This window comes from Castellaniella caeni NBRC 101664, from assembly GCF_001592225.1.
GTDB lineage: Bacteria > Pseudomonadota > Gammaproteobacteria > Burkholderiales > Burkholderiaceae_B > Castellaniella > Castellaniella caeni.
On the sequence record NZ_BCWN01000026.1, the window covers coordinates 1 to 49,950 of the forward strand.

35 protein-coding genes, 1 tRNA gene, 1 pseudogene and 1 CRISPR repeat array are annotated in these 49,950 nt (G+C 61.8%); of the genes and pseudogenes, 15 read left to right on the forward strand and 22 right to left on the reverse strand.

The genetic code is table 11. The features are described from left to right. Positions 1-387 precede the first annotated feature (387 nt). The gene (locus CCA01S_RS13555) at positions 388-9,687 is read right to left on the reverse strand and encodes a retention module-containing protein (RefSeq protein ID WP_198150022.1); all 9,300 of its coding nucleotides are present in this window, start codon (positions 9,685-9,687) and stop codon (positions 388-390) included. A 374-nt stretch (positions 9,688-10,061) separates the two neighbouring features. Here CCA01S_RS13555 and CCA01S_RS16330 point away from each other — a divergent pair, with 374 nt between their 5' ends. Further along, a complete protein-coding gene (locus CCA01S_RS16330) occupies positions 10,062-10,355 on the forward strand; it encodes a BrnT family toxin (protein ID WP_084386774.1) in 294 nt (97 codons plus the stop codon). Beyond that, positions 10,333-10,587 carry a CopG family antitoxin gene (locus CCA01S_RS13560; protein ID WP_084386775.1) on the forward strand — a complete coding sequence of 85 codons (255 nt, stop codon included), beginning with the start codon at positions 10,333-10,335 and terminating at the stop codon, positions 10,585-10,587. The genes CCA01S_RS16330 and CCA01S_RS13560 overlap by 23 nt, the downstream gene beginning before the upstream one ends. Before the next feature lie 12 nt (positions 10,588-10,599). Here the strand turns inward: CCA01S_RS13560 and CCA01S_RS13565 are convergent, their stop codons facing one another. The 5 genes from CCA01S_RS13565 to CCA01S_RS13585 form a co-directional block, all read right to left on the reverse strand. Then, on the reverse strand, positions 10,600-11,235 hold the full coding sequence (locus tag CCA01S_RS13565; RefSeq protein ID WP_066459412.1) for a response regulator transcription factor: 636 nt from the start codon (positions 11,233-11,235) through the stop codon (positions 10,600-10,602). Positions 11,236-11,257: 22 nt separating this feature from the next. Beyond that, positions 11,258-12,619, reverse strand: a complete 1,362-nt coding sequence (locus CCA01S_RS13570; RefSeq protein WP_084386776.1) for an HlyD family type I secretion periplasmic adaptor subunit — start codon at positions 12,617-12,619, stop codon at positions 11,258-11,260. Between the two features lies 1 nt (position 12,620). Then, a complete protein-coding gene (locus CCA01S_RS13575; RefSeq protein WP_084386777.1) occupies positions 12,621-14,882 on the reverse strand; it encodes a type I secretion system permease/ATPase in 2,262 nt (753 codons plus the stop codon). Between the two features lie 7 nt (positions 14,883-14,889). After that, positions 14,890-15,111 carry a hypothetical protein gene (locus CCA01S_RS13580; protein WP_066459414.1) on the reverse strand — a complete coding sequence of 74 codons (222 nt, stop codon included), beginning with the start codon at positions 15,109-15,111 and terminating at the stop codon, positions 14,890-14,892. A 99-nt stretch (positions 15,112-15,210) separates the two neighbouring features. Then, a complete protein-coding gene (locus CCA01S_RS13585; RefSeq protein WP_066459415.1) occupies positions 15,211-16,716 on the reverse strand; it encodes a TolC family outer membrane protein in 1,506 nt (501 codons plus the stop codon). 316 nt (positions 16,717-17,032) lie between these two features. Here CCA01S_RS13585 and CCA01S_RS13590 point away from each other — a divergent pair, with 316 nt between their 5' ends. The 4 genes from CCA01S_RS13590 to CCA01S_RS13605 all read left to right on the forward strand — a co-directional run bounded on the left by CCA01S_RS13590 (position 17,033) and on the right by CCA01S_RS13605 (position 22,186). After that, positions 17,033-18,262, forward strand: a complete 1,230-nt coding sequence (locus tag CCA01S_RS13590; RefSeq protein ID WP_066459417.1) for a nucleoside recognition domain-containing protein — start codon at positions 17,033-17,035, stop codon at positions 18,260-18,262. Between the two features lie 86 nt (positions 18,263-18,348). Beyond that, positions 18,349-18,912: a hypothetical protein gene (locus CCA01S_RS13595; protein ID WP_066459418.1), complete on the forward strand. Its 564-nt coding sequence runs from the start codon at positions 18,349-18,351 to the stop codon at positions 18,910-18,912. A gap of 912 nt (positions 18,913-19,824) precedes the next feature. Then, positions 19,825-21,054: an ImmA/IrrE family metallo-endopeptidase gene (locus CCA01S_RS13600; protein WP_066459419.1), complete on the forward strand. Its 1,230-nt coding sequence runs from the start codon at positions 19,825-19,827 to the stop codon at positions 21,052-21,054. A gap of 1 nt (position 21,055) precedes the next feature. Further along, positions 21,056-22,186 (forward strand): beta family protein, encoded by a 1,131-nt coding sequence (locus CCA01S_RS13605; RefSeq protein WP_066459421.1) that lies wholly within the window; start codon positions 21,056-21,058, stop codon positions 22,184-22,186. Positions 22,187-22,409: 223 nt separating this feature from the next. Here CCA01S_RS13605 and CCA01S_RS13610 read toward each other — a convergent pair whose 3' ends face one another. After that, entirely contained in the window at positions 22,410-23,522 is a 1,113-nt protein-coding gene (locus CCA01S_RS13610; RefSeq protein ID WP_146030677.1) for a hypothetical protein, read from the reverse strand. 5 nt (positions 23,523-23,527) lie between these two features. Then, a complete protein-coding gene (locus tag CCA01S_RS13615) occupies positions 23,528-24,814 on the reverse strand; it encodes a hypothetical protein (RefSeq protein ID WP_146030678.1) in 1,287 nt (428 codons plus the stop codon). Positions 24,815-24,969: 155 nt separating this feature from the next. On the opposite strand from CCA01S_RS13615, the gene CCA01S_RS13620 reads away from it, so the two are divergent. From CCA01S_RS13620 to CCA01S_RS13630, 3 genes are all read left to right on the forward strand, one after another. Continuing rightward, positions 24,970-26,235: a DUF3987 domain-containing protein gene (locus CCA01S_RS13620; protein ID WP_066459426.1), complete on the forward strand. Its 1,266-nt coding sequence runs from the start codon at positions 24,970-24,972 to the stop codon at positions 26,233-26,235. Between the two features lie 185 nt (positions 26,236-26,420). Beyond that, positions 26,421-26,801, forward strand: coding sequence for a hypothetical protein (locus tag CCA01S_RS15710; RefSeq protein WP_146030619.1), 381 nt, complete (start codon positions 26,421-26,423; stop codon positions 26,799-26,801). Further along, positions 26,771-27,742 carry a YagK/YfjJ domain-containing protein gene (locus tag CCA01S_RS13630; RefSeq protein ID WP_180984183.1) on the forward strand — a complete coding sequence of 324 codons (972 nt, stop codon included), beginning with the start codon at positions 26,771-26,773 and terminating at the stop codon, positions 27,740-27,742. The genes CCA01S_RS15710 and CCA01S_RS13630 overlap by 31 nt, the downstream gene beginning before the upstream one ends. A 70-nt stretch (positions 27,743-27,812) precedes the next feature. On the opposite strand, the gene CCA01S_RS13635 is transcribed toward CCA01S_RS13630, so the two are convergent. The 7 genes from CCA01S_RS13635 to cysS all read right to left on the reverse strand — a co-directional run bounded on the left by CCA01S_RS13635 (position 27,813) and on the right by cysS (position 34,967). Next, the gene (locus tag CCA01S_RS13635; RefSeq protein ID WP_066459432.1) at positions 27,813-29,015 is read right to left on the reverse strand and encodes a tyrosine-type recombinase/integrase; all 1,203 of its coding nucleotides are present in this window, start codon (positions 29,013-29,015) and stop codon (positions 27,813-27,815) included. 166 nt (positions 29,016-29,181) lie between these two features. Beyond that, a tRNA-Ser gene (locus CCA01S_RS13640) sits at positions 29,182-29,274 on the reverse strand. A gap of 100 nt (positions 29,275-29,374) precedes the next feature. After that, the gene (locus CCA01S_RS13645; RefSeq protein ID WP_066459462.1) at positions 29,375-30,643 is read right to left on the reverse strand and encodes an aspartate kinase; all 1,269 of its coding nucleotides are present in this window, start codon (positions 30,641-30,643) and stop codon (positions 29,375-29,377) included. Positions 30,644-30,719: 76 nt separating this feature from the next. Then, positions 30,720-31,766, reverse strand: coding sequence for a tRNA lysidine(34) synthetase TilS (tilS, locus tag CCA01S_RS13650; RefSeq protein ID WP_232305130.1), 1,047 nt, complete (start codon positions 31,764-31,766; stop codon positions 30,720-30,722). Between the two features lie 113 nt (positions 31,767-31,879). Further along, positions 31,880-32,842, reverse strand: coding sequence for an acetyl-CoA carboxylase carboxyltransferase subunit alpha (locus CCA01S_RS13655; RefSeq protein ID WP_066459433.1), 963 nt, complete (start codon positions 32,840-32,842; stop codon positions 31,880-31,882). Positions 32,843-32,869: 27 nt separating this feature from the next. Then, positions 32,870-33,517: a DNA-3-methyladenine glycosylase family protein gene (locus CCA01S_RS13660; RefSeq protein WP_066459466.1), complete on the reverse strand. Its 648-nt coding sequence runs from the start codon at positions 33,515-33,517 to the stop codon at positions 32,870-32,872. Positions 33,518-33,524: 7 nt separating this feature from the next. Next, entirely contained in the window at positions 33,525-34,967 is a 1,443-nt protein-coding gene (gene cysS / locus CCA01S_RS13665) for a cysteine--tRNA ligase (RefSeq protein ID WP_066459434.1), read from the reverse strand. Between the two features lie 129 nt (positions 34,968-35,096). On the opposite strand from cysS, the gene CCA01S_RS13670 reads away from it, so the two are divergent. From CCA01S_RS13670 to CCA01S_RS13680, 3 genes are all read left to right on the forward strand, one after another. Then, complete coding sequence (locus CCA01S_RS13670) at positions 35,097-35,840, forward strand: hypothetical protein (protein ID WP_066459436.1); 744 nt, start codon at positions 35,097-35,099, stop codon at positions 35,838-35,840. Positions 35,841-35,997: 157 nt separating this feature from the next. Further along, entirely contained in the window at positions 35,998-36,507 is a 510-nt protein-coding gene (locus tag CCA01S_RS13675; RefSeq protein ID WP_066459438.1) for a peptidylprolyl isomerase, read from the forward strand. 128 nt (positions 36,508-36,635) lie between these two features. Continuing rightward, on the forward strand, positions 36,636-37,409 hold the full coding sequence (locus tag CCA01S_RS13680; protein ID WP_066459440.1) for a UDP-2,3-diacylglucosamine diphosphatase: 774 nt from the start codon (positions 36,636-36,638) through the stop codon (positions 37,407-37,409). On the opposite strand, the gene CCA01S_RS13685 is transcribed toward CCA01S_RS13680, so the two are convergent. Then, positions 37,394-38,974 carry a TerC family protein gene (locus CCA01S_RS13685; protein WP_066459441.1) on the reverse strand — a complete coding sequence of 527 codons (1,581 nt, stop codon included), beginning with the start codon at positions 38,972-38,974 and terminating at the stop codon, positions 37,394-37,396. The genes CCA01S_RS13680 and CCA01S_RS13685 overlap by 16 nt on opposite strands. Before the next feature lie 13 nt (positions 38,975-38,987). Continuing rightward, positions 38,988-39,758, reverse strand: coding sequence for an inositol monophosphatase family protein (locus CCA01S_RS13690; RefSeq protein WP_066459443.1), 771 nt, complete (start codon positions 39,756-39,758; stop codon positions 38,988-38,990). A 40-nt stretch (positions 39,759-39,798) separates the two neighbouring features. Here CCA01S_RS13690 and CCA01S_RS13695 point away from each other — a divergent pair, with 40 nt between their 5' ends. Together CCA01S_RS13695 and cysE are read left to right on the forward strand one after the other, a co-directional pair. Further along, entirely contained in the window at positions 39,799-40,623 is an 825-nt protein-coding gene (locus tag CCA01S_RS13695) for an RNA methyltransferase (RefSeq protein WP_084386780.1), read from the forward strand. Positions 40,624-40,629: 6 nt separating this feature from the next. Beyond that, positions 40,630-41,220 (forward strand): annotated as a pseudogene (gene cysE, locus CCA01S_RS15870) (serine O-acetyltransferase); the annotation flags it as partial. A gap of 538 nt (positions 41,221-41,758) precedes the next feature. Here cysE and CCA01S_RS13705 read toward each other — a convergent pair. From CCA01S_RS13705 to CCA01S_RS13720, 4 genes are all read right to left on the reverse strand, one after another. Then, entirely contained in the window at positions 41,759-42,604 is an 846-nt protein-coding gene (locus tag CCA01S_RS13705; RefSeq protein ID WP_066459449.1) for a mechanosensitive ion channel family protein, read from the reverse strand. A gap of 458 nt (positions 42,605-43,062) precedes the next feature. Further along, positions 43,063-43,383 carry an AtuA-related protein gene (locus tag CCA01S_RS13710; RefSeq protein ID WP_066459451.1) on the reverse strand — a complete coding sequence of 107 codons (321 nt, stop codon included), beginning with the start codon at positions 43,381-43,383 and terminating at the stop codon, positions 43,063-43,065. Then, positions 43,380-44,747 (reverse strand): acyclic terpene utilization AtuA family protein, encoded by a 1,368-nt coding sequence (locus CCA01S_RS13715; RefSeq protein WP_198150023.1) that lies wholly within the window; start codon positions 44,745-44,747, stop codon positions 43,380-43,382. The genes CCA01S_RS13710 and CCA01S_RS13715 overlap by 4 nt, the downstream gene beginning before the upstream one ends. 35 nt (positions 44,748-44,782) lie before the next feature. After that, positions 44,783-46,108: a CitMHS family transporter gene (locus CCA01S_RS13720; protein WP_066459452.1), complete on the reverse strand. Its 1,326-nt coding sequence runs from the start codon at positions 46,106-46,108 to the stop codon at positions 44,783-44,785. Between the two features lie 124 nt (positions 46,109-46,232). On the opposite strand from CCA01S_RS13720, the gene CCA01S_RS13725 reads away from it, so the two are divergent. Beyond that, entirely contained in the window at positions 46,233-47,141 is a 909-nt protein-coding gene (locus CCA01S_RS13725; RefSeq protein WP_066459454.1) for a LysR family transcriptional regulator, read from the forward strand. On the opposite strand, the gene CCA01S_RS13730 is transcribed toward CCA01S_RS13725, so the two are convergent. After that, positions 47,138-48,052: a DMT family transporter gene (locus CCA01S_RS13730; RefSeq protein ID WP_066459455.1), complete on the reverse strand. Its 915-nt coding sequence runs from the start codon at positions 48,050-48,052 to the stop codon at positions 47,138-47,140. The two genes, CCA01S_RS13725 and CCA01S_RS13730, sit on opposite strands and share 4 nt — an antisense overlap. A 283-nt stretch (positions 48,053-48,335) precedes the next feature. Further along, a CRISPR array of direct repeats spans positions 48,336-49,037; the repeat unit is 29 nt; unit sequence GTGTTCCCCACGCACGTGGGGATGAACCG. Positions 49,038-49,950 lie beyond the last annotated feature (913 nt).

A 49,950-nucleotide genomic window follows, 5' to 3' on the forward strand; every position in this document is an offset into this window, starting at 1 on the left:
GGCGGGCTTTCTGATCGGAAAGCCCCATTCTGGGGATGCGCCCCAGGCCCCGCCAGACTGGGAAGTACGAACGGATGAAAACGTCCATGCCGCCACGCTGAAAGACGCCCGTCACAACTCACTGTTTTATCCATGCGCAGATCCGATCTGATGAAGCAGATATTTGGCTGGTGCATGTTCCACAGGCCAGTTCACCTTTCGCGATTGTAGAATTGGAGAGGTGGCGCGATCGCTGGGACGAGTTTGCCGTGCTGATCATGGCGCAGCTGTAGGCCTTGGGCTACTCGGACAAGGCCACACGCCCGACACCTTGCTGAAAAATAAAACGCCCGCACTCCGGAGATACTGGGAGCACGGGCGCAAAGTCCACTGAAAGGCGGTTCAGGTTTAGTGCGAATCGACCTTCAGCTTGCCGTCGTTGATGAGGCTGTTAATCAGGGCGGACTGGCCTTCAGGCGAAGCCAGATCATGGCCCGCCGCCAAATCAGAGCGCCCTTCCAGAACGATCTGCTGGTCGTAGCCATTACCTGCGGCGTTCAGGGTGCCGTGGGAACTGACATTGATGACAGTATTACTGCCTTCGACGGAGACATGCAGGTACTGGGTCAGATCGCCCGGATGAGCTTCTTCACCTTGCAGCAGGCTGCTGATATCCAGCACATCCTGATGAGTCTTGTCCATATCCCCGTGAACGCCATACGTGTCGCCCTGGCCGAAATCCTTGATCGTATCGACCGGGATTGGGCCGGTGACGGCATCGTGGCCGCCATTCGTCCATTGGTCGTTGAGTTCCCATTTGAAGGTATCGTGGCCGTCGCCGCCGATCAGCGTATCGCTGTCGGCGCCGCCGATCAGGATGTCGTTACCCGCGCCACCATACAGGACGTCGTGGCCGGCGCCGCCGTTCAGCGTGTCGTTACCGCCCTGGCCGAACAGGAGATCGTCGCCATCGCCGCCCAGCAGCGTATCGTCGTGGCCCTGCGAACCGTCGGAGGTGCCGAAGCTCACCGCATGCTGCTGGATGAACTGGTACACATCCGCGTTGCTGGGATCATGACCCAAGCCTTCAGCCAGGAAGGCCTTCACGGTATCCAGCCCGTTCATGTCATCTAAGCCGTCCGGCTTGTCCTTCCCTGTCCAATCCAGCCAGGACACGTTCAGTTCGTCACCGAACAAGATATCGTTGCCTGCCCCGCCATGGAGGATATCGGAACCAAGGCCCGCATGCGTGCTGTCCTGGAAGCCCTTGTCCAAGGCATTGAGCAAGTCCTGCATGCTGCTGTCCTTGCTGTCATCGACCAGGGTGACTTCGCCGATATGACCAGTCAGCGTCGTTGACCCAGAATAGCTGCCACTGCCGTTGGGCAACTGAATACTGCCATCGCCCAAAACACCCGATTCAGTCGTGTTATCGAAGAATTTGAGCTGATTCTCGGATACTCCAGCCCCGATGCCGATAGCGTAGACATCGGTCCCGGTATGTGCCAGCAAGGAATTGTAAGCATCAATGCCGGCCTGCATATCATGAGCATATGTATCCGTACCGTGTTGCGAATGCGCGCCATTCGTCATCGTCGGATCGCCGTCAGTCAGGAAGAAGGTCAGGTTGCCATAACCATCCTTAGCGTGAACGCCTGAGCCCGAGGTCTTGCCGAACCAGGTTTCCGCCGCTTCGAACGCCGCCTGATAGTTGGTGTAGTAGCCCGGATTGGAACTGCTGACCGCCAGATGGTCGATCGCGTTTTTCAAGACTTGCAGGTTGTGGGCTTCGTCGGCGCTATTCAGCACGACCGTCACAGGCGCCGCCGCCTTGCTGCCGAATCCGATCAGCGTGACGACCAGCTCGCCATCGTGGGCGGCCAGTTTGTCGGCAAACCCCGCCAGCGCCTGCTTGGCAATCGCCAGGCGATCGATGTCCTTCCCGTTCTTGCCTGCGTTGTTCTCCTGCATGCTGTAGGACAGGTCGACCAGCAGGGCAATGTTGTAGTTGCCTGCAGGAACCGGCTCGCCCGGCACCATGCCGCCCGGATCCCCCACCAAGACGTCGTGCGAATCCGCCCCGTTGCCGGAAGCCGGCAGGGTGTCGTTGCCCGACGTGCCCACCGTCTCGGTGTAGTGGTCGATGGTGGCGGGAACTTCCGTCGTCGCGGCATCGTGGTTGGCAGATTCTACCGAGGTGACGCTGGCCTTGAGAGCGGACAGATCAGGTGCGCTATCGCCCGCCCCAAGAGGCGCCGTCAGGTGCAGATTGCTCAGGTCAGTCCCGGCCGGGAATGTCCATGTGTGGTTGGCGCCCGCCTCGCCTACAAGATGCCCGTCACCATCGGTGAACGTGGCGTCTTTCGGCAAGCCGCCGACGGTGATCGCCGTCAGGGTTTCGCTGCCATCAGTGTCGGACAGTTGGGCCGACAGATCGACGTCGTAGGTGGCGTGACCTTCGGTGGTTTGAACAGTGGTATTGATCCCGTCTCCCCAAGTGCCACCATCACCGAATACGAGGGCTTCGATGCTTTTCAGCTCGATATATGCCTTCGTTTCATTATCAATGACTTTGAGATCCCATTGACCGTTTTTGTAAGGAGAAACAATGGTGTACTCGTCGGCACTCTTAGTGAAGTAGACGACATCATATCCAGCCTTGCCATCGATTTTCCCATCAGCGCCATTGCTAGCCTCTTTGATGTCTCCCTCGACGACAAAGATATTGCTGTATTTAGCTTGTATCGTATTCGAACCTTGATTTTTATCGCTGTTCGGATAATCGATGACCGGCACATTGCCGATGATCTTGCCATCGGATCCAAAGCTGAATGACCCGCCGCTGAACTCAACCAAGGTGGTCTTGCTACCCTCGGTAATCACCGGCTCGCTCAGCGAGAAATGCAGCACGGGCGCGTCCGCCACCGGCGTGATGTCAATCGACAGCGTGGCCGTATCGCCGGCCGGATGACCATCCGCGCCGACGGCCTGGTAAGTCAGTTGGGCGTAGTTGTCGCTCGCGTCGCCTGCCGCGCCGCCGGACTGATTGGGCTCGGGCACGAAGCGCAGATGACTGGCGCTGCTGGCGTCGAATTGATCGCCGACCTTGACGTTGAACCAGACATTCCCGTCTTCGGAATACTGCAGCACGCCATGTTCGGGCAGCGACGTGATGCTGATCGCCGCGCCATCGCCGCCGGTCACGCCGAAGCTGGCCCAATTCAGGCTGATGATCGTGTCTTCATTAGCGCTGACTTCGCTGCTTTCAAGCGTGGGCAACTGAGGTGTCGTGTCAGGCAGCGTAATGTGAATCGGCACATTTACAGCATCGCCATCACCATCGGTGACGACAGCACCCAGATCGAGGACGGGCTGACCGTTGGAGCCATGGGAGTCGGAGCCAGATTGATACCCCAGGTCGATCCCGACAACCGAGTAATTGCTGTCGCCAGTCATGCCAGGTTGACCCCCGGCTCCCAGCTTGATTTCATGGATGCCGTCAGGATAGCCGGTCAGGTCGATCGTGATGAAATCAGCGGAAGATCCCGATACCGTGATGGGCGTATCGCTGCCATTGACGTAGACCAGCGCCGTTTCGCCGGTCTTCAGATCGAAAATCTTGATGTGGGCTTCGGTGGCCTTAGCATCAGAACCTGCATCAGGTTCAATGGAAAACACCAACCGCTCGCCTGCTTTACCCCAGTTGTTGTTGATTGCTGTATTGTCATTTCCGTCGTTCTGGATGCCCAGACGACCTCCGTCTCCAGAGATACCATTAGAATGCGGCGTTCCAGAAACCCCGGACACGGTCACGGAGAACGGCGCATCACCCATATCTACCGAAACGCCACCGTGCGTGTTCGTGAACGAGGCCGAGCCCGTACCCGTCGTCACACCACCGCCACCCACGGCATCAATCGCCCCATTCACGGTCACGGTATAACTGCCATGGTCGCCGGCCCCGCCCGTCAGGCTGGGGACGATGGTCAGAATCGGAGTCTGGCTGGCATCGCCATCCTTGACGGCGATGACACTACCGTCGGCGCGGGTCACATAGACCAGGTTGACGCCGCCGGAAGTCAACTGTACAGAGGTATCACCGACCTGCCCCATTACGGGTTGACCATCCAGGCTGGAACCGTCCGTACGGGTGATCGCCACATGCGCGCCTGCGTAATCGGCGCCCACGGAAACGCCCAGGCTGCCGGTCACGGCCGCGCCGACGTCCACACCTTCCAGGTTGACATCATGATCCACGCCCGAGATGACTTCCGGACTGTCGTCTTCGATGCGGATGGTGATGGTGCTGTCCGCCCCCGAATGCCCGTCCGATACCGAGACCGGAATCGTCAGGTCGATGACGTCTTCCTGATTGATGCCCAGGTGATCCAACGGGCCGGATTGCGTGACTTGATAGCCCGTCACGGCGCCATCAGAATCGTGCTGCAGTTCGACTGTCAACACGACGCGATAGTCAGAGCCCGTACCAGTGTGACCAATCAAATTGCCGCTGCCATCCAGCGTCCACGAAACCGGCTGCCCCTGAGAGGAAAGCGGATGAGCGTCAGCATCGCTGGAATCTTTAGTCACCAGATCGTCGCCATCCCGATAGCCGTAGGACACCCCCACTCCGGTTCCCAGCGTGACCGTCAGGTCTTTCAGCGCGGTATCGGGATCGGACAGGTTGATGGCGCCGGTGGCGATCGTGGCACTGGCGTTGTCTCCAAACGGCGCATCCTGGCCATACTGCCCATTGCCGCCATCGGGGTTACCGTGCGGGGTCAGGTTTTCATCCGTGACGACGGCGCTGACGCCTTCAACGTTGGGGTCTGCAGGGATGTCGATGCTCGGCCCCAGGTCGGGCAGATTGATCGTCAGGTGCCCTGTCGCCGGATCGCCATCGGCGTCGGTGACGGTGTAGTCGAAGACGAGATGACCATTGCCCGCCGCGCTGCCGTTGGCATCGATGGCACGGTACTGGTCAAACGTCCAGTTACCATCCTCGCCCATCGTGAAGGAAAACACCTTCTGATGCCCATCCTGTGTGTAGGCGGTCAGGGTCAGGCCATCCTGCTCTATGGTCAGGCTGCTGTCGCCGGATTGGACGCCTGCCAAGGAGACGGCCACGCCCAGGCCACCTGCACCGTCCGCGCCATATTGCACATCCACGTCGCCGCCCGCCGTCGCCAGCACGGTATCAGCTGCCGACTCCGAACCATGGAAAGTGATGCTCTTCAGGGCGTAGTCGCTGTTGTCTGTCTTACCGTTCTTGGTGTCATTGGAGTTGGGCGTGTCGTCCACAGCCGTGAATCGGACTTCGTCAAAAACGATACCGTCACCCGCGCTCAGGCCTGTCCTGGTGAAATCACCGCCCTGATCTGCGACCAGTAGGACGGATGTACCGACTTCCTCACCGTTCAAGTAGAAGCTGACCCGTCCCTGTTCGCCCTCTCCTTGGAAGAAAGAGGACAGTTCCACGTCGATGCTGCTGGCCGTCTTCCCGTCATCCAGATGAATGTTCAGGGATTCGGTGCCACCGCGATTACCCCAGCCACTGAAATCCCGATAACTGATTTCCGAACCCAGGGCATAGTAGGGCTCGTGATCCCCAGTATCAACGCCCAGGCCGCCAGCACCCTGCGTGATGGTAGCCGAGTGGCCGTCTTCCCAGCGACCACCATGCTTCTTCGACACATAATCGAAGCCCGTGGCGCTCAGCGTAATACCCAGGCCGTCGGACGTGAACGCTGTATTGCCGTTGGTGCCCTGCAGATGGGCAAAGTCGAAGGTAGCCGAGAAATCGCTGGCTGCAGGCTGATCCTCAGTCAATGTGGCTGTCGTCTCGTAATTCGTGGCATACGGACTGTCGTCCTCAACACGAACTGTGATGTACTGCGTGTCGGATGTACCGCCGTCGCCGTCGCTCACACTGACCGGAATCTTCAGGTTCAGCACGTCCTCGTGGGCATGCGTGCTGTCCGGGTGATCGATGGCGCCCTGCAGAGTGACCGTGTAGGTGTATTGCTGCTCGTTGCCGCTGATCGCACCAGGATGAAGCTGAATCTGAATGATTTCCTGGTAGTCCGCCTGGCCCACTGTTCCGGTATAGCCCTGCAAGACACCACTATCAGCATCGAAATGCCACTCGACGGCTTCGCCATGCGATGTCAGGTCATATTCCGTGCCGGTAGACAGGCTGAGGCCCTTGGCAGTACCCGCCAGCAACACAGTCGCGTCGTGCAGATCGCTATCGACATCCTTGATGGTGAAGGAGCCACCAGCAATCGCCTGATTGCTGCCATGCGTCCAATCCCCGCTGGGCTGGTTGTTACCGTGACCGGGGATGCCATTGTCGTAATTGGTGAGGGTCGTCAGGCCTTCTTCAGAGACGGCGGCAAACCCGCCATGCGAGCCAAAATCCAGCGTGGGCGCATCGTTGACGCCCGTCACCTTGATCGTCAGCGTGGCGGTGTCAGTGTCGCCATCGCCGTCGCGCAGGGTGTAAGTGAAGACTTCCTTGCCATTGCCGTTATCGCCGCCCAGGGCCTGCAGGGCTTCATAGCGATCGTGATTTTCAGTCGTATCCGTGACCAGTGTATAGGTGTAGCTGCCATCCGGGTGGATGGTCAGATCGCCGTATTTGCCCTCGATGGTCGTGCCGGCGCCACTATTGTCCTGCACATCCGACCCACCACCTGCGGTGGCAATATGGGAAACCTCGGCGCCATCGGCACCCGTCGTATCGCGCCCAGGATGGCCATGGCCGCTACCGCCATCCACGACATTGCCGCCCACAGAAAGGCCTTCCTCGGAAATAGAGGTGTAGTCGTTCTTGGCGTCCGGCGCATCGTCCTTGATGGTGATGTTCAGGTTCTGCTGGTTGGAATCGCCATCGCGATCCGTGGCCGTGATCTGGAACTGATCCTGCGTCTGGTCGCCAGACACGTTCGGCGCCGAGGTCAACGTGTAGGTGTAGCTGACCGTGATGGTGCCGTCCGCCGCCTGGGAATAGCCATTCAGGATCATCGTGCCGTACTGGGTGGTGATCGTCTGAGGATGAGCAGCGTCCAAGGCCTCCAGATCAGACCGGCTGATCTGGAAGGTCTGGTTACCATCGGCATCCGTGTAGCCAATCTTGACCGCAGCCGAATCGCTCAGGCCGTCCAGCGCCTTGATGGTGAAGTGGGACTGCACCAAGGTATCGGCCGCATTCGGATGGCTGCCATCGGTCAGGCCGCTTTCATAGACCACGCGGTCGGTCGTGACACCCTGCACGGGTGCGCCATGATCCTTGGGCACATTGACCGTGACACCGTCGTCCTTGCCCTGGATATTGATGGTCAGGGTCGAGGTAGACGTATCGCCGTCGTTGTCGGTGATCGTGTATTCGATCTGGAAGCTTTTGGTCTCGCCCGCACCCAGGGCCTGAGTCGCCAGGCTGGAATTGTTCAGATTGAAAGTCCAGTCGCCGGGGATGAGGCCGGGCTTGAAAGTGCCGTAATCCGAGATATTGGCGCCATCGTCAACGGCGTTGCCTGAACTGTCTACTTCGACAAAAGTGCTTCCCCACGCCACCATATGCCGCAGATTGGGGCCGTCAGCGCCGAAATCGTCGTTGCTCAGGACATTGCCCCTGACATGCGTTTCCGAGTAACTGCCATCTTCCAGCACGTGGGTGGAATCCACGGAGGCCTGCGGGGCATCGTCGTGGATGGTGATCGTCAGGAGATTGCCGGTAGCCTCTGCGTCGTAGGTGTCCTTGACCACAATGGGCACCTGCAGCGTCAGGTCGTTTTCTCCGCCACCGGCAGCATGCTGAACCGGAGCCAGCAGCTCGACCTGGTAGGAATAGCCATCCGTCGGGTTGCCATCGAGCGTGACTTTGATCACATCGCCCAGAGCGTAGAACTTGCCCAACGCCGTGATGCCGATCTGTCCAGTCAGCATTTGGCCGTCGTCAGACAGTACCCAGTGCACTGGCAAGCCGCTAGACGTCAGCGACGAGGTTGGTTCGCCCAGCGTCACGGAGGCGACCGCATCGCCCTTGTCCCCGTCGTGCACCGTAAAGGTGCCGCTGGCATTCGTATTTACCGGATCGCCGGATTCCGGGAGCCCGGCCCCATGCGGCGGAAGAAGCCCGGCGCTCAGGCCTTCTTCGGTCACGAATGCATTGGCATTGGCGCCATCTTGACCACCGAAGGTGATCGTGGGCACGTCATTGGTGCCGTTGACGGCGAGCGTCAGCGTCGCGGTGGAGGTGTCGCCATCGGCGTCGGTCACGGTATAGGTGAAGACGTCCACATCGCCGTTGCCTTCACCCTGACCCAGGGCCTGGACGGCAAAATAACGATCGTCTTCGGGATCACTGACTAATTTATAAACATAGAAGCCATGGTCGGTGAGAAACAGGTCGCCATACGTGCCTTGAATGACAGTGCCTACACCACCGACCGCAGTGTCGCCCGAAGCGACGCCACCAGCCTGAACGCCGGTGACGGTGGTGTTGTCATCCGCGCCTAGGGAGTCCCTGCCATCGGCGGGAGATGTTTCATGCCAACCAGTAATGACGTTGCCCTTGGCGATCAGATCAGTGTCTTCTGTGACCTGATTGGCATCGTTGTTGGCAAACGGCTGGGTGTCCAGGATGTTCGCCACCAGATCTGAGGATGTGGCCCGGCCAAGCCCATCGACCACGGTGATACCGATGGTGTCGAACACGGACTCGTCATTGCCTGTGGCCTGATTGTGCGTCTGGGCGCCATCGGACCAGTAGGTGTAATCCACGACGCCAGTGGCGGGGTTGTACCCTGTGATGTGCAGCAGCCCGCGATCGGTGTCGATCACGATGGGGTCATCTACCGAGGCACCGGCCAGTTCGGTGGCCGAGATGACACGAACAACCGGGTCAGCCGTCGAGCTGCCGCCCCCCGGGTTGGTGCCCTCGGGTGCGGACGGAGCCGATTCAGGCACGTAGGTGAACTGCAGGGAACCCAAGCCAGCTGCCGCAGAGATGGCGAACGTCCCCGAATACCCGTTATGGGTCGGCGTGTTGTCAGCGGGCGTCGAGAGCAGCGCGAAAAGGGCTGGAGATTGGGACTGGTGAGTATTGTTCTCCAAAATGGAGAACGTGCCCGGGACAATTGAGGGATCTTGCCCAGCGCCGCCCGGATTGTCATTTCCATCAGGAATATCAATCGTCGGCCCGGCGGGCACGGCAGCGTCCGCCGCCCCGGCAACCCCGCCCAACTGCACGAATTCCGGCGTTTCCACGCCCGGACGCGGATACGCCAGATCCAGCGGCGACACGGATTCTGTGATGGCAGCCAGACGCGTGAAGCTGGCACCACCGCCGCCACCACCAGTCAGCACCGCCGCGGTCGGGTCGAGGGTATCAAACGGGTCTTGACCCGCATCCAGCGCGGCCAGTACCTGGTCAGCCACCGGGTCAGCCGGGGGCGCCACCGCGTTGTCCGCAGGCTGCGGCTGGGCCTGGGCCAGATCGTCGGTCACGACCATGTCGGTGTTCTGGCCGACGATGACGGGAGGAACACCCGTGGCCTGCAGGGTGACGCTGGCGCCACTGTCCGTCAGGATATGGGCATCGACGGGAACCCGCATGCCTTCGTGCAGCGCAACGAGGTTGCCATCAGCATTGCGCATCCAGGCTTTGCCTGTGACGTGGGTGATGAGAACGGTATCGGTAGCCATGTGGGTATCCCCTGTGTGAATGAGGTCGTGCCGGGGCGCGTGAGGCGCTTTGACGGCAATCATGGGGAGAATGCTACAGATGGAAAGAAGTGCTGCCTATTGTCGTGTCAGCCAATAGGGCAGGGATTTGGAGCAAGCAATAACCGGGATGGGCATGTCGGTTGAGCGCGCTATTTGCATCCCTTGGCAGGGCTGCCAGTTGGCTGCGATTGCTGCGGTTCGGACAATGGGCATCCCTCTATCTGGATGCCGACCATGCCTGACCTCAAGTACATCGTTGCTCATGCGGAGAGTTTGCTCATAAGCACCCGCCCGAAGTTGGTTATGGCTCCCCGACCGCGTTTTGCTTTCTTCTACACAAAAGTGTAGTCTGAATGAAGATTTCAGGTTTCGATTGGGATGCCGGAAATTGGCCTAAATGTGGCAAGCATGGCGTTTCTCGGGAAGAAATTGAATACATGCTCAAGTCGGCGCGAATAGCACCGGACGCTACGCACTCGCAGCAAGAGCCACGGTATATTGCGGTGGGTCGCAATCCTCAGGGGCGTCCAATGTTCGTCGCCTTCGCGCTCAGGCAATGGGGTGATCGGCTGTCCATCCGCCCAATCAGTGCGCGCTACATGCATGCTCGGGAGGCAAACCGTTATGAAGAAAGTTCCTCAATTTGACTCTGATCGTGCGGCAGAAGCCTTTCTTGATCAGGATTTATCAGGCTTGGATTTTTCGCAATTCAAGCCCATGCGCTTCGAGCTAGCGCCCAAGTCGGTATCCCTGAACATGCGCCTGCCAGCCTCCTTGCTTGATGCGGTCAAGGCACGCGCCAAGGCCAGGGGCATCCCCTACACCCGCTACGTGCGGATGCTGCTGGAATCGGATGTCATGCGCCGCAAGCATCCATAGACCAAGTTTCAATCAAACGCCCAGGCCTTTTCTGGCCTGCTGCTCGATGCCGTGCACCCGCAGTGCCAGCATCAGGCGGTCGGTGACGCCCATTTTTTCGAAGATGGCCGAGATGTGCGCGCGCACGGTGCGTTCGGTAATGCCCAGGCTGTCGGCAATCGATTGGTTGGAATGGCCCTGCGCCACGTAACGGGCCACGTCGCGCTCGCGCGACGTGAGGTCGCGCGCCCAGTCCTGGTCGGGCTCGGGCACGGCGCGGCCGATCTGGCTGAGCATGCGGGTGAGCATGCTCTTGCCCACCCAGATTTCGCCCCCCATCACGTGCCGCAGCACGCGGTCGAGCCCCTGCACCGGCATATAGGCGTGCACGTAGCCGACGGCGCCGGCCACCAGGGCGCGCTGGCCTTCGGGGTCGCCGGGATGGGTGCTGGCCACGACGATCTGCAGCCCGGCGGGAATGGGTGGAATCTGGTCGTTGGCGGTGGGCAGCAGGCGGGCATCCAGGATGACTGAGACGCCACGGCACCCCCAGCTGACGAGATCGCTCAGGTGTCGCGCGCGCGCCGGTGCCCAGTCGAACTGGGACAACCCCGACCAATGCTGGTAGAGCGCGTCGTCGGCTGTCAGCAACAGAACGGGTAACGTCATGAGTGTCTCCCCCTTTTCACCATCAGCGCTCGCGAAACGCATTGGAATGCGCCCGCAGCACGGGTTTCAGCAGATACTGCATCAAGGTGCGCTTGCCGGTGAGGATGTGCACTTCGGCCATCATCCCCGGCAGGATGGGGCGATCGTCGCTGCCCACAAACGCGCTGTCGGTTCGCACCTTCACCAAGTAATACGAATTGCCCTTCTCATCCGTGATCGAGTCGGCGCCGATCTCTTCCACGTGCCCCTGCAGGCCGCCGTAGATGGAAAAGTCGTACGCCGTGAATTTGACTTCGGCCTTCTGGCCCGGGTACAGGAAGCCGATGTCGCGCGGATTGATGCGCACTTCCAGCAGCAGGGTATCGTCGGACGGCACGATTTCCATGATGTCCTTGCCTGGCTGCACCACGCCGCCGATGGTATTGGCCGTCAGGGTCTTGACCGTGTCGTTGACGGGCGAACGGATGTTGGACGAAGTGACGCGGTCGGCCAGCGCCACCTGGCTTTCCAGCAAGGTGGACAGCTTAGCCCGGGTGTCGGACAGTTCGGTGCGCGCCTGGTTGCGGAAGGTGACCTCGGTTTCCTTCAGCTTGGCCTCGGCTTCCTGGATGGAGGCCTGGATTTTGTCGATCTGCGCGGCGGCGGATTTCTGGTCGCCGCAGTACTTGGCGACGTCGCGCTGCAGGCGCAGCAGATCCACCTGCGACACGGCGCCGCTGGCAAGCAGCGGCTTGGTCATGGCGTATTCGCGCGAGGACAGGCTGCAGCTGGTGGCGGCCTGGTCGCGGTTGGCAATCGTGGAACGCAGCTCTTGCTGGCGCTGGTTGAGCTGCTCTCTGGCGACGTCCAGGTTGGCCTGCAGTTCCCGCGTACGGGCCCGCCATACGTGGCCTTCCTGCTCGGCCAGCTGCGGGGCCTGCTCGAGCACGTCGGTCGGGGCCTGGAAGGGCGTGCCGTTGGCGATGGCTTCGAGCCGGGCCACCTTGGCCTTCAGCGCCAGGGCCTCGACGCGGTTTTCACCCAGCGAGGACGAATAGCGCGTGGGGTCGATGCGCAAGAGCACCTGGTTTTTGACGACCTTGTCGCCCGGACGCACGAGAATTTCCTGCACCACCCCGCCATCCAGGCTTTGCACGACCTGCACTTGGCGCGAAGGCACGACCTTGCCCTCGCCGCGCACGACCTCGTCGATGTCGGCCGTGGCCGCCCAGAAGACCAGCACGCCGATGGTGATGAGCGACATCCAGATGAGCACCCGCGAGCCGCGCGCCCGCTGGTTGCTGAATACCCAGGCGGCGTCCTGCACCATGTTCTTGTTGCTTTGATGGTCGCCCGGCGCGAAGGACTGGCGCAGACCGGAGAGCAATTTTGGAAACAATGCCATGTCAGCCCCTGCGCGCCCCGCCGATGCGGCCCTGGCGCAGGGCCTCGACCACCTGGGCCTTGGGGCCGTCGGCCACGATGCGGCCATGGTCGATGACCATGAGCCGATCGACCAGGTCGAGCAGCGACGTGCGGTGCGTGACCAGGATCATGGTCTTGCCTTCGCTGGCGGCGCGCAGGCGGGCCTTGAGCTGAGATTCGCTTTGGTGATCCATATTGCTGCTGGGTTCGTCCAGCAGCAGGATTTGCGGGTCGTTGACCAGCGCGCGCGCAATGGCGATGGACTGCCGCTGCCCGCCTGAGAGCGAATCGCCGCGCTCGCCCACGATCATGTTGTAGCCTTCGGGGTGGCTGGCGGCGAACTCGTCCACCCCCGCCAGCTGGGCGGCGCGCAGCACGTCTTCGTCGGACGCAAAGGGCGAGGCAATCGTGAGGTTGTGCCTGAGCGTGCCGTAGAACAGCACCGGGTCTTGCGGCACGTAACCGATGGTGCGGCGTACGTCGGCCGGGTCGATCTGGTTGAGGTCGATGCCGTCGATCAGCACGGCGCCCTGCACTGGCGCGTAGAGCTTGAGCACCAGTTTTTCAAGCGTGGTCTTGCCCGAGCCGATGCGCCCGATGATGCCGACCTTCTCGCCAGGCTGGATGCGGAAACTGACGCCATCCAGCGCCGCCATCTGCGTGTTGGGATAGGCGAAGGTGACGCCCTGGAATTCGATGCCGCCCTTGAGCACGGGGCGCGGCATGAACGCCTGGTTGGCCGGGCGCTCGACCGGCATGGACATGTAGTTGTCGATGGATTTGAGCGAGGCCTTGGCGTTGTGGTATTGCATCATGAGGCCCACCACCTGCCCCAGCGGTGCCAGGCAGCGCCCGGAAATCATCGAGGCCGCGATGATGCCGCCCATGGTCATGCCGTCTTGCACCAGATAGACGCCGATGACCACCACCGCGATGTTGACCAGCTGCTGGCTGGTCTGCACGAAGCTGACGGTGACCGACGAGGTGAGCTTGATGTGCGCGCCCAGCTCGGCCAGCCAGCGGGTGGATTCTTCCCACATGCGCTGCGAATAGCTTTGCGCGTTGAGCGCCTTGACGGTTTCCATGCCGTTCAGGGCCTCGATGAGGCCGGCGTTGCGCTGCGCGCCCGCCTGAAAGGATTCGAGCGTCATTTTCTCGACCCGCGCCAGGGCCACCAGCGACACGGCCAGGATGATGAGGATGGCGACGATGGGCGGCAGCACCATCCAGGGGGAAATCCAGGCCAGCACCACCAGAAACAGCACCACGAAGGGCAGATCGACCAATGTGGTGAGACTGGCCGAGGCGATGAAATCGCGCACGGATTCGAAGGAGCGCAGGTTGGAGGCGAACGAGCCCACCGACACGGGACGGCTTTCCATGCGCAGGTCGAGCACTTGTTCCATGATGCGCGAGGACAGCTCGACATCGACCCGCTTGCTGGCGATATCGACCACGTAGGCGCGGATGCCGGTGAGCGCCAGGTTGAACACCATGGCCAGGGCAATGCCGATGGTCAGCGCCCACAGGGTTTCGACCGCGCTGTTGGGGATGACGCGATCGTAGATGTTCATCGTGTACAGCGGCATCACCAGGGCAAAGATGTTGATCAGCAGCGCCGCGGCGATGGCGTCGCGGTAGAGCTTCCAGTTGCCCAGCATGGCGGCCCAGAACCAGTGGCCGCTGCGCGCCCGCATGTGGGCGTCCTGTGTGCGGTCTTCGGTGCGGTACTTGGGGCGCACGAAGGCCGCCAGCCCGGCGTATTCGATCTGGAGGTCGGCCTTCTGCACCTCGACGGGTTCGGGCGATTCCGGGTACTGCACCAGGTATTGGTCTTCGCGCTCGCGGATCAGCACGCAGGTGCGCTGGTCTTTGAGAAACAGGATGGCCGGCAGGACGCCGCGCGACCAGCCGCCCAGGCTGCGGCGCACGATGCGCGCGCCGCACTGCGCGCGCGCCGCCGCCCGCGCCAGCAGCGAGGGCGTGAGGCACTGATCGACCAGCGGCAGGCCCGAAGACAGCTGCTGCGCCGTGCAGGGGCGGCCCAGCAGCTGGGTGATCAGCACCAGGCTTGCCAGCAGCGGATCGTCGTGCAGCTGGTGGGGCGTGGCGCCCCGCGCGTGCGGCGGCACGCCGCCCTGGCCAGGCGCGGCCTGGCGGGCTTCGGGCGCGACGGCCTCGGGGCCGGGTGCGGCCGCCGGGTCGGCGCTTGCGGGAGAAACAGAATCAGGTTGCGCAGCCATGGCAGCATCAGAGGATGGAGTCGTCATCGGGAATGAGGTCGAGCGCATCGTGCAGCCGACGGCGGGTCTGCTTGCGCTGGCTGAGCTTGGCCAGCGCCTGCTCGGGCAGGTCGGTGAGGCGCAGCGAACCATTGGCGACCAGGGCATCGATCACGTCCTCGAGCACCCGGATGAAACTGGCATCGAGCTCGGAGAGATCGTGCTGAAGCTGACTTTTATCAGCGGCCATCTTGCACCTCATTACAACGGAAAAATGGGGCCGCCCCCGGGGCGGCCCGCATGCCGGCACTACGCACGAATGCTGGCCTAGAGGCCCGTAAACCGGAGTTTAGTTCCAGCCGCTGGCCTTGCCTGCCGATGCCGTACCTGTGCGCTGCCCCTTGGCGGGGGTGAGTTCAGGCGGGTTGAGCCCGGACTTGTAGTTGACCCGCACCGGCTGCAGATTGCTGGTGTTGGGCAGCGGGGTGACGCAGGCTTTCAGGATTTCATCCGGAAACTGCAGCTTGGAGGCCTCGTCGGGCTGATCGGCGTAGGGATCGGCCAGGCTGAGCGCCGGCAACAGCTTGTGCGCCAGCGCCAGCCACTGGTATTCGGCGTTGCGCAGGTCGTAGGCGCCGTTGGTGAGCGCCTGACGGGCATCGAAAAGTTCGTTTTCGGTGTCGAGCAGATCGAGCAGCGTGCGCTGGCCGATCTTGAACTGCTGCAAATAGGCGACCCGCACCTGAGAGATGTCGCGCTCGTGGGCCTGCAGGAAAGGCATCTGCGCGCGCAGGCGCACCACGTTGTTCCAGGCAATGGCCAGTTCTTGCTGCACGTTGCGGCAGGTGTAGTCGCGCACATCGCGCGCGGCGTAGGTTTGCGCTGCCGTCTGGCGCACGCGGGCGCTGTCGGCACCGCCCCGGAACAGGTTGAAGGTGGCCATCAGCTGGACGTTGGAGCTTTGCGTGCTTTCGTCGTTGATGTAGGGCGGATCGGAGCGGTCGCGGCCCGTGGCGGCCCGCAGTTCGACCGTTGGCGCAAAGTGCCCCTTGGCCGAAGCCTTGCCACGTTCGGCGGCCTGCACCAGGGCCTGCTTGGACAGCACCGAAGGGTTGACCCGCACCGAGTCGGTGAAGTTGTCGGGGTTCTTGGGCAGCAGCGCGTCGGTGTTGGGTGCCGCGGCCATGGTGTCGGGCGGCACCGTGCCGGTGAGTCGCTGGTAGCGCTGCGTGACGTCGTTGAGGTTGCCGTTGGCCGTCATGAGGTTGGTCTGCGCCAGAGCCAGTCGGGCCTGGGCCTGCACTTCATCGACCCCGCGGCCCACGCCGGATTGGCTGCGCTCGGAGATCTGCTTGAAGATGTCGGTGTGCAGCTTGTAGTTTTGCTCGGCCAGACGCACCTGTTCGCGGTAGCGCTGCACGTCGAGATAGGCCTGCGTGGCCTGCTGCGCCAGGCTGTCGACCGTGGCCTTGAGCGTGTAGTAGTCGGCCAGCTTTTCAAAGCCCAGCTGGCGCACATCGTTGATGGTGGAGAAGCCGTCGAACAACAGCTGGCGCAGCGACAGGCTGTAGCCCGTGCGCGTCCAGTCGGTGGAGGGACCGTCGCTGGCGGCGCCACGGTATTCGCGGCCCGTCCAGCCTTGCAGGTTGACCTCGGGCAGCAGTCGGCCGCGGCCGACCTTCTGGCCTTCGAGGCTGGACTGGAAGTTGTGGAACTGGGCGGCGATCTCGGGGTTGTGCAACACTGCCGATTCGACCGCCTGTGGCAGCGTGACGTTTTCGGCGCCGGCGCTGGCGGACAATGCAAAGGCGGCGGCAGCGGCAAGGACGGACAAGACGACTTTCTGGCTAGCCATGTTTGGGGCTCCTGGGAAACATGTCTTGCGCGATGAAGCGGAAAACATATATGTGGATGAAACAAGCACGAACGGGGCAAACTGCGGCTGACGCGCCGCCTTTCATGTGGTGTTATCTCAACATGGCTCGATTGGTGAACCCACCCATTGGCAAGTCGGAGCCACTGGTTTCCGGCCAGTGTTCTTGAAGCATGAACTTGCGTCTTGCTGTTTGTTTGATGTGACAAACGTTGATGCATTGTACAAAGTCGCACCAATTGTGAACAGCACAAGTTGAGCAAAACAGACGGGATATCCTACTTTTTACAATGTTTTTATGCTGAACACGCTCTGGCTCGCCCTCTTCCTGACTGCCGCGGCAGCCGCCTTGTTCCAATGGCTGGTGCTGGGAAACGCGGCCATCTTCGCCCAGCTTGTTACAAGTCTGTTCGGCATGGCCGACCTCTCCGTGAAGCTGATGCTGCTGCTGTTTGGCACGCTGACGCTCTGGATGGGCTTTTTGCAGATCGCCGAAAAGGCGGGCCTGGTGCAGCTGCTGGCCCGCGCGCTGGGGCCTTTGTTCCGGCGGCTGATGCCCGGCGTGCCCCCCGGCCACCCGGCCCTGGGGCTGATGACGCTCAACTTCGCCGCCAACGCCCTGGGGCTGGACAACGCGGCCACGCCCATCGGGCTGCGCGCCATGCGCGAGCTGCAGACCCTCAACCCGCAGCCGCGGATCGCCACCAACGCGCAGATCCTGTTTCTGGTGCTCAATTCTTCGTCGCTCACCTTGCTGCCGGTCACCATTTTCATGTACCGGGCGCAGCAAGGCGCGCACGACCCCACCCTGGTGTTCCTGCCAATTTTGCTGGCCACCTCGGCCTCGACGCTGACGGGGCTGCTATCCGTCGCCTGCCTGCAGCGTCTGCGCCTGGCCGACACCGTGGTGCTCGCCTGGCTGGGCACGGGTGCCCTGTTGCTGGGCGGCTTCATTGCCGTGCTGGCCAGCCTGGGCAGCAGCGCCGTGGCGGCGCTGTCTTCGCTGCTGGGCAACCTGACGCTGTTTGGCATCATCATCGCGTTTCTCATCGTGGGCGCCTGGAAGCGCGTACCCGTCTACGACAGTTTTCTGGAAGGCGCCAAAGAAGGCTTCGATGTCTGCAAAGAACTGCTGCCCTATCTGGTCGCGATGCTGTGCGCGGTGGGCGTGCTGCGCGCTTCAGGCGCGCTTGACCTGCTGCTGGACGCCATCCGCTGGCTGGTTACGCTCAGCGGCCTGGACAGCCGCTTCGTGGACGCCCTGCCCACGGCCCTGGTCAAGCCGTTTTCGGGCAGCGCGGCACGTGCCCTGATGATCGAGACCATGCAGCACACCGGCCCGGACAGCTTCGCCTCGCTGCTGTCCGCCACGATCCAGGGCAGCACCGAGACGACGTTCTACGTGCTGGCGGTCTATTTCGGCGCCGTTGGCATCCGCCGTGCGCGCCACGCCGTCGGCTGCGCGTTGCTGGCCGATCTGTCGGGCGTGCTGGCCGCCATCGGCGTGTGCTACTGGTTCTTTGGCTGACTACAATGATGTGTGGCACGTAACCGCCGCGCCCGTCGCGCGCGTCTGCGTGCCACGATACGCACGCCACACCGGAGCCAGCCGCCATGCCGCACACACCAAGCACCCTATCCTCGCCATGCCAGCCCGCCCGACAACACCGGGGCCGCATCCTGCGGCGCTTGCTGGCGCCCGCCCTGCTCGCCAGCCTGAGCGCCTGTGCCGGCATCGGCAGCACGGCCCCGGGCACTCCGCTGACGCAGATCGAAGCCCACTTTGGCGCCCCTACCCTGCAATGCACCGACCGCAACGGCCAGGCGCGTGCCATCTGGTCGCAGCAGCCGCTGGGGCAATACGCCTGGGGCGGCACCCTCGACGCGGCAGGCCGGATCGAGGCGATGCAGCCGATCCTGACCGACGAACACTTCCAGGTGCTCAAGCAAGGCACCTGGACGCCCGAACAAGTGCGCTGCGAATTCGGCCCACCCGCCTTCATCGACAGCGTGGGCCTGCCCGGCACGCGCCAGGTCGTCTGGAACTACCGCTACCGGCAGGATCACGTCTGGAATTCACTGATGTTCGTGTACTTCGGCCAGGACGGCAGCCACGTCACCCGCTTTCATCCGGGCCCCGACCCCCTGTACGACCCCGATCGCATGCCGGGCCGCTGAGCCCCCAGCTTCAGGTGCCCACCGGCAAGCTTTTGCCTGTGCGTGTTCCACGGGCCGGGTTTTCTTCAATACATCGACCAAGGCGCCTTTGGCCTCGGCCTGTTCGTGGCTCAGCTGCCCTCAAGGCGGTTTGTTTGCCTGAAAAAGAAAAAGCCCCAGAGCGTTGATTCTCTAGGGCTTTCAAGAGCGTCTTGGACGATCTTGGATATTTTGCTGGCGACGGAGGCATTCCTACTGTTGCTTAAAAGCCGCATAGAGACTTGATCTGCCTCTTTGGGGGATTTCAGATACCCCCAAAACTACCCCCGAAAGCCCTGGCTGCAGTTGGATCGTTCTGCACCGCCTCAGACCCGTTCCGCATTCTAAGTCACTAACGGTCATGGGACAAACAGGGGCGTGCCGTGGCCCACATCCTCATCCGCACGACCGAGGGGTACGAAGCCCCGCCAGCAGGGAAAAGATACGAATACGAAAGGCGCCTGAGCGTCAAGCCCAAACTGCTCTCTCGGTGTGCGCCTATGTGTTGGTGAACACGTAGACATTAGGCCGCAGTTCCCTCGATCCGAGAGCCTGTTGGTCGGAAAAATCTCCCATATTGGGATTGACATAAAAGCTAAATAGGTAGATGATTCTCCCAAAATGGGAACATAAATATGCGGCTACTGGGACGAGAACGACTAGACGGCCTTCTAGGCGGAAGTGAGCAGGTCGAAAAATGGGTGCGTAGCTGGGCGACCGAGGTAATCGATGCGCACTGGAAGCAGCCATCAGATGTGCGTGATCAGTTTCCGAACTCTCGCCATCAAGGCGAGGGTGTCTTCACGTTCCCTGTGGGCAACTGCAATTGGGTGATCTGTTTGCTCATCGCCTTCCCCCAAGGCGTTGCCCTTATTACGGATTTGAAGGTCGAAGATGAAATCCACTGAACAACCGAAAGTCATCCGCACAAGGGAGCAGTACAACGCTTACCTGGCTGAAGTCCAAGCGCTGATGGCGCAAGGCCCCTCACTAAACACAAGTGGCAGCGACAAGCTTGAACTTCTGACAGTGCTCCTGGAGGTCTACGAAAACACAAAGTACCCTGTGGAAAGCCCTGATCCGATTGATGCAATTCTCTTTCGAATGGGCGAGAAGGGTCTAAGGCAGGCGGATCTAATCCCATATTTTGGAACGAGTAGCAGGGTATCGGAGGTTCTCCGCCGCAAGCGGCCACTGACGGTTCAGATGATCCGCGCGCTATCTATCGGACTTGGCCTGTCCGCAGATACTCTTATTGGCCTGTCGGTTGCTGATAACCCAAAGAAGACGAATGAGGTTGATTGGTCTAAGTTCCCCGCCAAAGAAATGGCGAGGCGTGGATGGCTGGAGAATTTCTCAAAAAATGCAAAGTCGGAAGTTGAAGATATCGTAAAGGGATTTATATCGGATGCTGGACTACATTTCGGTGCAGCATCTTTCAGGCGGACAATTGCAGGGGAGGCTCAGTCGCCAACTACGCAGTATGCGCTGTACGCTTGGCTGGCGCGGGTAATTCAGTCTTCTAGGGACAAGAAAACCAAGCTTGGACACTTCGACGAGAACACGCTGAATGCAGGATTCTTGAAGGAACTGGCGCAGTTGAGTTGGTCTGAGCGTGGCCCATTGCTAGCGGTTGAATACCTTGAGAAGCACGGAATCGCTGTTGTGATCGAGCCGCATCTTAAGGGCACGCAGCTAGACGGGGCCGCACTCAAAGATGCTGACGGAACACCAATTGTCGGCTTAACCCTCCGGCACGATCGACTGGACAACTTCTGGTTCACGCTTCTCCATGAAGTCGCACACCTTTGGAAGCATGTTAGCGATCGGGATGCATTCCTCGATGATCTGGATGCGTCCTCTGAAGACCGGCGAGAGGCGGAAGCCAATCGTCTAGCGAGGGAGGCGTTTATTCCTCGGTTGATTTGGAAGAGAAGCGATGCATTCATTTCGCCCGGGAAAGAGTCGATTGACCGACTCTCTAGGGAATTGAAGATCCATCCCGCAATCATTGCCGGCAGGCTGCGCAAAGAAACCGGCAACTATCACCTGTTTAGCGATCTTGTTGGTCATAACCAGGTAAGAGCCATGTTCCACCAGCCCACTATCGATATCGAGGTCTGAGATGACTGCCAACAACTACCTCCCGATCTACAAAGCAAAACCTGGTGAATTCCGGGCCCTCGCCGAAGCAAAGAAGACGCATGATCGCCGAACCTTGCCACTCTTTGAAGTATGCAGGATCGGAGAGGGGGTACGGACAGCAGCTCGCTTCAAGAATAGCAGTGCTCTGACCTGCGCCTATCTGGATGAAACGGCCCAGCGTATTGCGCAGGTCCGGAGCGGCAGGAGTGCTTTGGTGGACGCCTTCCAATGGAATCCTGACTCGCTTACGGAAACTGGCGAACACGTACTCCCTTACATCTATTCCAGACTTGAATCGATGGGCGTGCAAGTCATCCCCGTCATTGGCTATGACCGCTGGGACAGCACCACTTATCGACTCGCCATGCAAGGCGTAGAAGTCCCCGAAGACGGCTACTACTGCATGCGGCTCGACTCGCACGCGATCGAAGACGCGGAAGATCCTGAGTTCTTCGAAGAGCGTGTGCTCGACATCCTTGATGACCTGAGCATTGAGCCAGAACGCTGCGCAGCCCTTATTGATTTTGGAGATGTCACAGCCCTGTCTATCGAAGACCTGACGGATCAGGCGGATCGAGTGATGCAGGTTCTCGCGCCATTGGGATTCAAGTTCTTCTCCACTGCCGGATGTTCACTCCCGCCGAGTATCGATAAGGCCGTCAAGAAGCAAGACTCAACGGGCAAAGTCATTCGGAAGGAAATGCTCCTCTGGCAGGCCATGCGGGTCACTTACCCTCAAGTGAAGTGGCTCTTTGGCGACTACGGCGTTCGCGGCCCCAACACTGCCGAAGACGTGATCTCGCCAAATACGAACGGAAAAATTCGGCACACGATAGGACAGAGTTACTACATTGTGCGGGGCCATTCTGTGCAACAGCCAGGAAAGGGGGCGCAGATGTACAAGCTTGCCAAAACCGTCGTAGACTCCATCCACTACATGGGCAAGGACTTCAGTTGGGGAGATGCGCGGATTCTGGCCTGTAGCAAGGAAGAGTTCAAAGGTAACTCCACAGATTGGATTGCCATTGACACTAGCCATCACATGGCGTGGGTTGTTGCTGAAGTTGAGGAGTTCGAGTTGAAAACCACCGCCTCGGTCGTAAGTGTCTAAGAAAAATTTTCAGCGAAGGCCTCGGAGAAGATTATAGGAAGGCATACGAAACAAACATCTAGCCTCGCTGGAACGCTTGCTTCGGAGATTTTGCGAATAAGCAGGCCTCACAGGTTGCAAAGAGCCTTGCAACCTCTGCACTCGCACAGAGAAGCGGCACCAAACAAAATGGCACCCAGATAGGGTAATCCTCCCGTAAAAGCGGTGAAGGAATCTCCCATGTTTAAGCCTTCGTTGACGGCCTAAGCACACTCGCAGAAAGGCTCAGAGCAGCATTCGAATAAATTTCAGAAAACTCTAAGGGCAACCTCGCCGCCTTTCGAAGATACTCGCTCGCCAGTAGCACGAATTTCGAGGCATGGGGTGCCTCAACTGCCAACTTACGTTGGAGCCCAGTTACCCCACCAGACATCAACAAGGAAAAGCTCAACTCACGTGCGAGCAATGAAGCTCCGAGTCCTTGCTGCGGAGCTTGCAGGATCTCGCGAACCAGTTGTTCAAATTTTTCAATTTCGGGAAAAATGCTAACAGCGTCGTCAGAGATAGTTCTGCTAGTCAATCGACGAATCTTTTGAGCCGCCTCCAGACTGTCGTAGCCGCCGTACAGGAGAGCCAACAACGATGACGAAAACTCATCTTGCGATGTTGGTCTTAGCAGCACCAAAAAGAGCCGGTTCGCCAACTCCGAGAGGGCCAGCAGAAACAGGCATAGCGAGTCGCCAAAAATCGCAACATGCTCGGGCTTTGCCGGATCGAGCTCTGTTCTAATCGATCTAAGTTTAGCAACGGTCTTCCGGCATTGTTCACCGGGGTCTTTCGCCATCCAGAACGCAGATTTCGCAAAATTCAGATACTCAGATGTCGCGGGATACTTCTTTGCTATGCCGAGAAAGCAATCCCACGCATCGATGTCCGCTGCCGCAGACTCAATACTCTTCGTTGTACCGCCCATACATTGAGCTAAGTCCTCGAATTCGGATTCGTGTAGTAAAGAGACTGACAATTCTGAAGCACTAATACGATGGTCATGCTTTATTGCAACCTTTTCGTTCAACACGACGAATCCGTGGGTGGCTGCTGCACGAGTCATAACACCGCGAAGCCAAAAAGCTCGGCCGATTGCGGATTCTTTCGCTCCGCTTTTGCAGTCAAAGACCATTCGGATATGCCCGCCAATCGGTGCCGGAGCGACGGCTAAGACATCAAGATCGGTCAAAAGATATTTGGCCTGTTCGACCTGAGTGGATGCCTCTATATCCACCTCCAGTTGCGGCAGCCAGCGCTTTGAAACGCTCAATGATAGGGCAGTAGCTTTTTGTGCACGATCTTTCAGCATTGGTATTAAAATCCGAGCAAAAGTTGGCCGAGTTCAAACTGCTTTTCCTCTGGCAGTACAATCGTTTCCCGTTCACGCAGTTTGCGAGAGCTGATCAGAGACTCTACGTATTCCTGCGTTCCCGTCATAGCACTCATCGCCTCTTTGTCCAGCGACAAATCGGGAGGTCTGTCGCCTTCAACTAGCTGATACGCGATCCTCAACGATTCGCGGTTTTCCGGAGTGTCGATAATCTGAAGCTGCCGATACCCATTATCGAGCTTAACCAAGCGCGCAATCCGACCTTGGACAAGGTTCTGATACTGCTCCGAGTAGTCGGTCGTAGGAGCCAGTTGAAGATCAGTCTTCAATTTGTACAGCACAGCACCGGGGCTACGAATGCGGAATCGATTAGGTAGCAATTGTCCTTGTCGCACAGCGGAAACAATCGAAAGCGCCCGCTCATATTGTTCACGCTTCAACGGACTAACGTTCATGAAACCAGGTGTCGGCGAGAAAATAAAAAAAGACTGACCCGCATGAGTAGTAGATATCATCGGTGGCTTAACGAGGCCGTCCTGTGCGAGGCGCTTCAGTAACTGAATATCATCAGGGCTAATCTTCGTGCCCGAAATCTCGCCTGTTTTCTCAATGAGTGACAACGGCCAGCCTTGAGCAGATTGAACCAATTTGAGTGTCCTCTGAACACTACCCGCACCGCAATTGGCCACATGGTCAGCGAAAACGTCTGCGTTTTCTGAGAAGTAGGTAGGATTGAGCAGCACAGTTTTGGCCCGCGCCCGACGGCTAATCAGGAAGCTACCTTGGGTGCCGATATCGATGCTAGCGTCAAAGAATTTTCTATCTGAACCGGTCAGACCGATTTTCCCAGCCAGGGAGTCTACATTGTGAGGCGCTTCCGCAAGCCGATCAACGATCTCCAGTGTCAGCTCTTCGAATTCATCAGGCTTCGCGACCGTCTCGAAGTAATCTCCGATACCCTCGTAAAGCTGCTCAAAGTAAGGAACGGTGGGCAGCACCGCTTTAATGCGCTTTCCGTCTCTTGTAATTCGCACAAACTCGATTTCAGCCAGCAGCTCCACTATTCTATCTACAGTAAGACGAGGGATACCAAGCATCGTAGATGCTACGAGCTTCAGCAAGTCATACTCGATAAGAGGAAGCCCTCGAATATGCAAAGCCAGTTGGACTGCCATCCCGATTTCCGGGATTGACTCGAAGCGAGGAACCTCTTTGTCCCGGATTGCCAATTGAATTTCATGGCAGCGTGCTACTGCAATTTTCTTATCCATTGAAATCTCTCGCAGATTGATTCGCTCACAATGATAGTCTACCCTATTCGGCGCCTCGGCCCCAGTTTATCCATCTGGGTACCACTGCAAATTTTCTATACTCCCGAAGCGCGACCGCAGCGAACCCCTACGCAACTGGCAGATCCAATAAAAAGATGATGATCGGCACAGCGCCCCTGACATCATTCGGCATCTTATTAGCGCCTTCGGGGGCGGGCAAGAGCTTCCACTATGGTCCGCTCACTGCCGCCATCACGCGGTGGTGCTCTCAGCGCGCTACTCAGGTACCGATGGATCGCCACCAGCAGCAGGCCGCACATCGCGTTTGGAAGAAACGGGTACGACGCATCGAAGATGTCATCAAAGAATGTTTGGTGAACGGCGAGGAAACGCAGGCCATCGAGGCACTGCTGGCCAATGAGTTGGCGCAAGAACCGCGTCCCATCGTCCCGCAGGCGTTGCTGCACGATGACGTCTCAGTGCAGGCATTGTTGCGATCCTTAGAGCAGTGGCCGGTTTCAGGATGGATCGTTGATGAAGGCGCCGTAGCACTAAGCATGCTGCGGACCAAGGACTTCCCCACTCTGGCTAATCTTTCCAGCGGAAAGGTAATCCAGCACGGCCGTGTGGATGAACCACGCATGGAGATCCGTGGATTCCTGACGACATTGTTCATGGTGCAGCCCAGCCTCTTTAACACATTCTGTAAAAAACGAGGTGACGAGTTGAAAGCCAGCGGCTTGGACGCTCGCTTTCTCTATCACATCGTCCTCGATAAATGGACCGGATCAGAAGACCCCGACGATGTCAAAACTGGCCATGCTCATGAGCAATACGACGAACATGTAACAGCAATGCTGGATGAGCTTGATGCCTGTATCCGCACTGGCAAGAAAGACCCGTCATCAGTGGCGTTAAGCAGGGGCGCCAAGGCAATTCTGCGTGAGCTACAAGAACGTAACCTTAGCCTGATGGCACAACCAGATCTTGCACATTGCCGCGACTTCCTGGCCAAGCTGACCGGACACATTGCTCGCATGGCAGCCAAGAATCATGTGTTCCTGGGCTGCGAAGGCGACGTGTCGGCAGAACTGGTCGAAATGGCAGAGCAAGTCTGCTGGTATCACTTCGAGGCCTACCAATGGATGCACAACCCTCTGGAGCAAGAACCTCGGAAGGTACGGGATGCAGCCACTCTCGTGCAGTGGATGCTTGACCATAGGGAGCGGCAGTTTGCCTATAGCCAAATCAGCAAGGTTGCAATGGTGATTGGCATGACAGTAGCCCGGCTGCGTAGCGCCATTGGGGAACTGTTCCATCAAGGACGTGCCCGCATGTTACGCCTTGGTGGAGAGGACTACATCGAATTGCTGCCGCCCCGTGACCACCTAGAGCGTATCCTCGGCGATGTCCGCCTGTAGGCTCTGCTGCTTTATGCCTTGGATATGCGGACGTTTCCGTATATCGGCACATCGTAGCCGGTCCCGTCCCCTACCGACATTTTGACAAAACCTGTCCTGACCTTGCCGTGAATTTGGTGAGGCAGGACTTCTGGTTTTTATTAGGATTAATTTATATATTTAATAAATCCAATAGGAATTATGAAATGAAAGTCATGATCGACGAGAACGACAGAGAAATGATCAATGACCCTGTCGAAGATCTGCAAGCTGATGATCCGATGCAGCAAAACCATGCTGATAACGATATCCAGGCTGACACCAGCCATGGTGAACGATCCGATGTGCCAAGCATCATCGAGAACCTTGAACGCAACATGAGCACAACCTATGGCCTGGATGGCAAGGCCTATCGCATAGGCATCAGCGTGAAGGGCCTGATCGCTCAGATTGAATTCATGCAGCATGTCATCGACACACACGATCTCCCTTACGCGCAATCAAAAGCAATCCTGACGGAACGCTCATCGCCATCCCTGGCAAGATGGCGTATTTCATGGACTTACTACCCTGCTTCAGCCGTCTGATCTTCGACGGACTGGCGCTATCCCCTGACCTCACTCTGTTCCACCGCGTCTACGCCTTGCATCGGGTGCGCCAATACTGTGGATTGTCTGACACCGGAAGCGATGTCAGCGTAGCACTGGTCCGCAACGACTTCGTGATGGATCTGCGTGCGGAAGGCGACCGTATCGGCATCCAGCGATTGATCAAGAACTGGCAACGTAACGCCGACGAGAACGCCAAGCGGCTGAAAGTCTACATCAACGCCTTACACGACCGCTATGCGCGTCTCCTGGTGATTCGCCTTGACCTGATGTATCGTCAAGCGGCGTGCCAGGACGAGGAGCAAGCATTGGACTGGCACCAACACCTGCAAGACCGCAATGCACGGGAGTACATAGCCTTTTCCAAAGATGAACCGCTGAACGGCTATTGTGACGACCTGCCCCGTGTTGACATCTTGACCGTGACGGAAGACTGGCGGCACTTCAAGGACAACATGCGCGGCAAGCCGTCCCTATTCCGGCACATGGTCGGCTATGTGACCTCCATCGAATTCAGCAGTACGGGAGGCCACCATCTGCATGTAGCGCTGATTTTCGATGGCTCACACAGACAGCACGAATGGCTGGGCGACCAGATCGGCCAATACTGGGTAGAAATCACCGGCGGACGTGGTTACTACCACAACTGCAACCGGGGTTCCTACAAGTATCCGGGGACGGGCCAGATTGACCACCATGATGCGGAAAAGCGCCGCAACCTGATGCGGACACTGATGTACTTGGCAAAGAAAGATCAGTTCGTCCGAGTGAAGGCATCGCCCAAGTCCAAAACCTTCATGACAGGACACTTGCCAAGCCCCCTGCCCAGGCGCACCGGGCGACCACGTACCAAGGGGATGGATCACCTACCCAACGAGGCACCCGACAGCCCAAGCAGCCTGACGGATGCCGTCACTTAGGTAAATAGCTGCCATCCAAAATGGTTCCCGCCGCCCGGGGAACCATTTTGGATATGCGTTTTTATTCGCTCTACGCCGCATCCCCCCTGAAGTCCAGCACGACCGCACCGGTCACACTCCGATCCAGGTAGTCCGACCACCACTGCATCATTTCAGCCCTGGGCTTCAAATACAGCGCATGGTTGTACGCGGCGCTCGTATCGTCGCGCTCTTGGTGCGCCAGTTGCAGTTCGATGTGTTCGTGAGGCCAGCCATGCTCATGCAGCACGGTTGAGGCAATACCTCGGAATCCATGGCCGGTCATCCGCCCCTTGTACCCCATCCGCTCCAGCGCCTTGAGGATGGTGTTGTTCGACATGGGCTTTTCGTGACTCCGCTCACCCGGAAACAACAAGGCACGATGCCCTGTCAGGGTCTGTAAATTGCGGAGCAACTGCACCGCCTGATGCGACAGCAGAACGATGTGCGGGGTCTTCATCTTCATCCGACTGGCAGGAATGTCCCAACGCGCATTGTCTAGGTCGAACTCCTCCCAGCGTGCTCCAATCAACTCGCTGGTACGAACGAACGTCATCGCCATGAGCTTCATCGCCAGACGAGTCACGCTGCTGCCTTGGTAGACCTCGATATGCCGCAACAAGGCGGGAAGCTCCTTGGCATCCAGACGGGCATAATTTTGCTTCTTCCGCGCCGTCAGAATGTCACCGGGCCGGATCTCCGTCGCAGGGTTTCGGGTTGCATGCCCATGCGCGATGGCATAGCGGAACACCTGCCCGCAGGTTTGCAAAGAACGCTTGGCAATGTCGAGCGCCCCTCGTTCCTCAATCGCCTTGGTCATCCGCACCAGCTCGGGAGCCTGAATCTCATCGACTGGCCGCTTACCCAGGACTGGAAATACGTCCGCCTCCAACCGGCGCATGACATACCCGGCATGTCGTGCGCTTCGGGTCGGCGACCAATGCTTCCACCAAGCCTGTGCGACCTGCTGAAAAGTCGTCTTGGCTTGCGTCGCTTGCTGTTTGCGGTCAGCGACGGGGTCTACCCCTGTCGCCAGCAGCTTTCGCGCCCTCTGGTGCGCTTCTCGGGCTTCTGCCAGGGTGACTTCGGGGTATACCCCCAGCGCCATGACCTTCTCCTTGCCCTCGAAGCGATATTTCCAGCGCCAATACTTGCCCGTCTGGTTGACGAGCAGGTACAAGCCGCCCCCATCCGAGAGCTTGCGTGGCTTTTCTGCGGGCTTTTCCTTGCGAATTTGGAGATCGGTCAGAGGCATCGTGGGGGTATCTGAATTGGGAGGCATAGCTGGATACCCCCAAAACTACCCCTAATCGTCCTGGATCGCAATAGTCTGCATTGGACGATCCTGGCAAAGAAAAAGCCCTAGAGCGTTGATTCTCTAGGGCTTTCAAGACCGTCTTGGACGTTCTTGGATGGTTCGCTGGCGGAGACGGAGGGATTCGAACCCTCGATGCGGGTATAAGCCGCATGCTCCCTTAGCAGGGGAGTACCTTCAACCACTCGGCCACGTCTCCAGCAAGACCGGCATCATAGCACAGGATTTCGGCCGTGTTGTCGTCCCGGCGGCAGTCATGCCAGCCGGGCTGGCAGCACGGCACGGAACACCACGGGGCTTCAGGCCTCTTCCTTGACCGGTTCGTGGTCGAGTTCAAACGCTTTGTGCAGGGCGCGCACGGCAAGTTCCATGTACTTGTCGTTGATGAGCACCGAGGTCTTGATCTCGGACGTGCTGATCATCTGGATGTTGATGCCCTCTTCAGCCAGTGTACGGAACATCAGGCTGGCCACGCCCACGTGGCTGCGCATGCCGATGCCGACGATGGAGACCTTGGCCACTTTTTCATCCGACACCACTTCGCCCGCCCCCACGGTGGGGCCGATCTGGTTCTTGAGCAAATCGAGCGTGCGCACGAAATCGTTGCGGTTGACCGTGAAGGAGAAGTCGGTCATGCCCTGCTGGGAGATGTTCTGCAGGATCATGTCCACATCGATGTTGGCGGCGGCAACCGGCCCCAGGATCGAATAGGCCACGCCCGGGGTGTCGGGCACATTGCGCAGGGTGACTTTGGCTTCGTCGCGGCTAAAGGCGATGCCGGAGACAACGGCGGCTTCCATTTTCTGATCTTCCTCGAAAGTAATGAGCGTGCCCGAGACCATCTCTTCGTCCACCGGGATCATGGGGTCGGTGAGCGAGGACAGCACGCGCAGGGGCACCTGGTATTTGCCCGCGAATTCAACAGAGCGGATTTGCAGGACTTTCGACCCCAGGGAGGCCATTTCCAGCATTTCCTCGAAAGAGATGACGTTCATGCGCCGGGCCTCGGGCACCACGCGCGGATCGGTGGTGTAGACACCATCAACGTCGGTGAAAATGAGGCATTCGTCGGCTTTCATGGCCGCCGCCACGGCCACCGCCGAGGTATCCGACCCCCCGCGCCCCAGGGTGGTGATGTGGCCGTCGTCATCGATGCCCTGAAAGCCCGTGATGATGACCACGCGGCCCGCATCGAGGTCCGTGCGCACGCGCGTGTCGTCGATGGACTGGATACGCGCCTTGGTGTACGAGCTGTCGGTGCGCACCGGCACCTGCCAGCCGGCGTAGCTGCGCGCCGCCACCCCCTGACGCATGAGCGCGATGGCCAGCAGGGCGCTGCTGGCCTGTTCGCCGGTGGCGGCCAGCATGTCGAGCTCGCGCAAATCGGGCTGCGGCGAGATTTCTTTGGCCAGGCCCAGCAGGCGATTGGTTTCCCCCGCCATGGCCGAGGGCACCACCACGACCTGGTGGCCGGCGGCGTGCCATTTGGCCACGCGCCGGGCGACGTTCTGAATGCGTTCGACGGAGCCCATGGAGGTGCCGCCGTATTTCTGGACGATGAGCATGATGATGAGAAGGTGAGAATCGCTGCCCGCCCATCCAAGGGCGCCGCAGGCGGCCAAAAAGAAAACCAAGCTGATTATTCTAACTGGCTTTCGCGGATGTTTCCGGCAGCAGTGCGACACGACCCTTGCGCACCACGATCAAATGCTGTTCATGGCGCAGGCATACCTGGCGATCGTGCCCCAGGGCATGCACTTCGCGCAGCTGCTTGAGCCAGGCCGACAGCCGCGCCTCGGTGGGCATGCGCAGACCTTGCCGCTGCAGCCAGAAACGCAGCATCTGCACCTGATGCGTGGCGGGCAGGGCGCGCCAGGCAGCCAATGAAAAGCTGGCGCCATTCCCGGCGGGATCCAGCGTCTGCCACTGGGCCGCAGCCATGTCCTGCACCCAGCTGGCCAGCGCTTGCGCCTGGCGCGCGTGGCGCGACAGGGTCTGGCGCCAGGCCGGCCAGTGCGCGTCCAGCACCGGGCGCAGCTGGGTGCGCACGGCGGCCCGCTTGTAGCGGGGGTCGGCGTTGCTGGGGTCTTGCACCGGCTGCCAGCCCGAGGCGGCGGCAAACCGCGCGGCAGCCTGCAGGATGCGGGCGCGGGGCTGCGCCAGCCAGGGACGGTGGTAGACCAGGCCGTCGCGCCGCATGGCCGGGGCCATTGCCGCCAGCCCCAGCGGCCCCGTCCCGCGCAAGGCGCGCAGCAGGACGGTTTCAGCCTGGTCGTCCTGGTGGTGAGCCAACAGCACGTGCGTCACACCGGCCTGCGCCGCCAGTCCGGCCAAGGCGGCATAGCGGGCGGCGCGGGCGGCGGCTTCCATGCCGGTGCCCTGGATGGCGACGCGCACCCAGCGGCTGTGGCAAGGCACGCCCAGCAGTCGGGCCAGGCCGTGCGCCTGCGCCAGCCAGCCGTCGGCGGCCGCCTGCAGGCCATGATGTACATGGAAAAAATGGATGGGGTGCCCGCTTGGCGCCGCCTGCACCGCCAGGTGCAAGGCCAGCATGGCGGAATCCGCCCCGGCGCTGAGCGCCAGCCCTACGGACGTCGCGGCGGGCAGCCCCGACAGCGTTTGCCGCACGTCGGCCAGCAGGCCGTCGTCGCAGACGTGGCGCCACGCGGACGCCGCACCGTCGGCCATCATTGCGCGGCCTGCATCATGGAACCGTCACGATCATACCCGCGCCCACGCACAAACCCGGCCGGGGCCAGGCCGACGGGCGCCGGAGCCCCGCAAGGCCAGGTTGGCAACACGGCTCAGCGGGCTTCTTGAAAGCGCCCGTACGCCGAAATGCGCGCCATGCGGCGCTGCAGCAGTTCATCGACGTCGAGGCTGGAGAGCTCGCGCAGCGCATCGGCCAGCGCGCGGTGCAGCTGGCGCGACATGGTGGCCGGATCGCGGTGCGCGCCGCCCACCGGCTCGTTGACCACGCGATCGACGAGCCCCAGGTCTTTGAGACGCGGCGCGGTGATCGCCAGGGCTTCGGCGGCGGTCGCGGCCTTGTCGGCGCTGCGCCACAGGATGGACGCGCAGCCCTCGGGCGAGATGACCGAATAGGTGGCGTACTGCAGCATCATGACGGTGTCGCCCACGGCAATGGCCAGGGCGCCGCCCGAACCGCCTTCGCCGATGATGGTGACGATGATGGGCACCTTGAGGCCGGCCATAGCGAACAGATTGTGGCCGATGGCCTCGGACTGGCCGCGCTCTTCGGCGCCCACGCCCGGGTAGGCCCCCGGCGTATCGACGAAGGTGAAGATGGGCAGGCGGAATTTCTCGGCCAGGCGCATCAGGCGCAAGGCCTTGCGGTAACCCTCGGGCAGCGGCATGCCGAAGTTGCGCATGGCGCGCTCTTTGGTGTCGCGCCCCTTTTGGTGGCCGATGACCATGCAGGGTGTGCCGTTAAAGCGCGCCAGGCCGCCGACGATGGATTGGTCGTCGGCATACATGCGGTCGCCGTGCAGCTCGTGAAAATCGGTGAACAGCGCCTGCACGTAATCGAGCGTGTAAGGACGCTGCGGGTGGCGCGCCACCAGCGCCGTCTGCCACGGCGTGAGCTTGGCGTAGATGTTCTTGGCTAAAGACTGACTTTTCTGTTGCAGGCGGCTGACTTCTTCGGAAATGTCTACCGCCGAGTCGGTCTGCACGTAACGCAGCTCTTCGATCTTCTGATCGAGTTCGGCCAGCGGCTGTTCAAATTCAAGAAAAGTATTTCGCATGAGAAAAAGGTTTCCGAAATGGAAAGATCAATATTCGACGGCAGCGGCATCCATGCTGCGCCACAGATACCAGCTGGCCACCGTGCGCCACGGCGCCCAGGCCTGCGCTACTTCGCGCGCCTCGAAGCGCGACACGGGCTCGCCACTGAAGTAATGGTGGGAAATGGCCTTGAGCAGGGCGGTATCGTCGAGCGGCAGCACGTCGGGGCGCCCGAGAAAGAAGATAAGGAACATCTCGGCCGACCAGCGCCCCACCCCGCGGATTTCGCACAGCTGGGACACGATGGCCGCGTTGTCTTGCGGCTGCCACCAGGCGGGATCGAGCCGACCCGCCTGCTGAAAGAATACGGCGGCATCGCGCACGTACTGCGCTTTGCGCAATGACAGCCCCAAAGCGCGCAGCTGGGCTTCGGAATGGCTGAGAATGCAGTCGGGCAGCAGTTCGGCGCCGCAGGCCTGCAGCAGCTGATGCCACAGTTTGTGACCCAGCGCGAGAGACACTTGCTGCCCCACGATGATGCGGATGAGCGTCTGGTAGGGGCCGTGGCGCGCCTGCACGCACTCGTCGGCGTACACCGGAATCAGCTTGCGCAGGATGCGGTCGCGCGCGATCAGCTCTTCGCAGGCTTGCGACCAATAGGCGGGACGTTGGCGCTGGGCATCAGAGTAACGCATGTCCATGTCACACCCGGCGCCACTGGGTTTGGCCGCCGGCCACGTCGGCCAGCTCGACCCCCTGCTGACGCAGCTGTTCACGGATGGCGTCGGCCCGGGCAAAGTCGCGCGCGGCCTTGGCCTGGGCGCGCTCGGCCACCAGGGCGTCGATGGCCTGGGCGTCGAGCCCGCCCGCCTGCGCGCCACCGGGCAGAAACCGGGTCGGCGACTGCAGATAATGCCGCGGCGGCACTTGCAGCAGGCCCAGCACACCGCCCAGCGCTTGCAGCAGCCCGCTGGCCTGCGCGCTGGATTCGCGGTTGGCCTGATTGGCGAGATCGAACAGCACGGCAATGGCGCCCGCGGTGTTGAAGTCGTCGTCCATGGCGGCCTTGAAGGCCTGCGCCTGAGGGTGCGCCCAGTCGATGACCACGGCGGCGGGCGGCACGTTGAGCAGGGTCTGGTACAGGCGGTCGAGCGCATTTTGCGCGTCTTGCAGATTGTCGGGCGTGTAATTTTGCACGCTGCGATAGTGGCTGCGCACCAGAAAGAAGCGCAGCATCTCGGCCTCGCGCGGATTGGCCGTATAGTCGGCCACGTCGTCGGCGGTGTCTTGCGTGACGGTGTCGCGGATGCGGCGGAAATTGCCCAGCGATTTGGACATTTTTTCGGCATCGACCATCATGGGCCCGCAATGCATCCAGGCCGTGGCCAGCGTGCCGCCAAAGGCGCCTTCACTTTGGGCGATTTCGTTTTCGTGGTGCGGAAATTTAAGGTCGGGGCCGCCGCCGTGGATGTCCAGTGGCAGGCCCAGCAGGTCGCGGCTCATGGCCGAGCATTCGATGTGCCAGCCCGGGCGCCCCGGCCCATAGGCGGAATCCCAGCGGGTATCGGCGGGTTCTTCGGGCTTGGCGGATTTCCAGAGCACGAAATCGAGCGGGTCTTGCTTGCCCGCCGCCACGGCCACGCGCTCGCCCGCACGCAGGTCGTCGAGCGACTTGCCCGAGAGTTTGCCGTAGCCCGGAAACTTGCGCACCGAGAAGTTGACGTCGCCATCGGCCCCCTGATAGGCCAGGCCTTTGTCTTGCAGCACGCGGATGATGTCGAGCATGCCCGCCACGTGTTCGGTGGCGCGCGGCTCGGCGTCGGGCGCCTGTACGCCCAGGGCGCGCTCGTCGGCGTGCATGGCGGCGATGAAGAATTCGGTGAGCGTGCGGATGGGCACGCCGCGCTCGACCGCCCGGCGGATGATCTTGTCGTCGATGTCGGTGATGTTGCGCACGTAGCGCACCTGGTAGCCCGAGGCCCGCAGCCAACGCTGCACGACGTCGAAACTGACCAGCATGCGCGCATGCCCCAGATGGCAGAAGTCGTACACCGTCATGCCGCAGACGTACATGCGCACGACCCCCGGCTCGACTGTCTGCAACGGGGTTTTCTGACGCGAAAGGGTGTTATAAATGTGCAGCATGTCGGATGGATAAGGTCAAGCACTCACCCCGCGCCAGGCTTGTGGCGACGCGAGGGGATGTAAAATGAACTGCCAAGTATACCGTCCCCTGGCCCAATCCCTGAACCCCTACCGTAGGCGCCGAGTGCCGTGATTCGTGTTTTTCTGACTGTTATAACGCTTTGCGCCGGTCTGGCCGCGGGGCCTGCCCTGGGCGCGCCCCCTGATGCTAACGCGTCCGCGGCCGCTGTCCAAGACCTGGACTTCAACGCGAACACAGGCGAATTCACCCTGCCGACAGAACCCGACGGCGGCTGGAAAGCCTTCGCCGACCTGCTCGAAAAAGCCACGCCGACGGTCAATACGGCCATCCCGCTCACGGCATCCCAGGTCACCGACCACATCGCGACGCTCATCGACGGCAAGCGCGCGCAAGAAGCCCTCAAGATCATCCACGAACGCGAGACCGCCCGGGCGGACGCGGGCACCATCGGCACCGACGTACAACTGCAATACCAGAAAGGCCGGGCGCTCGATGCGCTGGGCGAGCACGCGCAGGCGGCGGCCCTGTGGCAGGACATGACGGAAAACTACCCCGAACTGCCCGAACCCTGGAACGCCCTGGCCATCGAATACGCCCGCCAGGGCCGCTTGCTCATGGCGCGCAACGCCCTCAACATGGCGCTGGCCTCCGACCCCGCGTTTGCTCCGGCGCTCGAAAACCTGGGCCACGTGCAGATGGCGCTGGCACAAGAATCTTTCGCCAAGGCACGCGCCGCCCAAGGCGGCACGCCCACGGCAGGCTCCCCGGCGGCGGCCCCGGCCACCAGCCAGCGCACGCCGCAAGACACCATCAGCCCGCCCGGCGCCGCCGTCCCGCCCGCCGCCCGCTAACCTTCATTCCTTCCGGTTCACCGTCATGCCCTCCGTACTTTCTTCGTCTCGCGTCCTGCCCTGGATGCGCGTTCTTGGTCTAGGCTGCGCCCTGGTCATGGCTCCCGGCCTGGCAGGCGCCGCTTCCGGCCCCAATCACTCTTCACAAGGCAAATCCATGAGCACCAACCCGCACGTCAAGCTGCACACCAACAAGGGTGACATGCTGATCGAGCTGAATGCCGACAAGGCTCCCAAGACCGTCGAAAACTTTCTCACCTACGTGAACGAAGGCTTCTACAACGGCACGATCTTCCATCGGGTGATCAACAACTTCATGATCCAGGGTGGCGGCTTTGAAGCGGGCATGAAGCAAAAACAGACGCACGCCCCCGTCGAGAACGAAGCCAACAACGGCCTGAAAAACGAGCGCTACACCCTGGCCATGGCCCGCACTTCCGATCCGCACTCGGCCACTGCGCAATTCTTCATCAACGTGGCCGACAACGACTTCCTCAATTTCACCGCACCCACGTCCAACGGCTGGGGCTACGCCGTCTTTGGCCGCGTCATCGAAGGCACCGAAGTCGTCGATGAAATCAAGAAAGTGAAGACCGGCAACAAAGGCTTTCACCAAGACGTCCCGGTGGAAGACGTGGTGATCGAAACCGCCACCGTGGTTGAATAAGACGGTATTGCAAGGCAATCTTGAAAGGCAATCCGGCCCCGGACGCGACGGCCGAACCCGGCCGGGCGGGCCCCGTCGCGCCAGCCCCGCCAGGGCATCCAGACAGCGCAGCGGCGCTGCCGGGTGATTTGGACGACACCGCCGCCCTGCCGGGCACGATCTGGATCGCCTCGGATATCCACCTGGGCGCAGCCGTCCCCCGGACGGCCAGCGCCTTCTACGCCTTTCTGGCCCAGGCGCGCGCACAGGCGCAGGCCCTGATCCTGCTGGGCGACATCTTCGACGCCTGGATCGGCGATGATCACGCCCTCGACCACCCGCCAGCCTGGCTGCAGGCCGCGCTCGGCGCGCTGCGCCAGACCGCCGCAACCATCCCGCTGTGGCTCATCAGCGGCAACCGCGATTTCCTCATGGGCGAGGCGCTGGCGCAGGCCCTGGGCGCGCGGCTGGTGCGGGCACCACTGCGCCTGGCCACCGACGCCGGCCCCATCCTGCTGGCCCACGGCGACGAATACTGTACGGACGACCCCGCCTACCAGCGCTTCCGGCGCATCGTCCACACCCGCTGGATCCAGCGCCTGTTTCTCGCCCTGCCCCTGCAGCTGCGCCGCGCCATCGCCCGATGGGCACGCCAGCGCAGCCGTCAGGCGCACGGCCACAAGACGCTGCAGATGATGGACGTGAACGCGCAGGCGGTGGCGCAGGCTTTAGCCGCAGCCGGGTGTCTGGTGCTGATACACGGGCATACGCACCGGCCTGCTGTGCATCGGGTGTCTTTGAACGGCCATGAAGGATGGCGCTACGTGCTGCCCGACTGGGAGTTCGATCATGCCCAACCGGTGCGGGGGGGATGGATCAGTGTGGACGGCGAGGGGATTCGGGCGCATCAATGGAGGGATTGAGGGGCGTCGGGGGATTCTTGGGGGGCCAGGCGCTCGATCTGCACGGCGGCGATGCGGCGGCCCTCCAGGGCGGCGACGGTGAAGCGGAAGGCGTCGTAGTCGTGCACGAGTTCGCACTGGTCGCCGACCTCGGGCAGGCGGCCAAAACGGCTGAGCAGATAGCCGGCGATGGTGGAGTATTCCTCGTCCTCGTCCACCAGGCCGTCGGTGTGCAGGATCTGCTCAAGGTGATGCAGGTCGGCGGCGCCGTCCACACGCCAGCGCCCGTGGCCCTGATCGATGATGTCGGGGGCTTCGTCCTCGTCGGGAAACTCGCCCGCGATCGCCTCGAAGATGTCGATGGGGGTGACCACCCCCACGATCGAGCCGAACTCGTCGGCCACCAGCACCAGCAGACCGTGCGCCCGCTTGAGGGTTTCCATCAGCTGCAGGATTTCGATGGTTTCGTGCACGATGATGGGCTCGCGCAGGCGGTTCTCGCGGATGCAGCCCTGCTCGATGAGATCGAGCAGCAGTTCTTTGGCCCGCCCGATGCCGACGACCTCGTCCAGCGTGCCGCGACACACCGGGAAGAAGCTGTGCGGTTCGCGGATCAGCTGCTCGCGCAGTTCGTCCGCCGGGGCTTCGAGATTGATCCAGGAAACGTCGGTGCGCGGCGTCATCACCGAATGCACGTTGCGGTCGCTGAGCGTGAGCACGCCGCTGACCATGTTGCGCTCTTCGTCGCCAAAGGCCTCGATCGGCAAGGCGGCCGTCTCGTCTGACTCAACGTCAGGCCCGAGCAAGGGCTTGCGCCCCAGCATCATCAGCACGGCCTCGGCCGTGCGCTCACGCAAGGGACGCCGCATCTCGGCGCGCCGCACGTTGCGCTTGGCCCACTGGTTGAGCCCCTCGATCATCACCGAGAAGATGATGGCGGCGTACAGATAGCCCTTGGGCACGGCAAACTTGAAACCATCGGCCATGAGCGAAAAACCGATCGTCAGCAAAAAGCCCAGGCACAGAATGACCACGGTCTGGTGAGCATTGACGAACGTGGTGATGGGCTTGGACGCCACCAGCATGATGCCCATGGCGATCACCACCGCCGCCATCATGATGGCCAGATGATCGACCATCCCGACCGCCGTGATGACCGAATCGAGCGAGAACACCGCATCCAGGATGACGATCTGCGTGACGATCACCCAGAAGTCGGCGTGGATGCGCGAGCCTGTGGCGTGCTGGGTACGCCCCTCGATGCGGTCGTGCAGCTCGAAGGTGGCCTTGAACAGCAGAAAAAAGCCACCCACGATGAGGATGACGTCGCGCCCCGAGAAGCCCATTTCACCCACGTGAAACAGCGGCCGGGTGAACGTCACCAGGTGCGACATCAGGGTGAGCAGCAAGAGCCGCATCACCAGCGCCAGGCTCAGGCCCGTGACACGGGCATGGTCGCGTTCTTTGGGCGGCAGCTTGTCGACCAGAATGGCGATGAACACCAGATTGTCGATGCCCAGAACGATTTCCAGGACGATCAGGGTGAACAAGCCCACCCAGGCTGCCGGATCCAGCAACCATTCCATGTCGCGGCGTCCTTCAGGCTTGCAGGTGGGCCATCATCTGGGCAAACACCTTGGTGCCCGCCGCCAGCACGTTGCCGGACTCAAGCCAGCCTTGTTCGCCCTGGAAGTCGGCGACCAGGCCACCGGCTTCGAGCACCAGCAGACTGCCCGCGGCCATGTCCCAGGGTTTGAGGCCCACGCCGCAAAAGCCGTCGAGGCGCCCGCAGGCCACCCAGGCCAGATCGAGCACGGTGGAGCCGCTGCGCCGCGCCGCCGCGCAATCGGCCAGCATGGGCACGAAGGGCGAGTGCGCGGGCAGGGCCGTCGATTGGGGAATGTGCGAGGCCAGCAAGGCGTCGTGGTAGCGCAGGCAGGACGACACCCGCACGCGGCGGTCGTTGAGAAACGCCCCGCTGCCGCGGCTGGCGGTGAACATCTCGTTGCGCGTGGGGTCGTAGATGACGGCATGCGAGGCCAGCCCCCGGTGCATCAAGGCGATGGACACCGCGTAGTGCTGGAAGCCGTGGATGAAGTTGGTGGTGCCATCGAGCGGGTCGATGATCCACTGGAATTCGGGCTCGGATGCGCCATGCCTGCCGGACTCTTCACCCAGAAAGGCATGCTCGGGATAGGCTGTGCGTAAAATGTCGATGATCGCTTCTTCGGCGGCCCGATCGACCTCGGTGACATAGTCTTTGGGGCCTTTACGCGCGACATTCAGACGTTCAAGGTCTAGACTGGCGCGGTTGATGATGGCGCCCGCACGGCGCGCCGCCTTGATGGCGGTGTTAAGCATCGGATGCATAAGTTTCCAAAGATCACGGGTAATAAGTCTTCTATTTTAAATGACTCCAGCACTTTCCTCCGATTCAGCCCTTTCCGGGCAAAATCCCTTCGCGCGCGTACGCTTCGTCATGGTCAGCCCCAGCCACCCCGGCAACGTCGGTTCGGCGGCGCGCGCCATCAAGACGATGGGCTTTCACGCGCTGCATCTGGTGAACCCCGGCACCGACGACGTGCTGCATCACCCCGACGCGCACGCCCTGGCCAGCGGCGCGGTGGACATTCTGGAGCAGGCAACCATCCACGCCAGCCTGGCCGATGCCCTTGCTCCCACCACGCTGGCCTTTGCCCTCACGGCCCGCGCCCGGGCGCTGGGCTCGGCCCCCTGCGACATCCGCGAGGCCGCCCGGCAGTCGGCTAGCGAGCTGGCGCATGACGACGCGCAGATCGCCATCGTGCTGGGCACCGAGCGCTCGGGCCTCACCAATGAAGAAATCCTGCTGTGCCAGCAGGTTTGCCACATCCCGGCCAACCCCGCGTACAGTTCGCTCAACGTCTCGCAGGCGCTGCAGCTGGCGGCCTGGGAAATGCGCTATGCCCTGCTGCCCCTCACGCACGAGGCGCGCCTGCCCGACACGCACGGACGCCACGACCCCGGCGCCGACCCGGCCGCCAGCGAGCGCGTGCAGGCCCTGCTGGATCACTTTGAACAAGCCCTGGTGGCCGTCGGCTTTCTCGACCCCCTGCACCCCAAGAAACTGGTGCCTCGCATACGCCAGATGTTCACGCGCAACCGCCTGACTACCGACGAAGTCGATATGATGCGAGGTTTGTGTACCGCCATGATCCGCACCGCCCAGCACGCCCACTCACCGGACAAAACCTGAGCCATTATGTTTGACCAGCTCCGCGAAGACATTGCCTGCATCCACGAACGCGACCCGGCGGCCCGCAGCCGCATCGAGATCCTCACCTGTTATCCGGGCCTGCACGCCATCCTCATTCACCGCCTGGCGCACGCGCTCTGGGTGCGCCGCTGGTACTGGGCCGGGCGTTTCATCTCGCACCTGGGGCGCATCTTCACGGGCATCGAAATCCACCCCGGTGCCGTGATCGGCAAGCGCGTCTTCATCGACCACGGCTTTGGCGTGGTCATCGGCGAGACCGCCGAGGTGGGCGACGACTGCACGATCTACCAGGGCGTCACCCTGGGCGGCACGCGCCTGTACAAGGGCGAGAAGCGCCACCCCACGCTGGAAGAAGGCGTGGTCGTGGGTGCCGGGGCCCAGATTCTGGGCGGCTTCACCGTGGGCGCCCACGCCCGGGTGGGCTCCAACGCGGTCGTCATCAAGCCCGTGCCCGCGGGCGCCACGGCGGTGGGCAACCCGGCGCGCGTCATTCTGCCTGAAGACCATACAGTGACCGCGGAGCCGACACCGGCGCCCGGCGCGAACGGAGTGGCATCACCGGGCGCGGCGTCACCGGACGTGGCACCGCTGACCGGCGACCAGCCTACTGCCGGGCCCGCCGCCACGGCCCCGCAGGACACGGCAGCCCAGACATCGGGCGCGGCACACGAAGATCGCGCAACCCCGGCAACGGAACCCGGCGCGAACGTCGGCACGGACGCCGCCCGGCCCGCACCCGCCGCCGCGCACCAGTCCGCTGAATGGATCACCGCCCCCCTGCAAGACCTGCTGCAGCGCAGTCAGACCGAGCCCCCCGCCCCCGGCGGCGCGCCGGGCGACTTCGCCCCCTACGGGGTGGGCCGTGCCGACGACGACCCGCTGCTGCAAGTGCTGCACGAACTCATCAACCACACGGCGCAGCAGGACGAACGCATCCACAAGCTGTGCCAGGCCATGGAAGATCTGGGCCAGCGCATCGAAAACGGCCAACGGCCCCTGGACGTGGAACGCCTGAACCGCCTGGTGGACGACTGAGCGCGGCCAGGCAGCGCGGCTACGGTGCCCATCGGCCGACAGGCCGACGGAGCGCCACGCCGACAAGCTGGGCCGACGCTCAGCCCGCCCGGCGGGCCGACTGCGCATCGGCGGCCACCGTGTGGATTTCGCGCAAGGGAACCGGGCTGCGCAGGCCCGCCTGACGCAGCACCTGGGGCGCGCGGCGATACAGGTCGAAGCGCACGTCCCAGTACTTGGCCGCGGGCGTCCAGACGCGGACATTGACCATCACCGCGCTGTCGCGATATTCCATCACCATCACCTGCGGCGTGGGGCTGTCCAGCACATCCGCCTGCTGCACCACCAGATCGCGCAGCGCCGCCATGGCCAGTTCGAGGTCGTCATCATGGCGCACGGCCAGCAGCACGTCGAGCCGCCGCCTGTCATTGCGGCTGTAATTGATGATGAGGCTGCCCCACACCAGCGAGTTGGGCAAGATGAGATGAATACCGTCGTACTGCACGATGCGGGTCATGAACAGCCCGATTTCATCGACCGTGCCCTCGGCCTTGTCCTGTACGGCCACGTATTCACCCGCCCGCACGGGCCGCAGCAAAATCAGCATGATGCCCGCGGCGAAATTTTGCAGCGTGCCCTGCAAAGCCAGGCCCACAGCCAAGGCCGAGGCCCCCAACATGGCCACCAGGCTGGCCGTCTGCACCCCCAGGCGCGCCAGCACCGCCAGCAACACCACGACGCGCACCGACCAGACGGCAATGCTGCGCAGCATAGGCACGACGGTGGGGTCGATGCGCGAGGAATGATCGGCCAGCCGCCGCACCCAGCGGCCCAGCGCGTTTGACAGGGCCCAGCCCAGCACCAGAATCAGCACAGTGGTGAGCAGATGCATGGACCACTGCTGCAAGTCGGGCATGCTGGCCCAGAAGGCGCGAAATTGTTCCATGAGACGGGCTCCCGGTGGGAAAAAAGCCCATTCTAGCGTGTCGGCTTCGTCGCCTGAAACATAGGTCGGACGTTCGGGATCATTGCGACGTTTTTGTCCACGCGAAATGTGGACAAAAACCTGGACAAGTCTTGGAGCAGTCGATTTTTATGTTTCCAAACAGGCGGTTACGAGCCCTGGTCAAAAAACGACCACGGGGATATCTTGGGTATGACAGGCTATTTATCCACGCCAACTGTGGACAAGTCCAGGGACAAGCTGAGGGTTATCCCTGAACTCGTCGCTGGATCAAGGGCTTAGACAGGCTGAGCAAAAATTGACACCCTGCAGGATCTTGTCCACGCGAAATGTGGACAAGAGGCTGGACAAGTCTTGGAGCAGTCGATTTTTACCTGTCAGGACAGGCAGTTATCATCGCTGGTGAAAGTTTGACCCATAGGTGCAAACCACAGCGGCGACTAGACGTCCAGATCCAGCAGAATGCTGCCCAGGGTCTTGCCGTGGGCATCCAGGGCCAGCGAGCGGGTCACACCGCCGCGCAGCACGCCCGTCACCACGAAATTCAGGGCGGCCACGCCCGGCAGTTCGTAGCGGCGCACCTGAAAACCGGGCGGCACGTCGCCCGCCTCGAAAAGCCCGGCCAAATACGCCTGCACCCGTGCCGCACTCAGCGCGGCGCACAGCCGTTCGTAGTCATCGTGCCGATAAGCGATAACGGAAATATTGGACGTATCGCCCTTGTCGCCCGTGCGCGCATGCGCCAGTTGCCGTAGTTTCATTGCGAGACCTCGAAGTGAACGGATGTCTGGATGCGCTCGGCGGGCCAGAGCAGCGACGCAACGGCCACGACCTGCTTGGTCAGCTTGCTGGCGCCACCGCCGCCCGCCGGGCCATTGGTGTATAGAGCTTCGACTTCGCGGCCCACCAGCTGGGCATGGTGCTGCTCGGCGCAGCGTGCCGCCACGCGCAAGCGCACCTCGGCGGGCTCGGCCCGCGGGGCGCCCAGCGTGGCACCATAGAGCGAATCCACCCCGATCAGGTCGGCGCGCACCTCGTCGGCGCGCACCCCCACCATCGGCAGGCGTTCGAGCACGATCTCCCGCGCCAGCCGCGCGCGGGCGAGCGCGCCCGGCCCGCCGTAAGATATCTGCCCCTCGCCGATGTAGCCGTCCAGGTAGCCCACGCTGACCTTGAGCGTGGCGGGCTTCGGATGGCCATCGGCGCCGCTGGCCGACACGCGATCCGGTGCAATCTCGTGAAAGGCCACCTGGGAGAAATCCGCCACGACGTCGGGCGTGAGGTAGGCCTGCGGATCGTGAATCTCGTAGATCAGCTGCTCGCTGCACGTCTGCGGCGTCACCCGCCCGCCGGAACCGGCAACTTTGGTGATGCACACCGCGCCCTCGGCCGAGACTTCGGCAATCGGAAAGCCCAGGCGCGCCAGCCCCGCGACATCCTTGAAACCGGGGTCGGCAAAATAGCCCCCCGTCACTTGCCCCGCGCATTCGAGCAGATGCCCGACCAAGGTGCCGCGCCCCAAGGCGGGCCAGTCGTCCCAGGACAAGCCGAATTCCAGCACCTGCGGGGCCAGGAACAGGGCCGGGTCGGCCACCCGGCCCGTGATCACGACATCGGCGTCCGCCTGCAGCGCCTGCACGATGCCGCCCGCCCCCAGGTAGGCATTGGCCGACACCATGGCGCTCCCCAATTCCTTGGGCGTGATCCCGATGTCGAGCAGGGTATGTGCATCGTTGCGCACGGCGTCCAGCACATCGTCGCCCAGCACCGCCGCGACCTTCAGACCGTGCAGGCCGAGCGCCGTGGCCACCCGGCACACCTCTTGTACGGCCCCGCGCGGGTTGGCGGCCCCCATATTGCTGATGATGCGAAAACGCCGGGTGCCGTCCGCGTCGCGCAGATAGGGCAGTACCGCCTGCATGCGCTCGGTGAGCAGGGGGTCGTAGCCGCGCTCGGGCTGATGCAGGCGCTCCAGCTGGGCCAGCGCAATGGTGCGCTCGGCCAGGCACTCGAAAATGAGATAGTCGATCGCGCCGTCCCGCGCCAGCTCGACGGCCGGGTCGATCCGGTCGCCCGAATACCCTGCCCCCGAGCCCAGGCGGATGCGCTGCTTCATCTTGTCCATGATTCAAACTCCACAGAACTGTCCGGCCTTTCCGGCTAGAGCGGAAAGAGGCCGAACGCCACTGCCGCCAAGGTCATGACCACCGAGATCGCCAGCAGGAAAGGAATTGCAAAACGCTGGTGCACGCCCAGCTCCAGGCCGCACAGCCCCACCAGCAGGAAGGTGGCCGGGGTCAGCGGGCTGACGGGAAAGCCGACCGTCATCTGTCCCAGCGCGGCGGCATGAGCCACCTCGACCGCGACACCGCCATGCGCCTGCACGACCTGCGCCAGCACGGGCATCACGCCGAAATAGAAAGAATCGGGGTCGAACAACAGGCTCAGCGGCATGGACAGCAAGCCCAGGATGAAAGGCAAGTGCGTGGCCGCCGCCGTCGGAACATGGTCGGCGGCAAAGGTCGCCATGGCTTTCAGCATGCCCGTGCCGCTCATGATGCCCGTGAACACGCCCGCCGCCAGCAAAATGCTGGCCATGAGCAAGGCCGCCTTGGCGTGCGCATCGATTCGCACACGCTGCTGCTGCGCATCGGGGTAGTTGATGAGCAACGCCAGCACGGTGCCCACCATGAAGCAGACGACGGGCGCGACGATGCCTGAAATCATGCTGCCGATAACGGCCACGACCAGCAGGGCGTTGATCCAGAACAGTTTGGGCCGCCGCGGATCGTCCTGCGCTGCGGGCGAAACGTCAGCCGCTGCACCTGCGTCAGACGCTGTCGGATCGCCCAGGACGGCATGGCCGCTGTCCCAGCCCGCCGCGCGCGTGCTGCGCCGCCCCAGCCACCAGGCAAAGAGCAGCACCATGGCAAACCCCACCAGCTGCACCGGAATCAGCGGCAGGTACAGATCGATGACCGGCACCTCGAGCGCGGCGGCGGCGCGCAGCACCGGGCCGCCCCAAGGCAGCATATTGCCCACGCCGGCCGCCATGGCCACCACGCAGGCCAGGATGCGCCGATCGATGCGCAGGCGGTCGTAGAGCGGCAGCATGGCGGGAATCGTGACCATGAAAGTCACCGCGCCCGAACCATCCAGATGCACGATGGCGGCCAGGATCGCCGTGCCCACCACGATGCGCACCGGGCTGTCGCCCGCGATGCGCAGTACACGATTGATGATGGGATCCAGCGTGCCAGCATCGGTCAAGATGCCAAAAAAGAGGATGGCAAACACGAACATGCCCGCCACCGGCGCAATGTTCTTGATGCCCGTGACCATGAAGCCGCCCACCTGAGGCGCAAAGCCCCCCACCAGAGCCGCCAGAATAGGGATCGCCGTCAAGGCCACCAGCGCGGACATGCGGTTGGTCATGATGCCAACCAACAGCACCAGTACCGTTATCAGCCCAAGAAGTGCCAACATCGAAGTCTCCTGATCATGCGTCGGCTCCAGCCGACTTGTTATGTCGATAATCGAGAGGACAGCTTAGGACGGCCGATTTGATAATAAAATTGAAATTTTTGAATGCCTGTAATTTGAAAATCAAATGAGACAAGGCTTCCGCCACATTCGTGCTTTTCTGCAGGCCGCACGCCTGGGCAGCTTCACCCAGGCCGCACAATCACTGCACGTCTCGCAGCCCGCCCTGACCGTGCAGATTCGCCAGCTGGAAGAAGAACTGGGCGTGCGCCTCTTCGACCGCGATCGGCGCCAGGTGAGCCTGAGCCAGGAAGGGCGCAACATGCTCGCCCCGCTGCAAAGAATCCTCGACGAATTCGAGGGAGCCATCGAACAGGCGCACGACCTGGCCGGGCTCAAGCGCGGCCGCCTGACGGTGGCGGCGCTGCCCTCCATCGCCGCCGCCTGGCTGCCCGCCCTGATCCACCGGTTTCACGCCGCGCATCCCGGCATCGACATCCACGTGGCCGACGTGCCCGCCGCCCGGCTGCAGCGTCTGGTCAAGGACGAAGAGGCCGACCTCGGCATCGGCCCCTGGGTGAACCGCGACCGCGCCCTGCAGTTTCGTGAACTGATGGAAGACAGCCTGCAGGTGTTCTTTCCGGCAGAGCACCCGCTGGCCGGCTTGCGGCGCCCCACGCTGCCCCGCCTGACCCGCTATCCCCACGTGCTCACCAGCCCGGGCACCAGCGTCCGGGAAGCCGTCCACCGGGCGCTCGAAGCAGGCAACCTGGACATCGAGGTCGCCTGCGAGGTGGCGTACCTGTCAACGGCCATTGGCATGGTACGCGCTGGCCTGGGGATCGCCATCCTGCCGCTCTCCACCCTGCACGCGGCGCCTTGTGACGGCCTGCTGCACCGGCCCATCGCCAACCCGCACCTGCACCGCAAGCTGGGGCTGATCACCGCCAAGCGGCGTACGCCGTCAGCGGCGGCGCAGGCGTTCATCGAGCTGCTGCTGACCCAGGATCTGCGTCTTTCAGCGCCAAGCGACTAGTGCTGCCTGCGCCGCCGACGCAGCCATTGCAGGCCTGGTTCGAGCATGACAGTGCCCACGATCACCATGACCCCCAGGTAAAACAGCAGGTCGAGCTGCTGCTGCTCGCCCAGGACGGGGATCGCCAGCACGACCGCATAGACGGGCTCGAGGTTGGTGACCATCTGTTGGGTGAACACCGTGATCGAGCGCAAAGCCACCAGCAGCAGCGCCAAAGGCAAGGCCGTGAGCACGACGGCAAAAACAATGAGCAGCAGCGCATCGCGCCCATGCGGAATGGAAAAACTGGCCTCCGCGGCAGGCAGCAGGCCGATGGCTGGGGTGAGAAACAAGGCCCCCGCCCCCAGCTCGAGACAGGTGGCGCTCAGCGGCTGCGTGCGACTGACCAGCAGCTTGTTCAAGCCGCTGAAGCCCGCCAACAGCGCCGCCGACAACAGCCCCACGCCAAGCCCCAGGTACATGCCCCGGGGAATTCCCCCCGCCACCAGCATGACACCGGGGATCACCGCCACAGCCAACATCAGGTTGGAACGCTGGTAGGGCCGGCGCGTCAGCAAGGGCCCAAACACCGCGATGAACAGCGGCGTGGTGCCCAGGCAAATGGCCGCCACCGAAGCATTGGTGAGCTTGACGGCCAGGTAGAACAGCGCCCAGGTGATCGCCAGAAGCACACCGGCCCCGCTGCAGGCCGCCACCAGCCGCCAGGGCAGCTTGCGAATGCCGCGCCACGTGGCGGGCAGCAGCAGCAAGGCAGCCGACGCCAGCAGCATGCGCCACCACACCAGCGTGACAGCATCCAGCGTGATCAAGCGCCCCATGATGGGCGTAAACCCCCACAGCACCACGCAGAAATGGATGAGCAGATACCCACGCGCCGCCGATGGTTTGGGTTTTGTTGAGATGGCGAACATGGGAAAGAATGTGAGGTGCGGGGGATGGAGTTTAGAACACATCGAATAGCGTGCATGATCCAGAGGCTTGCTGGGCGGGGTGAAGCGGGGGCAGGACGGGTAATCCCCACGCACGTGGGGAACACCCGGACATGATCGCCGAGGCCCAGCGCCGCGGCGGTTCATCCCCACGCACGTGGGGAACACGGACGGCGACATGAACGGTGAGTTCTGGCACGACGGTTCATCCCCACGCACGTGGGGAACACTTCGTGAGCGGCGGCAGCAGCGGTGTGATGGCCGGTTCATCCCCACGCACGTGGGGATGAACCGCCCTTGAGCAGCGTTTCAGCCTCGGCCGTGTTCGTGTTCCCCACGCACGTGGGGATGAACCGTGGAACTGGCTGACGCCATGATTCGCATTCTGGTGTTCCCCACGCACGTGGGGATGAACCGGCGTGGTGGGAACAGTTGACCAGCCTGGAACTGTGTTCCCCACGCACGTGGGGATGAACCGCCGTTGAATACAGCCGTATGTTCATCCGTGACGTGTTCCCCACGCACGTGGGGATGAACCGAGAAAACAAGGTTGAAACCTATCTGAATGACCGTGTTCCCCACGCACGTGGGGATGAACCGCCACGAATATGATGCACGTTGGCGCTCAACTTGTGTTCCCCACGCACGTGGGGATGAACCGCTCGGACTGTCGGGAACCGCCGCTGTCGCCGCGTGTTCCCCACGCACGTGGGGATGAACCGTTATCGTCGATTTCCTCGAATCGGGTGTTCCAGTGTTCCCCACGCACGTGGGGATGAACCGGCCGCATTCTCCGGTGCCGGGGAACTGCAGGCGTGTTCCCCACGCACGTGGGGATGAACCGCCACCACTTTGCAAGAACACCCCCAGCCATTGGTGTTCCCCACGCACGTGGGGATGAACCGCCGCACCGTCCGCCTACCAGGCGAGCAAAGTAGTGTTCCCCACGCACGTGGGGATGAACCGGCAACCGGCGTAACTCCCGAGGTTGATGCCGCCGTGTTCCCCACGCACGTGGGGAACACGACCCAATACTGCGCCAGGTCGGCGCCGGCGTTCGGTTCATCCCCACGCACGTGGGGAACACATCCAGGACGAAGACCAGCCTGCCGCTGCAGCCGGTTCATCCCCACGCACGTGGGGAACACCGAGAAAAAGCTGATAGCGCCTGCCCACAAGTTCGGTTCATCCCCACGCACGTGGGGAACACGCCTCTTTCTTATCGGACACCCAGATGGCCGTCGGTTCATCCCCACGCACGTGGGGAACACGGGCCAGCATCGGGGCCGTCATACCCTGCAGGCGGTTCATCCCCACGCACGTGGGGAACACATGGCCCTCGTCTCTCCGAGGTGTCACGCCTACGGTTCATCCCCACGCACGTGGGGATGAACCGACGGCAGCCCAGAAATATGCCCTGACCTTCGCGTGTTCCCCACGAACGTGGGGATGAACCGTATTCGAGCATCGCGCCCAGGACAGTCACCTTCGTGTTCCCCACACATGTGGGGATGAACCGCGACAGTCGATGACTGACAAATACAACGACGACGTGTTCCCCACATGCGTGGGGAACACGCGCACGTCGCCCGCCATGTCCTCACCGCCGAGCGGTTCATCCCCACGTGCGTGGGGAACACGTATCGACCTTCAAAGCCATTAAGGGCGACGACGGTTCATCCCCACGTGCGTGGGGATGAACCGCCGGTTGATGTTGGCGATTTCGTTGCCCTTCTGTGTTCCCCACGTGCGTGGGGATGAACCGAACCCGGCGTTGCGCGTGAACTGGCTGGTCAGGTGTTCCCCACGTGCGTGGGGATGAACCGCAGTCCCAAATTTCCCATGAAGCAGTACCAGAGTGTTCCCCACGTGCGTGGGGA

Bases quoted from the DNA above. Each gene is read 5' to 3' on its own strand.
- CCA01S_RS13575 (WP_084386777.1), bottom strand. From the start codon at position 14,882: ATGGCTGCGCAACCTGATTCTGTTTCTCCCGCAAGCGCCGACCCGGCG.
- CCA01S_RS13605 (WP_066459421.1), top strand. From the start codon at position 21,056: ATGACTGCCAACAACTACCTCCCGATCTACAAAGCAAAACCTGGTGAA.
- CCA01S_RS13715 (WP_198150023.1), bottom strand. From the start codon at position 44,747: ATGGACAAGATGAAGCAGCGCATCCGCCTGGGCTCGGGGGCAGGGTAT.
- CCA01S_RS13720 (WP_066459452.1), bottom strand. From the start codon at position 46,108: ATGTTGGCACTTCTTGGGCTGATAACGGTACTGGTGCTGTTGGTTGGC.
- CCA01S_RS13725 (WP_066459454.1), top strand. From the start codon at position 46,233: ATGAGACAAGGCTTCCGCCACATTCGTGCTTTTCTGCAGGCCGCACGC.
- CCA01S_RS13660 (WP_066459466.1), bottom strand. From the start codon at position 33,517: ATGCGTTACTCTGATGCCCAGCGCCAACGTCCCGCCTATTGGTCGCAA.
- CCA01S_RS13555 (WP_198150022.1), bottom strand. From the start codon at position 9,687: ATGGCTACCGATACCGTTCTCATCACCCACGTCACAGGCAAAGCCTGG.
- cysS (WP_066459434.1), bottom strand. From the start codon at position 34,967: ATGCTGCACATTTATAACACCCTTTCGCGTCAGAAAACCCCGTTGCAG.
- CCA01S_RS13685 (WP_066459441.1), bottom strand. From the start codon at position 38,974: ATGGAATGGTTGCTGGATCCGGCAGCCTGGGTGGGCTTGTTCACCCTG.
- CCA01S_RS13595 (WP_066459418.1), top strand. From the start codon at position 18,349: ATGCCGCACACACCAAGCACCCTATCCTCGCCATGCCAGCCCGCCCGA.
- tilS (WP_232305130.1), bottom strand. From the start codon at position 31,766: ATGATGGCCGACGGTGCGGCGTCCGCGTGGCGCCACGTCTGCGACGAC.
- CCA01S_RS13675 (WP_066459438.1), top strand. From the start codon at position 35,998: ATGAGCACCAACCCGCACGTCAAGCTGCACACCAACAAGGGTGACATG.
- CCA01S_RS13620 (WP_066459426.1), top strand. From the start codon at position 24,970: ATGATGATCGGCACAGCGCCCCTGACATCATTCGGCATCTTATTAGCG.
- CCA01S_RS13655 (WP_066459433.1), bottom strand. From the start codon at position 32,842: ATGCGAAATACTTTTCTTGAATTTGAACAGCCGCTGGCCGAACTCGAT.
- CCA01S_RS16330 (WP_084386774.1), top strand. From the start codon at position 10,062: ATGAAGATTTCAGGTTTCGATTGGGATGCCGGAAATTGGCCTAAATGT.
- CCA01S_RS13630 (WP_180984183.1), top strand. From the start codon at position 26,771: ATGGACTTACTACCCTGCTTCAGCCGTCTGATCTTCGACGGACTGGCG.
- CCA01S_RS13590 (WP_066459417.1), top strand. From the start codon at position 17,033: ATGCTGAACACGCTCTGGCTCGCCCTCTTCCTGACTGCCGCGGCAGCC.
- CCA01S_RS13585 (WP_066459415.1), bottom strand. From the start codon at position 16,716: ATGGCTAGCCAGAAAGTCGTCTTGTCCGTCCTTGCCGCTGCCGCCGCC.
- CCA01S_RS13560 (WP_084386775.1), top strand. From the start codon at position 10,333: ATGAAGAAAGTTCCTCAATTTGACTCTGATCGTGCGGCAGAAGCCTTT.
- CCA01S_RS13580 (WP_066459414.1), bottom strand. From the start codon at position 15,111: ATGGCCGCTGATAAAAGTCAGCTTCAGCACGATCTCTCCGAGCTCGAT.
- CCA01S_RS13570 (WP_084386776.1), bottom strand. From the start codon at position 12,619: ATGGCATTGTTTCCAAAATTGCTCTCCGGTCTGCGCCAGTCCTTCGCG.
- CCA01S_RS13635 (WP_066459432.1), bottom strand. From the start codon at position 29,015: ATGCCTCTGACCGATCTCCAAATTCGCAAGGAAAAGCCCGCAGAAAAG.
- CCA01S_RS15710 (WP_146030619.1), top strand. From the start codon at position 26,421: ATGAAAGTCATGATCGACGAGAACGACAGAGAAATGATCAATGACCCT.
- CCA01S_RS13565 (WP_066459412.1), bottom strand. From the start codon at position 11,235: ATGACGTTACCCGTTCTGTTGCTGACAGCCGACGACGCGCTCTACCAG.
- CCA01S_RS13600 (WP_066459419.1), top strand. From the start codon at position 19,825: ATGAAATCCACTGAACAACCGAAAGTCATCCGCACAAGGGAGCAGTAC.
- CCA01S_RS13615 (WP_146030678.1), bottom strand. From the start codon at position 24,814: ATGGATAAGAAAATTGCAGTAGCACGCTGCCATGAAATTCAATTGGCA.
- CCA01S_RS13710 (WP_066459451.1), bottom strand. From the start codon at position 43,383: ATGAAACTACGGCAACTGGCGCATGCGCGCACGGGCGACAAGGGCGAT.
- CCA01S_RS13705 (WP_066459449.1), bottom strand. From the start codon at position 42,604: ATGGAACAATTTCGCGCCTTCTGGGCCAGCATGCCCGACTTGCAGCAG.
- CCA01S_RS13730 (WP_066459455.1), bottom strand. From the start codon at position 48,052: ATGTTCGCCATCTCAACAAAACCCAAACCATCGGCGGCGCGTGGGTAT.
- CCA01S_RS13695 (WP_084386780.1), top strand. From the start codon at position 39,799: ATGACTCCAGCACTTTCCTCCGATTCAGCCCTTTCCGGGCAAAATCCC.
- CCA01S_RS13690 (WP_066459443.1), bottom strand. From the start codon at position 39,758: ATGCATCCGATGCTTAACACCGCCATCAAGGCGGCGCGCCGTGCGGGC.
- CCA01S_RS13610 (WP_146030677.1), bottom strand. From the start codon at position 23,522: ATGCTGAAAGATCGTGCACAAAAAGCTACTGCCCTATCATTGAGCGTT.